The following is a 57100-nucleotide window of genomic DNA, read 5'->3' as shown; positions in this document are numbered from 1 at the left end:
CCGCAGGTTGCGGATGACGGTGGGCCTGTCGATGAGCTGCTGGCCGAGGTTGGCCGCGCTGGCCACGCCCGAGGGCACGGCGTCGGGCACATACATCAGGGCCATGGGGGCCTGGCCGACCTTGATTTTGCCCAGCACCCGGTTGGTGGCCGTGCTCACGGCCACGGCCGAATCGCCGTTTTCGAGGCCCACGTACACCCGGCTGCCATCGCCCGCGGGCCAGATGCCGTGCGGATTAGCCCCTACCGCAATGGTCGCCAGCTGCTTAAAGCCCGGCTCGCGGCTGTACACTTTCACCACGTCTTCGCCGCCCACGGTCACGTAGGCCAGCTTGCCGGTGGGCAGGTCCACGGTGGTCACGTGGTTGGTGATGGGGCCGGTAGTTAGTACCCCGCTGATGGTCAGGGTTTTGGTGTCGAGCACCGAGACCTTGCCTACGTCCTTGTGCGTAAACCAGATTTGCTGGCCGTCCTTGCTGGGGAAGATGTTGGGCGAGAACGGGCTGGCGACGGGTATTTTCTTGATAACCTGGTAGGTAGCCACGTCAATCACCGCCAGCTCGGGCGAGAAACTGGAGCACACGAAGGCCCGCTTGCCATCGGGGCTAAAGGCGATTTGGCCCGGCCCGTTGGGCACCTGGATGCGGCGGGTTTCGCGCAGCGTGGCGGCATCAATGACGGAGAGGTAGTCCTCGCCGCGCACCGTCACCCACACCTCCTTGCCGTCGGGCCGGAAGGTAGGCTCGTGCGGGGCGCGGCCCACGTACACGCTGCCCTTGATGGCGTTAGTGGCCGTTTCGATAAACGTGACGTTGTTGGAGCCCACCGACACCACGGCCAGCAGCCGGTGGTCGGGCGAGGCCCCTAGGCCGTGCACCAGCGCCTGCCCCCGGTAGAGGGCCGACGTTAAATCGGGCTGCGGCTTGCCCAGTATCACCTGGCCCAGCAGCTTATTATCCATCGGGTCGATGACGGAAACCGTGTTGGAAATCTGGTCGGCCGTGTACACCCGGTCGCGGTGGCTCACGGCCTGGGCCCGGGCGGCGGTGCCGGCCAGCAGCAGGGCGGGAAGGAGAAGGTGTTTCATTGATAAGTAAGCATGTATCGTGGACGCTGCCTAGGGCTTGGCCGGGTGCTGCTTCAGCCAGGCCTGCATCTGCTGAATCTCGACCTGCTGCTCGGCGATGATGCTCTGGGCCAGGCGGCGCAGGGCGGGGTCTTTGCCGTAGAGCAGTTGCAGGCGGGCCATGTCCACGGCCCCCTGGTGGTGGGGCACCATCATGGCCGCAAAGCTGGCGTCGATGTCGGTGGGGCTGGCCCCGTCCATGCGGCGCATTCCTTCGTCCATCACCACCATCACCGAGTCCATGCCGTGCTGGAAGGCAGCCACCGGGCTGCCGGGTTTGGCGGCGGGCATCGTCATGCCAGCCATACCGGCGTGGCTCATGCCGGCCATCTGGTGCTGGGCCTGGGCGGCGGAGGTGGCCCCGAGCAGCAGCCCGAAAAGTAAAAGCGTATTTTTCACGTTTGTAGTAGGGCCAGGGCGTTAGCGGCTGACAACCAAACCTACGGGTGGGCAGCGGCGCCCACCAGGGGCTAGTGGCAGGTTGGCCTTATTGGGGGCCGAGGTGGCTCTTTTAACCCCCGGCAGCTAGGCGAAGCGCCTCAAGAACTGCTGAATAGCCGCGTTGTAGCTGCGTGAGGACGTGACATGCAGCCCATTGGCCATCCGAAACAGATACTCGCCGTGCGCCCACGGCTTAAACTCCACGATATGCTCGGTGTGAATGATAACCGAGCGGTGGATGCGCAGAAACCGGGCCGGGTCGAGCCGCTCGGCCAGCTGGCCCAGGGTGGCCCGCAGGGGGTGGGTAGCCCCGGCCAGGTGCAGCAGCACGCCGCTGCCGGTGGCTTCGAGGTAGCACACGTCGGCGGCGGGCACGAAAAACTGCCGCTCCGGTTGCTTCACCAGGAAGCGGTCCTGGTAGGCGGGCGGCGGCGGGGGAGGGGCGGCCGGGGGCCAGGCGCGGAGCAGGGCCGCCAGGTCGGCCCCGGCGGCGTGGCTGTCGCGCTGGGCTAGCTGCTGCTGCACCCGGCGCACGCAGTCGGCAAAACGGTCGGGGTCGAGGGGCTTGAGCAGGTAATCAACCGCGTGCAGGCCGAAGGCCGCCACGGCGTACTGGTCGTAGGCGGTCACGAATACCACTAGGGGCAGGGGCTGGCCAGCGGCCCGCAGCTGTTGCAGCACCTGCACCCCGTCGAGGCCGGGCATCTGCACGTCCAGAAACACCACGTCGTAGCCACCGGCTTGTAGGGCAGCCAGGGCCTCGGGGCCGTTGGCACACTCGCCGGCCACGACCAGGGCGGGAAAGTCGGCCAGTAGCTCGCCCAACAAGTGGCGGGCCAGCGGCTCATCATCGACCAGCAGGGTGCGGATGCTCGGGCTCATGCAGGTACGCTAGGTTGGGCGGCCGGCGCGGCGGCCACGAAGGGCAGCGACAGCCGCAGGCAGTAGCCCTGTCCGGGGGCCGTGTCCACGGTCACGGCGTAGTCGGGGCCGTAGCGGGTGGCCAGGCGGCTTTCGAGGTTGCGCAGGCCCAGGCCGCGGGCGGCGGTGTCGGCGGTGCCCCGACCGTTGTCCCGCACCTGCACCAGCAGGCGGGTGCCGGCCCGCCGGGCACTGATGGCCAGCTCGCCCGCCCCCGCTTGCGGGGCCAGGCCGTGGCGCACGGCGTTTTCCACCACCGGCTGCAAGAGCAGGGCGGGCAGCAGCGCGCCCTCGGTGCCGGGGTCGATGTCGTACGCCACGGCCAAGCGGTCGGGGAAGCGGGTTTGCTCGATTGTGAGGTAGAGGCGCGTGAGGTGCAGCTCCTGGGCCAGGGTCACCTCGTGGGCATCGGCGCCGTCGAGCACCAGTCGCAGAAACTGGCTGAGCTGGGCCAGCATCCGGCGGGCCGCCTTCACGTCGGCGCTCATCAAAGCGGATACGGCGTTGAGCGAGTTGAACAGGAAATGGGGCTGAAGCTGCATTTTCAGCGCCTGCAGCTGGGCCTGCACCAGCTGGGTTTCAAGCTGGGCCGCTCGCAGCTGGCCCTCCCGAAACCGCTCGCGGTACTGCACCGCATAGGCAATGCAGAGCAGCATCCAGTAAATGGGCACCCAGTTATTAGCATTGGCCACCACGCTGGCCAGCGAAAAGCCGCCCGGCAGGGCTCCGGCTGCGTCCATCGCCCCGGCATACACGAGGCGATAGGTCAGGGTGAGCCCGTAGCTGGCCGCCGCGTGCGCCAGCAGCTTGGGCAGCCACCGCCGCCGCTCGGTGAGGTCGAAGCGGGCCGCCAGCGCAAACACCACCGGCGTGAGCAGTCCCCAAATCAGCCCGTGCAGCAAGCGCCCGCCCAGCGCCTCACCCCAGTTGGTAGGCGTGCCGGCCGAGAGGTTTTGTACGAAAATCAGCAGCACCATAAAGCCGCTGAACAGCAGCCAGGCCAGCGCAATCACCGGCCCCGCCACCAGGGGCCGGTCGGATTGGTTTGCTGAAAAAGGCCGCTCTGTGCGCATGGGCCAAAGGTAGGGCCAGGGCTAGGGCAACCGGAGAAAGGCCGACCGGAGAAGGATTTTTTGGTAGCCCAAACGGCCTTTTTCGCGTTTGCTACGCGAACAGCTAACTGGTTAAACAGGCTTGCTCAACGTAGTTGCCGGTGCGCCGCGCCAATTTCAGCCACCCGCCCTTCGGCTACGCCGGCAGCGGCGGCAAACGCCGGCCAGTGGGCTACCTGCGCCAGTATCTCATCCACCAGTTCATCTGCCCGGCGCACGTTCATCTCCTTGGCTACTTGGCGCAAATCCGCCCGCGTGAAGTGGTCGCGCTTGCCGTTGACCGATAGCTGGTGCTGCATCAGCCAGCGGTTGCCGGGCTTGTAAGAATACGCCACATCATACGCCGGAGCCAGCTGCCACTGGCCCGCCGCATCCATCAGGAACGAAATATTCTTGGTGTGGTCGTCCTGGTTGCGGGCCACAATGTTGAAGACCATTCGGCGAAACAGCTGCTCGGCGGCCGGGTAGGGCAGGCGCAGTTGGCGTAGCACCTGAAAGGCCTGCTCGTAAGAGTAGGTGGCGGGTTGGTTGTAGTCGAAGTGGCCAAGGGCGCACAGCGTCTGGGCGTGCAGCTTTTCGCCCGTCGCCGTGCGGTCAAAGCGGCGCGTCATGAAGTGTGCCCGCTCATTCTCCTCGTACAGGCGGCACTCCGTCATGTCGAGGCCGCTGGCGATGGCCATGTGGTAATAGGCGTATTCCACCCGCCCAAAATCTTGAGGGTCAGCTACTACCTGGTCACGCACCCCATCCAGCTTCAGCAGCCAGTAGCCGAAGTCTGCCGGGGCCGTCACCTGGCCCGAGCGCACTTCGCCCGTGGCGTCGTTATAGGCAATCAGCGCCTTGGGGCGGGCGCCGCCGGCCGATGTACCCACGGCCAGCAGGGCGGCCAGCGCCTCGGTCGACTCGTGGCGCAGGTTGACGTGCAGGCCTTCCCGCTGGTCAAGCACTTGCTGCGCCAGTTCAACGAGGGCCGCTATTTCGACCGCTTCCGAGCCGGTAGCCGCCCCGCTTTTCAGCGCCGGCTCAAATTCCAGCGCGCCCATGCCCCGGTTGGCCGTGTAGCACAGACGCTCCACCGGCGAAAAGCCTTCGGGGCTGCGGCCTTGCAGGGCCAGCCAGGCATCAATCAACTGGTTGCCAAAGCGGTCGGGTAGCGAATCGGCCAGCAGGCCCGGCAGGCCGTGGAACGTCTCGGGGTTGAGGCGCGGAAAGGCGTACACTGTATCGGCCCCGCGCGTCAGCGGCATTTGTAAAGGCGCCACCTCTAGCCGCGACCGAATGAAGGCGGGCTCGTAGGCGAACGTGGCGCGGGCTCGTAGGCGAACGTGGCGCGGGCCCGGTCGGCATCCCAGCTGACTACCCCTACCGGCTGCCCCCACAGGCGAATAGTGGCCAGCGTTACCATTCGGAAGGGGCGGGCGTAGCGGAGGACGAATCGGCTGGGCCGGAAGCGTGTCGGCGCTGCTTTTTCGCTAAGCGGGCCAGTACCACTGGGTTAAGCTCGGCCTTGGTCACGAGCCCTTCCAGCACATCCAGGTGCTCCAGCGTGCGCAATAGCTGCACAAACGTTAGCAGCGAAGTAGGCCGGCCGTGCTCAATCAGGCTGAGCGTGGCCCGGTCGATGCCCGCCGCCGTAGCCACGGCCTGCTGGGACTGGTTGCGATTGAGCCGAATCTGCCGCAGGCTGGTGCCGACTTCCCGCAGGATGGCCGTATCAGAAAGACTATACCAATTCATGTTGTGTAAACGCAATAAACCGGCCTAAAATCAGTCAGTATGTTGCGTTTACACAACATAAAAGGGGGAATTTTAAGTAAGCGCCGATTCTTGTTTACTGGCCATTACAGACAATTTCCTGCTTCTGGTTGCCTCTTCCCAGGGCCGTGCGGCCCGCGTTGCCATCGGCACCGCGCTGATTGGGGCCGGGCTGGTGCAGGCCCGCAAAAACTGGGGTCTGGCCGCCTTGGGGCTGTTGCCGCTGGCGATGGGCGGTGCCGCCTATGCCTGCTCGCCCCGCTGCAAGGCCTGCCTTTTGATGGTCCCAAGCTGCGTGAAACGCTGGGGCCGGTCCCGGCTTAACCCACCGGCTGCCCCACCAAAGTTTCCCGCGTCAGGACGTAATGGCGGCATGCCAGTCGCCGCCGCGGTGGGGAGGGGTAGCGGGCACCTCTTGGTGGGCCCCGGCTACGGCGTAAATAGACCGGGCTTCCAGCCGCCGCGCTACGTGCGTGGCCACCGCCGTGGCAATGAGCAGGGGCATAAGCAATTTATCAACGTGCGTACCTAGCTCCAGCATCAGCAGGATGGACGACAAGGGGGCTTGGGTAGCCGAGGCCAGAATAGCCCCCGCACCCACCACGGCATACGCCCCTAGTGATGATGAAGGCACCGCGGCTGGCCAGACCACGGCCCAGCCGCGCCCGGCCAGGCCGCCCAGCAGGGCCCCGAAAGTCAGGGTTGGGGTAAACAGTCCGCCGGGGGCCCCGGCGCGCAGGCAGGCGGCCGTGGCCAGGGGGCGCAGCACCAGTAGGCTACCGAATAGCGCCAGGCTCATCCGGCTGTCAATGGCGTTCTGCACCACGTTGCGGCCGTTGCCCAGCAGCTCGGGAAACGGCACCGAGGCCAGCCCCAGGCCGGCGAACACGACCAGCGGCAGCCACCAGCGGGCGCTGCCAGCCGGCTGGTAGCGGCGGGCCAGCCCCACCAGCCGCACGTAGCCGACCGACACCACCCCGGCCAGCAGCCCGAAGAGCACGCTCCAAACGAGCAGGGCCGGGGTAACGGCCGCCACGGGCACGGTGAACGTGGACACCTGTGGCAGCAGCAGCCACGAGACCCAGGTAGCGATAAACGAGACGATGAGTGCCGGCAGCACGGCGGGCAGAGCCAGGGAGCCCAGCAGCACTTCCAGCGCGAAAAGAGCCCCGCCAAACGGGACGTTGTAGACGGCCGCCATGCCCGCCCCGGCCCCGCAGGCGGCCAGCAGCTGCCGCTCGGGCAGGGTGAGGCGGCCCAGGTTGGCCAAGCCTGCCCCAAAGGCCGCGCCCGCCTCCTTCGGGGCTGACTCGCGCCCGAGCGCCGCCCCCAGGCTCACGAGCACGACGGAGAGCACCCCGTTATAGAGGGAGGCCAGCAGCGGCAGCGCGCCCGCGTGCAGCCAGATGCCCGAGGAAAGTCCCCAGCCCGGCTTGGGCCAGAAGCGGCGGGCCAGCCAGAGGCCGCCGGCCGTCAGCCCGCCCGCGAGGCTGAGCAGCAGTACCCGGTGCCGGGCCGGGCTGTGCTGCACGGCCGTCAGAAAATCGCCGGCCTGGTAGGCCCAGGCCAGGTGCTGCACCAGCCGCAGCAGCTTCATGAGTAGCCCCGCCGCCAGGCCGGCCGCCACGCCGGTCACGCCCGCCGCTACCCAGAACCGGAAACTGAAATGCTTCGGCAGGGCCGGACTGGTAAAGTTTGGCTGCGGCGATGACCAGAGCATACCCACTTAGATTGACGAAAAAAGAATCAGGTTCGTAAAGCTACCCGCGACCCTGGTTCCGCCACCTGGCCACCTTGCCGGCTGCTACGCGGAGCAAGCAGGGGGTAGGGGACCGCGCCCGGCGGGAGCGCAGGCCGCGGGCTACGCCACGCAATCCACCCCGACTTCATAAGGTGTGCCGCACCTTTGCCCCATGACCATCCTGCTCGTAGAAGATGAAACCAGTCTGGCCTCCTTCATTCGCAAAGGCATTGAGAGCGAGGGCTACGACATCAAAGTGGCCTACGATGGCCTGATTGGGCAGCACCTTTTCGACCAGCAGCCTTTCGACGTGGTGGTACTCGACGTGAATCTGCCGGGCATGAACGGCTTTGAGCTGTGCCGCTACATCAAGCAGCACTCGCCGCGCCAAGCCGTGCTGCTGCTCACAGCCCTCGACGGGCTGGCCGATAAGGAAGCGGGCTTCGGGGCCGGGGCCGACGACTACCTCACCAAGCCGTTCGAGTTTCGGGAGCTGCTGCTGCGCATTCGGGCGCTGGCCCGGCGCGGGGCCGCCTACGGCGGGCTGCACGCGGTGCTGCGCGTGGCCGACCTGGAGCTGGACACCGACGCCCGCACCGTGACCCGCGCCGGCCAGCGCATCGAGCTCACGACCCGCGAGTATTCGCTGCTCGAATACCTGATGACCAACAAGGGCCGCACCGTGAGCCGCATCGACATTGCCGAGAAGGTGTGGGACCTGCACTTCGATACCAATACCAACGTGATTGACGTGTACATCAACTTTCTGCGCAAGAAAATCGATAAGGGCTTTGGCCAAAAGCTGCTGCACACGGTAGTCGGGGCGGGGTACTTGCTACAGGGCTAGCGCGATGCAGATAAAACACAAGCTCCTGCTCTGGTTTGCGGCCCTGGTCAGCGGGCTGCTGCTGGCCTTTTCGAGCTACGTGTACGTGAGCACGGCCCGCTTCCGGCACCACTCCTTCACTGCCCGGCTAGCGCGCAAGGCCGCCGTAACCCAGCAGCTGCTGGCTCTTAACGACTCGCTGGCGGGTACCATGCTCAACTCGCTGCCCGAGCAGGCCGAGCAGGTGTACACCCCCGCCAACCAGCCACTCTACGCCAGCGCTGACACTGACTACACCCCCACTGCCGGCCTGCTAAGCCAGGCGCGCCAGCAGGGACAGGTAGCCTTTTCCTATGCCCGCCCCGGCTATGCCCACCCCAAGGAAGGCATAGCCCTGGCCTACCGCCGCCCGCAGGCGCAAGGCCAGTACGTGGCCATCGTCACGGCCTACGACCGGCAGGGCTACGCCCAGCAGCTGACCTTGCGCAACTCCTTTCTGTACGGCAACCTGGCGGCCGTGGTGCTGGTAGCGGCCCTGGGGCTACTGTTCGCTACCCGCGCCCTGGCCCCGCTCAACGTGCTGCTGGGGCAGCTGCGGGCACCGGCGGCGCAGGCCCAGCCATTCCGGCTGCAGCCCCTCAACCCGCGCGACGAGGCGGGTGCCCTGGCGGCCGCCTTCAACGACCTGCTAACCCGCCAGGAAGAGCTGGTTGAAAGCCAGAGCGCGTTTATTTCCCACGCCTCGCACGAAATACGTACCCCGCTCACCACCATTAAGGGCTGGCTGGAAACGTCGCTGGCCTACGACTCGGACGTAGCCAGCCTTCAGCAGGGTATCCGGCAGGCCGTAACGGGGCTGGACCGGCTCACGGCCCTGGCCAACGGCCTGCTGCACCTGGCCCGGCTGGATGGCGCTACCCCCCTCGACGGCCAGCCCGTGGAGCTGGTCGATGTGCTGCTCGACGTGGTGAGCACGGCCCAGCACCAGTACCCCGGCCGGGCTGTGGACCTCGACATCAGCCGGGAGGTGGATGCCCAGGCCCACACGCCGCAGCTGCTCGGCAATGCCCAGCTGCTGCGCACGGCCCTGGGCAACCTCGTGGATAACGCCGCCAAGTATTCCGGCGGCCAGCCCGTGGCCCTGTGCCTGGAAATGGCTGGCCCCGATGCCGTGCGCCTGCTCATTGAAGACCGGGGCCCCGGCATTGCGCCTGATGAGTTGGAGCGCATTTTTCAGCCCCTCGCGCGAGGGCGCGCCGTGGGCGAGGTACCCGGCTTCGGCATCGGCCTCACGCTGGCCCAGCGCATTATCGGGCTCCACCAGGGGCAGCTCCTGCTGCGGCCCCGGCCGGGCGGCGGCACCGTGGCCGAGGTGCAGCTGCCGTTGCAGCGGGCGTCGGGTGGCTAGGGGTGGGCCGGCGGGGCTTTAATAACTTTTAATACGCTTTTAATACCAGTATAATACGGGTAGGGGAGGTTTGAGGCATGAACCTGAATCCCGCCTTTCTTTTCCGGTGCTGGCGACTGGCCGGGCCGGGCCTGCTGCTGGCCGGGCTGCTACTGCTGGCCCCGCCCGCCCGGGCCCAGCAGCCCCGTGAGCTACCGCAGCTACCCCGGCCCCTGACGCTGCCGGTGGCCCTGAAGCTAGCCCAGGACCACTACCCGGCGCTGCGCGCCAAGCAGGCCGCCGTGCGCGCCGCCCAGGCTGACGTGCGCACCAACCGAGCAGCTTTTTTGCCGCAGGTGACGGCCCAGCTGCAGGGCGTGGACGCGACGGTCAACCAAGTGCGCGGGGCCTACATTCCGGGGGTGGCCATGTCGGAGTCGGGGGCCTCGCGGGCCACGGGCGCTGATGGGCGCACCAACGTGTCGAGCCTGGGCGCGTTGGTAATCGACTGGCCGGCCGTCACTTTTGGCCGCTACCGGGCCGTGGAGAACCGCTCCCAGTCGGCCGTGGCGGTGGCCCAGGCCGACTACGACCAGGCCGTATTCGAGTACCAGGCGCAGGTGGCCGATGCCTACCTGCTGGCCCTGGGCGCTGAAAAAGCGGTGGCCCTGCAGCGGGCCAACGCGCAACGGGCCGAGGCCCTGGCCCGCGTGATACGGGCCGGCACGCGCTCGGGCATTCGGGCGGGCATCGACTCGGCCACGGCCAACGCCGAGGTATCGCGGGCCCGCCTGCAGGTGCTCGCCGCCCAGCAGCAGGCCCGCACCCAGCGCACCCGCCTGGCCGGCCTGCTGGGCCAGCCCACCCAGGAGGTGCAGCTCGACTCCATGCAGTTCTACGCCCACCTGCCGCAGGTGCTGGCCGGGCCGTCCGCCGGTGACACGGCCCGCGCCAACAACCCGCTGCTGCGCGCCTACGACCGCCGCATCGCCGCCAGCCAGGCCCAGGAAAAGGTATTCAGCGCCAACAAGCGCCCCAGCCTCGACCTGCTGGCCTCAACCTGGGGCCGCGGCTCGGGGGTGAACGACGCCACCGACGACCACGGCAACTTCGTCATCGACTCGTCGCCGGGGGCGGGCCTGCCCTTCCGGGCCTACAACTACCTGGTGGGGGCTACCCTCACCTGGCACGCTACCGAGCTTATTCATTCGGGCCGGGCCGCCCAGGCTCAGCGCCTGCGCACCGAGCAGGCCCGCGCCGACTACGACCAGCAGGCGCTGCAGCTCGCTACCCAGCTGCAAAATGCCAGCCTGCAAGTGGAGTTGGCCCGCCAAACCGCCCTGCAAGCGCCCGTGCAGCTGGCCGCCGCCCGCCAGGTTTTCGGTCAGGCCCGCGCCCGCTACGATGCCGGCCTCGACAACCTGCTCGTGCTCACGCAGGCCACGGAGGTGCTCAACCGCGCCGAAACCGACCAGGCCCTGGCTACCAACAACCTCTGGCGCGCTGTGCTGCTGCAAGGCGCGGCCAGCGGCAACCTGGGCGGCCTGCTGGGTCAATTATAAGCCGCTGCCTTCTAGCTAACTACTCATGATAAAAACCGCATTAGCCCGCCCGATTGCCGTTATCGTGGCCCTGCTGGGGGTCGTCGTGTTCGCGGCCCTGTCGCTGGGGCGCATCCCGATTGACATTTTTCCCCGCCTCAACCTGCCCACCATCTACATCGCCCAGCCCTACGGCGGGATGACGGCGGCCCAGATGGAAGGCTTTATTGCCACGCGCTACCAGAACCAGATGCTCTACGTGTCGGGCATTAAGGACGTGGAAGTGAAGAACATCCAGGGCCTGTGCCTGGTCAAGTGCACGTTTTACGAAGACGTGAACATGGCCCAGGCGGCCGGCGAGGTGGCCAGCCAGGTGAGCCGGGTGCTGAGTTACATGCCGCCCGGCACGGTGCCGCCTACGGTGGTGCGCTTCGATGCCAGCAGCCTGCCGGTGGGCGAGCTGGTCTTCAGCAGCACCTCGGCCTCGCTGGGGCAGATGCAGGATTTGGCCTCGACCCGCATCCGGCCGCTGTTTTCGCAGATTCCTGGCGCGTCGGCCCCGCCGCCTTTCGGCGGCAACGAGCGCACGGTGGTGGTGCGCGTGGACCCCGAGAAGATGAAGAGCTACCAGCTCACGCCCGACGAAATCGTGTCGGCCATCGTGAAGAACAACCAGGTGTCACCGGCCGGCTCGGTGGGCATGGGCAACTACATGGTGATGACGCCCAGCAACACGGTGCTGGACAAAATCCCTGACTTTCTCAACATCCCGCTGCGGCAGGGGGTAGGGCCCACGGTGTTTATCCGCGACGTGGCCACGGTGGAAGATGCCACCGACATTCCGGTGGGCTACGCGCTGGTGAACGGCAAGCGCTCGGTGTACATTCCGGTTACCAAGTCGGCCGACGCCTCTACTATGAGCGTGGTGAATGCGCTCAAGGCCAAGCTGCCCGAGATGCGCGCCCTGCTGCCCGACAACATCCAGCTTAGCTACGAGTTCGACCAGTCGGTATACGTGAGCCAGGCCGTGCACAGCCTAGCCTTTGAGGGCGGGCTGGGGGCGCTGCTAACAGGTTTGGTCGTGTTCCTGTTCCTGGGCGATTTGCGCTCGTCGGTTATCGTGATTCTCACCATTCCGGTGTCGATTCTGACGGCCATTTTGCTCTTGCAGCTGACTGGGCAGACCATTAATATCATGACCCTGTCGGGGCTGTCGCTGGCCATCGGCATTCTGGTGGACCAGGCCACGGTGGTGATTGAGAATATTCACCAGCACCAGGAGATGGGCAAAACCAAGGCCCGCGCCATCCTGGATGCCAGCCAGGAAGTATCGTTTCCGCTGCTGCTGATTACCCTCAGCATTCTGGCCGTATTTGCGCCGGCCTTTCTGATGTCGGGCGTGCCGCGCGGCATGTTTATTCCGCTCTCGCTCTCGGTGGGCTTTGCCATTATTGCTTCCTATACCCTGTCGCAAACCTTCGTGCCGGTGGTGGCCAACTGGTGGCTGAAGGGCCATGCGCACACTTCCGAGCACGAATTGAGCTTACTGCCCGACTTGAAAGAGCCGCGCGAGGTGAGCCAGGAAGGCTACGAGGTAACGCACCAAAAAGAAGTCAAAGGCTTCGAGCGCGTGAAGCTGGCCTACCTAGGCGTGCTGGACCGGCTGCTGCGCCACCGGGCCCTGGTGGGCACGGTGTACGGCGTGGTGTGCGCGGCCATTATTGGCGGGTGCTTCTACTTTATCGGGCAGGACATGATGCCCAAAATCACGCACTCCAAGCAGTTCCAGGTGCGCATCATCGCCCCCGAGGGCATGCGCATCGAGCGCACGGAGGAGCGCACCAAGGAAGTCATCAGCCTGATTCAGCAGATTGTGGGGCCGAAAAACGTAGCCATTACCTCGGCTTTCGTGGGCATGACGCCTAGCTCGTACGGTACCTCGGCGCTCTACGTCTTCAACGCCGGCCCCCACGAGGCTGACTTGCAGGTGAACCTGGCCGAGGACTACAAAGTCAAAAACCTGGATGACCTCAAGGACAAGATTCGCCAGGCCGTGCACCAGCACCTGCCCGACGTGCAACTCAGCTACGAGCCGATTGAGTTGACCGATAAAATTATGAGCCAGGGGGCTCAGACGCCCATCGAAATATTGGTAGGGGGGAAGAGTTTGCAAGACGGCAAAAGCTACGCCGACAAGCTGGTGGCCCGCCTCCAGCAGATACCCTACCTGCGCGACGTGCGGGTAAACCAGCCCCTGAGCTACCCCACCGTGCAGATAAACGTGGACCGGGAGCGGGCCGCGCAGTTCGGCCTCACGCCCGACCAGATTGCCAAGTCGCTGGTGGCCGCCACGAGCAGCAGCCGCTTCACGGCCAAGAACCTGTGGCTCGACCAGAGCAAGGGCTTTGCCTACCAGGTGCAGGTGCAGCTGGCCTCGCAGGATATGAAAACGCAGGCCGACATGCAAAATCTGCCCCTAGTGCCGGGCCAGACGCGCCCCACGCTCGGCGACGTGGCCACCCTGCACACCGCCAACGTGCCCGGCGAATTTGACCGCATCGGGCCGCGCCGCATCGTCACGGTATCGGCCAACATCGACCACCAAGACCTGGGCACCGCCACCCGCGACGTGCAACGCGCCATCAAGGCCGTGGGCGCGCCGCCCAAGGGCTCGGTCGTGCAGCTGCGCGGCCTGGCCCAGCTGCTGACCGAAACCCTGAGCAGCCTGCAAACTGGCCTGGGGCTGGCCATCGTGGTCATTTTCCTGCTGCTGGCTGCCAACTACCAGTCGCTGAAAGTGGCGGGGGTAGTGCTCGTGACGGTGCCGGCCGTGCTGGCCGGCTCGCTGCTCTTGCTGCTGCTCACGGGCCAGACGCTGAATTTGCAGTCGTACATGGGCATCATCATGTCGGTGGGCGTGTCGGTGGCCAACGCCGTGCTCATCGTCACCAACGCCGAGAGTCTGCGCCTGCGCTACCACGACGCGCTGGCCGCCGCCCGCCTGGCCGGGGCCGCTCGCCTGCGCCCCGTGCTCATGACGAGCATCGCGATGGTGGCCGGCATGCTGCCCATGGCCTCGGGCCTGGGCGAGAGCGGCGAGCAGTCGGCCCCGCTGGGCCGCGCCGTTATCGGCGGCCTGCTGGCTTCCACGGTGGCCGCGCTCTTTATTCTGCCGGTCATTTTTGCCGCCGTGCAGCGCAAGACCACGTTCGTCTCCGTCTCGCTCGACCCCGACGACCCTGCGAGCGCCAACTTCGATGGCCACGAGGCCGCGCCTACCGAGCATAGCCTGGCCGAGCAGCCGGTGCTGGCTTAATTCTTTCGCTTTCAACCCGTTTCTGATATGAATTTCCCCGCTTTTTCCCGGCGCTGGCTGGCCGGCCTTAGCCTCACGGCCGCCGCGGCGCTTAGCGGCTGCAACTCGACCGACGCCACCCAGGAGAGCCAGGCCGCTGAGAAAACAAGTACGCCCGTGTCGGCCGAGGTGCGCTACGACGCCGTGCGCGTCACGGCCACCCAGCCCGCCCAAAGCCTGAGCCTGCCCGGCGAGCTGGACAGCTACTTCCAGACCGATATCTTCCCCCGCGTGAGCAGCTACGTCAAGGCGCTGCGCGCCGACATCGGCGACCACGTGCGCCAGGGCCAGGTGCTGGCCGAGCTCGATGCCCCCGAGCTCACGGCCGCCCTGAGCGAGGCGCGCTCCAAGGAAAGCGTGGCCCAGGCCAGCTTCCAGGCCAGCCGGGGCACCCTGCGCCGCCTGCGCCAAACGGCCCGCACTGCCGGGGCCGTGTCGCCGCTGGCTCTCGACCAGGCCCGCACCCAGGCCACCAGCGACAGCCTGAACGTAGTGGCCGCCCGCTCGCACTACCAGGCTGCCGCCCAAATGGCCGCCTACCTGCGCATCACGGCCCCCATGGCCGGGGTTATTACCGAGCGCACGGCCTCGCCGGGGGCCCTGGTAGGGCCCAGCGGCCAGAGTGCTACCCCCCTGTTTCGGCTCAAGCAGCTCAGCCGCCTGCGCCTGCGCGTGGCCGTACCCGAAGCCTACGTGGGTGATATCCACGCCGGCTCGCCAGTGCAGTTTGGCGTGCGGACCTTTCCGGGGCAGCAGTTCACGGGCAAAATCGACCGCGTAACCGGCAACGTGACGCCCGGCACCCGCGCCGAAACCGTGGAAATTGACATCAGCAACCCCGGCGAAAAGCTCAAGCCCGGCATGTTTGCCTCGGCTACTATTCCTATTAAAGCGCCCAAGAGCAGCCTGTTCGTGCCCAAGTCGGCCGTCGTGAGCACCGCCGAGCGCACCTACGTTATCCGGGTAGTGGGCGGCAAAACCGAGCTGGTCGACGTGCAGAAGGGCGACGAAAACGCCGGGCAGGTGCAGGTGTTCGGCGCGCTAAAAGCCGGCGACGTGGTGCTGAAGGCCGGCAACGAGGAAATCGGCAAAGATGAGCCTGTGCAGGTGGCGCTGGCCAGCCGCTAATTTCCGAGCAAAGGCCAGCAAGCCGGGGCTCTCAGGGCGCGACTGGGTTCCGGCGCAGGGCTGCCAATCGCTGTTTTTTTCACTGCTAAAACCTTATCTGGCAAATTTTTGCATCTGCTGTCGGTCGCACGGACCTTGCCAGCAGAACGCTTTAAATTCACCTGATTTATTGGTCATCTGCTATGCGCTTTCAATCCCTGCTCGCTTTAGCTGTTTCCCTGCCTACGGGTAGGCTGGTGAAGTGCGCCCGCACCGGGCTTGCGGCTGTCATCGGGGTGCTGCTGAGTCAGTATTGCCAGGCCCAGGCCACGCCCGTAGCTGACCATCCTGGTGTCCTTACGCTCACGGGCGGCTACGGGGCCCCCTACGGGTGCGGGCTGGACTACGGCCGGCGGGTGGCTAAAAACCTGGAAGCTACCGTCGGTGCGGGCTATGACCTGAGCGGCTTCAAGGCGGGGGTCGGGGCCCGCTATTACTTGTTCTGGGGCGAGGAAACCCGCTTCGCCACCTTTTTCGGGGCCAATGTGGCTTACTGCGCCGGCCGCGAATCCATCACCCTTACCACCCACGAAGACCAGCTGTATTTCCACGACGAAACGGCGCAGATACGCATCAACCCGTGCGCGGTGGGCCGCCTGCGGGCCGGCCTGTACTGGCAGCCGGGCAAGCGCCTGGGCATCACGACTGCGCTGGGTCACGGGCTGGTTCTGGGTGCCGACCCCGTTCAGTACCTGAGCACGGCCTATCCTTCCGATGGGATGAAGGCCGTGGTGGCGACGCGGCGCCCCAACAGCTTGGAGCTTTCCCTGGCCGTCTCGATGCGCCTGGGCCGGTAGGTGCTCCGCAACGCGGCTGCCGGAGCCGCCTGAAAGTCCGGCTCATTATAGAAAAGCGGGTGGCCCCAGCCAGTAGCCGCGCGGGCCGCTTAGGGGTAGACGCTAGGTCTCCATCTCGCGCCGGCGCCTCCGAAAGGGCTACCAATGACCAGTATCTGGCGCGGCAGCTGCTAGCCGCCTGGCGAGCCGACGAGCCGCTGCTCAGCACCTGCTGAATTTTTGCCGCGCCTACAAGCAAGCTGCCCGCGGCCCGGGCGACACGCGGCCCGGCTGCGATTCAAAACCAGATGCGCCGCAAGTTGGTCTGACTTAAAGGAATCACCTAAAAGCCCGTGCCCTGGGCGTTGGTGGCCAGCACGGGCGGGCCGCTGGCCGTGGTGATGGTGTAATTGCTCATGGCCACGCCGGTGGCGTTTTGCAGCACCAGGCCGGTTTGGGCCGCGATAGTGAGGTGCGAGAGCGTCAGGTTTTGGATGGGGGCGGCGGCCAGGCCCACGAGGCTACCGGCGTTTTTGGCCCCGGTGGCGGTGAGCTGGTCCACGGTCATGCCGCTAACCTGGGGCACATCGGTGGGGTAGCCGTTATTGGGGTTGAGGGCATAGGCCATGTTGATGAGGAGCGGGTTGGGCACGCTCGTCAGCGTGAGGTTGCGGTAGCTCACGTTCTGAATCAGCCCGCCCAGGCCCGGCTCCGACTTGATGCGGATGCCATTGGTAGTGCCCGTGAAGGTGCAGTTGCTCACGGCTACGTTGCGCACCCCCGACGAGGTTTCGCTGCCGATGCTCAGCCCGTGCCCATTCAAAAACGTGCAGCCCGTAATGGTCACGTTCTGGCAGGCCCCGGCCAGCGCCCCGCTCACCCGGCCGCCCTTGATGGCGATGTTGTCGTCGCCGGTATCAATGAGGCAATTCGTGATGGTCACGCCGTCGCAGTTGGCCGGGTCAATGCCGTCGGTGTTGGGCGAGGTGGCGGGGGCCTTGATTTTTACCTTGGTAATCACCACGTTCTGGCACTGGCTGGGCACCAGGTGAAACGAGGGCGAGTTGGTGAGCGTGAGCCCGGTTACGGTCAGGTTCTGGCAGTTGGCGATGCCGATGAGGCGGGGCCGCACCAGCGCGCTATTGGCCTGGAAGGCCGCCCACCACGCCGCCCCGTTGCCGTCGATGGTGCCCGCCCCGGTCAGGCCCACGTCGTGGATAGCCGTGCCGGGGCCGTTGAGCAGGTTCACTACCTTACCGGCCACCGTGAAGTCGGCCATCGTGGGCGAGGCCAGCAGCGTGGCCAGCGTGTCGAGTTGGAGCGTGACGGCGCTCTTCAGGTACACCGGCCCCGTGGTGTAGGTGCCCTTGCGCAGCACCAGTGTGCCGCCCCCGGCCGCCGCGCACGAGTCGATGGCCGCCTGCAGGGGTAGGGCCTGGTTGGTGCCGTTGGCGGCCAGGCGCAAGTAGGCAGTGTGGGCGGGTAGCGTAGGGGTAGGGGCGGGGACATCGGCGCTCCGGGTGCACCCGAACCCCAGCGCGGTAAGGGCCAGCATCAGCCTACTTGTGCAAAGGCGTTTCATAGAAGGACAAACCTAGCGGCTGGCCGTGAATGGCTTATGAATAAGCATTCAGCTGGGTCGGGGAGCGCAAACGTAGGGGCCCTCCCCGGCCCTACGTTCGCACGTCATTCCCCTAATAGATAATCTTCAGGCCCGCGCCCCAGCCGTAGTCGCTGTCGTAGCTACCCGACAGGGCCAGGTACTTGCCCACGATGTAGTAGGGGTTGATAGTGTACTCGCGGTCGGAGTTCACCATCAGGTCGGCGCGCAGGCGCTGAGTAATGGGCAGGCCGTCGCGCTCCAGTTGCAGGCGCAGCTTGCCGCCGCTGTCCAGGCGCAGGTCCGACCACACCAGCAGGGGCAGAAAGTAGCGCACGCCCACGCACACCACTTGGCGGTAGTCTTTGGAATTGAGGCGCTGGCCATTCTCGTCGCGCTTTTGCAGGCCGGGGTTGAGGTAGCGGCTGTTGTCGCGGAAGTCAAGGCCCGCATACACAGCCAGGAACTGCTTAGGCCCTAGGTAACGCTGCAGGTGCGTCTCGGTTTCGTAGTCGCCGTGCCAGTCGAAGCGAGCCTCCTGGCGCAGCAGCCAGTACGAGTTGCGCACGCCGCCCTGCAGGAAGGTGCCCTGGCTCTGCACCGTAGCCTCGGCGTAGGGAAAGAGCTTGCGGTCGGCCCCGATGAAGCGCGCGAGCAGCGCCGGGTTGTCGGTGCGCACCGAGTCGCCCTCGTAGTGAATGATGCGGGCCATGCCCGAATCGAGGTGGTAGAGCAGGTGGCAGTGAAAAAACCAGTCCTGGTACTCGTTGGCGTCGAACTCCAGCGTCACTAAATCCATGGGGGCCACGCTGAGCGTGTTTTTGAGCGGCGAGTAGGCGCCCTGCCCGTTGATGACCCGGAAGTAGTGCCCGTGCAGGTGCATGGGGTGGCTCATCATGGTGGTGTTGTGCAGCACGAAGCGCACCGTTTCGCCACGCTTAATCGCAATCTTGTCGGCATTCGAGAGCACGGTATTATTGATGCTCCACACGTAGCGGAACATGTTACCCGTCAGGTACAAGTGGATGGTGCGCACCGGCCGGTCGGCCGGGATGGTGGTCGGTTGCGGGGCCTTGAGCATGGTGTAGTCGAGCAGCGTTTCCTGTGGGAAAGCCGCTTGCAGCTGCCGGTGGCCCGTCACGAACGTGCCGAGCGGGGCCGCTTTCATGCCGCCCATGCCCGGGTTTTTGCCGCCCATGTCCATGCCGCCTATGTCACCTCCGCCACTGCCTATGGTGGGCTTGGTGGCAGGCATTTTCATTCCGGCCATCGCGGGCTTAGCGGCCGAGTCGGCGGGGGCGGCCTGGCCCATGTTCATGCCGCTCCTATCAGCAGATTTGGGGGTAGAACTGCTTTTGGCCATGCCACTCATAGGCATCGGGTTGGCTGACTGCGGGCCAGCATCCATCTGCATGCCGCCCATGTCCATCCCATCCTGCTTGCCGCCCATTTTCATGCCGGGGCCGGGGGGCGGGGGCGCGGTGCCGGCGGCCACCACGGCGGGGGCCGGGATGCCGGACGGGGCGCGGCCCATCTTCATGCCGGACATCTGGCGCATCATGCCGTTCATCTCCTGCACCAGCTGGTAGTAGTTGATGCGGGGCAAATCGGGGGCCGGGTGCGGCGCGCCGGTGCCCAGCAGCAGGCTGGTGTGGCGCGACATATCCCAGGAGGTGGCGCGCAGCTCGTACTGGCCGGAGCCGGGCGGGGTCACCTCCACGTCATAGGTTTCGGCGGTGCCGATGAGCAGCTTATCTACCTCCACGGGCTGCACGTCGATGCCGTCGGCGGCCACTACGCGCATTTTGCCGCCCCCAAACTGCACCCAGAAATACGAGGCCGCCGAGCCGTTGATGACCCGCAGGCGCACTGCCTGGCCGGGCCGGGCGGCGGGCAGCTGCTGGCTGGGCTGGCCGTTGGTGAGGTCGTGCTGGTAGTACACGTCGGCCAGGTCCATGCCGGGCATCCGCTTCCATTCCTGCCGCAGCTTGGTGCCCAGGTAGCCCTGCGCCAGCGCCCCGGCGTAGCTCTGCACCGAGCGGCGCTCGATGGCGTACCAGTCGGTTTCGCGTTTGAGCGAGCGCAGGATTTCCCAGGGCCGCTCGCGGGTCCAGTCCGAGAGCAGCACCACGTGGTCGGGCGTGGCCAGAGGGGTAGGCGGGTACACCACGATGGCCCCGTACTGGCCCAGCTGCTCGTTGAGCATGGTGTGCGAGTGGTACCAAAGCGTGCCGTGCTGCACCAGCGGGAACTTGTAGGTCAGCGTCTTACCCGGCCCGATGGGCGTGGTCGTGAGGATGGGCACCCCGTCGTACTGGTTGGGCAGCAGCATGCCGTGCCAGTGAAACGAGATGCTCTTGCGGCTGGCGTTGTGCACGTAAATCAGCGCCGTGTCGCCCTCGGTGAAGGTGAGGGTCGGGGCCGGCAGCTGGCTGTTGGTCACCAGGGCCCGACTGCGCACCCCGCCGATGGTGAGGGTAGTATCGGTCACGCGCAGGTGGTAGCGCACCAGGTGGCGGTCGGGGCGGGCCGCCGCGCCGGCCGGGTCGCTGTAGAGCGCCGCGTAGGCCGCCGGCCGCGCCTGCTGGGCGTGGGCAGTTTGGGCGGCCAGCCAGCTACCGAGTAGCAGCCCCGCCAGCCAGCGCCAGTATCGGGCAAGGAGCCGGACGTGGGCAAGCCCCGGGTGTAGTGATGAAGGCATCAGCAAAAGGGCGGGCCGCTATGGTACGCGGGCCCTGCCAGGGGTGTACTCCATTGCGGGCCAGCAGTTTTACTAAAATCACCCCCACAACGTGCATAATTTCCGCGCAGCGGTTCGACCTGCGCTGGAAAAGCCGAAAGCCTATCACCTTATTTAATCTCCTGATGCACAATATTATACGAACTAAACGACAGCGCTACCCCGGCCGCGCGCAGCTCGCCGCCGGGAGTAGTGCCGCGCCCACCTCCGGCAGACAGTACATGCGGCGGGCAATGACCAGCGCCGAAAGCACCGTGAGCCCCCCGATGGCTGCCAGCGCCGCCGATAGCCCAAAGGCATCCGCCAGCACGCCCGTGAGCAGGGCCCCCACGGCGTAGCCCGCGTCGCGCCAGAGCCGGAAAATGCCCACACTGCGCGCCCGTTGCGGGGCCGGCGCGTACTCGGCCACCGCCGCCAGAAAGGTGGGGTAGACCAGCGCCGTGCCCGCCCCCAGCAAGGCCGCCAGCCCCAAAAATGCGGCGCAGGAATCGGCCAAGAGCATGGCCAGCAGCACCGCGCCTTGCAGCAGCATGCCCGCAAACAGCAGGTCCTTCTTGCAAAAGCGGTCGGCCAGCGGGCCGGTCAGCAATTGGCCTACGCCCCACACCGCCGGGTAGAGGGCCGCCACGGCCCCAATCTGGCTGAGCGAAAAGCCCTTGCCCGCCAGCAGCAGCGGCAGCAGGCCCCACACCATGCCGTCGTTCAGGTTGTTGACGAGGCCCGCCTGCGTTACGGAGCCCAGGTTGGGGTGCCGCCAGCTCACGTCCCAGAACGAGAGGGGCAGCCCGACTGGCCCGGCTGGGGCCTGCGCCGCTTCGAGCGCCACGTGGGCGTGGGTATCGCGCACCAGCAAGCTGCCCAGCAGCCCCAGCCCCGCCAGCCCGATGCCCAGGTAGAAGGGGTAGGGCCGCAGCCCGTAGGTGCTGGCCAGCCAGCCCGAAGCCAGCGCCGTCGCCGCCACGGCCAGGTAGCCGGCCGACTCGTTCAAACCCATGGCCAGGCCGCGCCGCCGGGGGCCAGCCAAATCCATCTTCATCACCACCGTGCTCGACCAGGCCAGGCCCTGGTTGAGGCCCAGCAGCACGTTGGCCGCGATGACCCAGCCCCAGCTCGGGGCCCAGAGCAGCAGCAGCGGCACGGGCAGGCCGAACAGCCAGCCGATGACCAGCAGGTTTTTACGTCCCACCCGGCCCGCCCAGGCCCCGGCGTAGTAGTTGGCCACCGCCTTGGTCAGCCCAAACACGACGATGAAGGAGAGAATGGCCGAGCGCGCCACCAGGTGAAACTCCTGCTCGGCCAGCCGGGGCAGGATGGTGCGCTCCAGCCCTACCATGCCCCCCACGAAGGCATTGACCACCACGAGCAGCGCAAACTGCGGCCAGTTGGCGCGCAAACCCAGTTGAACCGGCATCGAAAAAGGGGGTGAAAACGGCCGTTACGGGTGCACCAGCACCCAGCCCTCGGCCTGGCGGATAATCAGCTCGCCGTTGCCGGTGGGCACGACCGACACGTAGGGCAGCAAGTCTGCCTTCGTCAGCTTGTAGGCCGTCAGCGAGTTCTGGCACTGGGCCAGGATGACGCCGGCCCGCTGCAATGCCAGCACGTCGGCCTCATAGGGCTGGCCCTGGCGAAAGGCCACGGTGCCCCCGCTGAACACCACCAGTTCCAGCTCCAGCTTGCCCTTCAGGCGCGGGTCGTTGAGGGCGTTCTGCATGTTATGCAGCGTTTTGCTGATAAGCTTGGGGTCGTCGCTGTCAAGCTGGTACACGGCGCGGTAGTGCGCCCTGGTGGCCGGCGCGCCCTCAAACCGGGCCGCTTTGGCCGCCACCGCCGCATCGGGTGGGGGTAGGGCGGGCGCGGGGCTCGCGGCGGGCGTGGGCATCGTTTGGGCCTGGGCGGTAAGGCCGCCGGCCACTAGCCAGCCGGCGGCTAGCCAGCGAAATAAGTGCTTCATCGGACGAGTGGGAATAAGGTAAAGCACCTCGACCAAATTGGTTTTAGGAGCTACACAAGGTTTGTACGCCAACCGGCGCGCCTAGCCTGGCTAGGGTAGTCTTTCGCGCAGGGCGCTATACGTCCAGGTGCCGGCCAGCGCGGCCAGTATCATCACGGCGGCGGCCGGCACGCCGCTGCCCAGTTGGGCAAATAGGGGGCCGGGGCACGCGCCCGTGAGCGCCCAGCCCAGGCCAAACAGGAAGCCGCCAATCCAGACGCCGGGACTGAACTGCTTGTCGGCCAGCTGGATTTCCTCGCCATTCAGCGTGCGCAGGTGGTAGCGCTTAATGAGCTGGATGGACACCATGCCCACCACGATGGCCGAGCCGATGACGCCGTATAGGTGGAAGGCCTGGAAGCGGAACATCTCCTGAATCCGAAACCAGCTCACCACTTCGCTCTTGGTCAGGATGATGCCAAACAACGTGCCCAGCACCAGGTATTTGAGGTTTTTCATGGCCTAGGAAAACAGCAGCGGATAGATAAACCAGGTCATCACCAGCCCGCCCGCGAAAAAGCCCACGACGGCCACCAGCGACACCCACTGCAAGTTGGAGAGCCCCGAAATGGCGTGCCCCGAGGTGCAGCCCCCCGCGTAGCGCGTACCAAAGCCCACCAGAAAGCCGCCCAGCACCAGGAATACCCAGCCCTTCCAATTCGCCAGGTTGTCCAAGGCAAATAGCTCCCTGGGCAGCAGGCCCGTGAAATCGGTGAGGTGCAGCTGCGTGCGCAAATCGTGCACCGTAGCGGCCGAAATGGCTACCGTGGCGGGGTGGCCCAGCACCCGGTAGCCCAGGAAGCCGCCCAGCGCAATGCCCAGCACGAACCACAGGTTCCAGGCCTGCGCCCGCCAGTTGTAAGTCAGAAATGGAATGCCAGCCGGCACGCAGGCCGCGCAGATGTGGCGTAGCGAACTGCTGATGCCCAGCGCCTTATTGCCCACGAGCAGCAGCGCGGGCACCGTCAGGCCAATCAAAGGGCCGGCCACGTACCAGGGCCAGGACTGGGACAGAAAATCAAGCATAAAAAGCGAATTTGTCGGGAAAGAGGCGGTTTAGGTAGTAGTCAGCGGTTCCGACCAGTCGAGCACGCCGCCGAGCAGGTTCGACACGTGCGCAAAGCCGGCCGCGGTGAGCTGCTTGGCCGCCTGGGCCGAGCGCGCCCCGCTGCGGCAGTACACGTAGGTGGGGTTGGCCGGGTCGAGGGCGGCCACGCGCCGGGCAAAATCGGGCGCCGTCACGTCGAGGTTTACCGCGCCGGGCAGGTGGCCCTGGGCAAATTCGTCGGGCCGGCGCACGTCGAGCAGCACCGCGCCGGGCTTCCGCACGGCGGGGCCAAACTGGGCCGGCGGCAGGTTGTGGTAGGCGGGCGCAGCAGCTTTTAAAAAGTCAAACATTAGCAGTAGCTGGGAAAATGAGGAGGTAGGACGAGCCTATTAGTGGGTCGCCGGGGCGAGTTGAAAGGACTTCACGGCCTCGCCCAAATCCAGCACTTCGGTGCCGGGCAGCGCGGCGGCCACGATGCTGCTGCCGGCCGCCGAGCGGTAGCCGCCGGCGCAGTGCACCACCACCGGCTTACCAGTCGGAATCTCGCCGGCCCGCTCGCGCAGCTCGGGCAGCGGAATATTCAGGGAGCCGGCGAAAATCGGCTCGTCGCGGTGCTCCACCGGGTTGCGGATGTCCACGATGGTGTACTGCGCCGGGTGCCGGCGGAATTGCTCCACATCCAGCACCGGCAGCGTGGCGTCGGGGGCCGGCGTGCCCACCAGGGCCCCCGCAATCAGCGGCTCGTAGCCGATTTTGGCGGCTTTCTGAATCAGGTCTTCCCGCGTCGCCTCGTCGGCCGCGAGCAGGTAAAACGACTCCTGCGGCCCCACCAGGGACCCTAGCCAGGTTTCGAACTTGCCGCCCTGCTGGATATTGATGGCCTCGGCGACGTGGCCCTGCTTGAAGGCAGCTTCGGGCCGCGTGTCCACTACCAGCATCCCGGCTGGCAGCGCGGTGCCAGGTGCCAGGCGCGGCACCTGCTGCACGCTGGGGGCGTAGGCGGGTGCGCCGGTTTTGTTGAGGGCTACGTCGTAGCCGAAGTACTTGGGAATGAAGGGCTGGTCGGCCAGCAACTCCTGCACGAAAGCTGCTTCGCTGAGTGGGCGCAGCATGGGGTTGCCGATTTTCTCGGCCCCGATGGAGCTGCTGTTGGCTCCGCTCAGTGCCTTGCCGCAGAGGCTGCCCGCGCCGTGGGCGGGGTATACCAGCACGTCGTCGGCCAGCGGCAAGAGCTTATTGCGCAGGCTGTGGTAGAGCTGCTTAGCCAGCTCCTCGCGCCGGGCGGTCAGGTTGCCGGCGTTTTCGCGCAGGTCGGGCCGGCCCACGTCGCCGATAAACAGGGTATCGCCGGTAAACACGGCCACGTCGCGGCCCGCGCGGCTGAGCACGATGCTGATGGAGTCGGGAGAGTGGCCCGGCGTATTGAGGGCCCGAAAAGCGAGCTTGCCGCTCGTGAAGGCATCGCCGTCGTCGAAGCCAACGTGCGGGTAGTCGGCTCCCAGCAGCCGGCTCACGCGGATGGTCGCGCCAGTGGCCCGGGCAATTTCCAGGTGGCTGCTCACGAAATCGGCGTGCGGGTGCGTCTCGATGACGGCCACGATTTTCGCGTCGTGGGCCTGGGCGTAGGCGTAGTAGGGCTGCGGATTGCGGGCCGGGTCGATGAGCACGATTTCGCGAGCGCACTCGCTGAGAATGGCGTAGGAGAAGTGGGCCAGGCCCTTATCCTCAAACTGTTCGATTTTCATGGGAAGCAACGGAAAAACGAGAAACTAAAAGCAAAGCCGGGGACGCTAGGCGTGGTGAAACAGCAGCTCCTTGGCCAGGATGAACGTGCCCATAGCCAGCGTAAACCAGCCGAAAGCCGGCTTGAGCTTGGCGCCCGGAATGAAGCGGGCCAGGTAAGTGCCCAGCACGATACCGCCCAGCGCGAAGGCCAGAAACCCCAGCAGAAACGGCCACGCAATGGGCGTACCCACGCTCAAATCGCCGGTGAAGCCGATGAGCGAGTTGAGCGCGATGATGGCCAGCGAGGTGCCCACGGCCAGCTTCATCGGCAGCCGTGCCCCCAGCACCAGCGCCGGGATAATGAGAAAGCCGCCGCCCGCCCCCACGAAGCCCGTGAGCGTGCCCACCACCAGCCCGATGCCCAGCACCAGCGGATAGTTAAGCGGCTGGTTGCTAGCCGCCTCCCCGGCAAAGTCGCTACCTGCCGGCTGGCGGCGAATCATGGAGGTAGCCGCCACCACCATCAGCACGGCAAAGGCTAGCAGCACCAGCAAGTCTTTCGTGACCACCAGACTGCCTAGCCGCAGCAGCTCGTGTGGCAGGCTGGGCATCAGTACCTTGCGCACCCCAAACACGGCGGCCAGCGAAGGCCCCAGAAACACCAGCGCCGTGGGCAGCGACACCAGCCCCTTGCGGAAATACCCCGCCGCCCCCACCACCGACGTGCTGCCCACCACAAACAGCGAGTAGGCCGTGCTCAGCACCGGGCTCACGCCCATCAGATACACCAGCACTGGCACCGTCAGAATGGAGCCCCCGCCGCCCATAATCCCGAGCGACAAGCCAATGAAAATGGCGGCGAAATAACCGAAATAAGGCAGCATAGCAGGCAGATTTAACACATGAAAACATGAACTTGTGTTCATGTTTAGGGGCAAAAAAAGGGCGTGGCAGTTACAGGAATGTGCAGTTAGCCAGACACTGAATAACGTCGATTACCTCGCGCATCTTCAGGGAGTAGTAGATGTTCTTGCCGCTGCGCGAGCTGCTGAGCAGGCCCTTGCTCTTCATGGCGGCCAGGTGGTGCGAGGTCAGCGACTGCTCGGCCCCGCCCAGACGCTCGCAGATGTCGCCCACCGCCAGGCTGTCGTGGGCTGCCAGCAGCTGCACGATGGCAATGCGCGTCGGGTGCGCGGTCGTCTTGAGGATAAAAGCCACCTTCTCCATCTTCTCGATGTCGAGGCCCATATCAACCAGCGGCGCAGTGGGGGTAGCGTTCATAGGATGGGACAAATGTATGAAAGATTTTTCATGTGTACAAGCTGGGAACGCTAAGCTTGTTACCCTTCTTCTGGTACTAGTGCCGTTCCGACTGGCCCAGCCGACATACTTTGCTTTCTTTACGTCCAATGACTACCAGCGCAGCTGCGAGGATACTTCCTTGAAGGCCTGCTGAGCCTCCAGCCGGGCTTTTACCGCCTCGTAAGAATCGGGCTGCAAATCAGCCACAAACTGCTGAGCCCCGCTCAGCATGCGGATGTACAGGCTCGGGTCGCTTTGCTGGCTCAGCCGGCGCAGGGCATCCAGGTAGCCTTCGCGGGCGTGCGTGGTCACGATGATGCGGCACTGGCCGGCGCTGACCAGCTCGGCATTCATCATCAGCCGGGCCAGGCGGCCGTTGCCGTCATCGAAAGGGTGCACCTCGCTGATGAGGAACATTATGAACATGGCCCGCGCCAGCGGCTCGCTTAGGTTGCGGTAGAGCTTGAAGCCCTCATGCAGGGTGCCGCGCACCAGGCCGGGGTCTACAAAGCTGGTCAGGCCGGCCTGATTGGCGTATTCTTTCCACTGGCCGGGGCGCTTGTCGGGACGGGCACGCATCAGCTGGGCGTGCCGCCGCTGCAAAATGGCCAGCAGGTCCTCCGCCGACTGCGGGACCACGCGCATCTCGGCCACGTTGCTGCACAACTGGTAGGTGCTCAGCACGTCGTGTGAATCGGCGTGCCGGCCGCTCACCAGCTGGCCGGTTTCCACGATGCGGTGCGCCTCATCCACCTGAAACTCGGTGCCTTCGATGAAATTGGAAAAGTAGGCCTCGAAGAACGCCACTGTGTAGAATGGGGGTGCCACGGGCGCGGGGTCCGGGCGCCGCGGTAGCACCGCCGCGTGCAGCGCACTGAGCAGCGTGGTAAACAGCGCTACCCGGCCGGCATCGAAGGGCAGCCCCAGCGCGCGGGCGCGGGCCACGGGCGAAGTCAGGATTTTACTGGATTGGGTGCTGAGCAGCGCGCCGGCAATGCGTTGCAGCACGGCTAGTTCTGTGGGCCAGTCCAGGGCCACCGCCACTTCGCGGGCCTGGTCGCGCAGGGCGTTCAGGCCTTCCTCACCCCGGATGCGCAGCACCATTTCCAGGCGCTCCTCCACGTTTTCCAAGGATAGTGCTTTGCTTACCCCGCCTTTGCGGACGCGGGCCGGCTGCAGGTTTTCCAGCAGGCCCCGGGCCTCCGACGCGAAGAGCAGGCTGCCATCTCCGAAAGGCGCATCGCTCGGCAGTGGGTCAGGCCCTTCCAGTAGGTGCACCACCAGCCCCGGCAGCTCCACGTTGCGGGTGTACTTATAGGTCAGAAACAGGTGCCCCTCGGCCGTAGGCTGGCCCTCTAGTTGCGAGCGGTGGCTGATGAGCGCGCCCGGAAACAGGTGCTGTACGACTGGTAGCCAGTTCTTGCGAATCAGCACTTCGGGCGCAGTGACTAAGTCCGACGAGTAAATGCGCGAGGCTACTTCGCGTAGCTCACCCCGCTGGCGGGCAACCCGAATCTGCCGGTTCTGGACCGGGTCAGAAGTGCCGAATACTAGCAAGGGCCAGTGTGCATTTTTTTCCATTAAGACGGAGCTGCTACAGCCGGATGCTCATTTATTTTGAATAAAACGCGAATTTACAACATTTTTTTAGATTAAAGAGCGACAAGCTGGCTTTCTCCCCACTAAGCTGCTTAAGGCGAGGCGGTGGGCTTACTCGCCAAAACCGCTAAATCGCAGGCTATCGATTAGGGCAATGAACCAATTGTTTTACCTGTAAATACTAAGCCAGCTTGCTCAAGCACGTATTCGAGCAAAAATGATTCCGCGTATGTCGTAAACTTACGTCATTATATGTCGTATATTTGCGACATACTTCCGGCTTTGCTTTTGACGCCTATGCCTTCCAACGCGGACACCTTGGTTCATCCCCTGCTGCGCGTGTTGCTCGAACGGGCGCTGCGCACCGAATGCCTCGTTCTGGATGGCCTGCGACTCCAGACCCAGGGCTACAACGGCCAACCCAGCGGCGGCGGCGAGGAACGCTTGCAAGCCGCCGAGCAGCGCGCCTACCAGCGCGCCGAAACCCTGCTCTCCCATTTGCTGGCCGCCACGGCTGCCGCGCCAGCCGCCACCCCCAACGCCCTTCCCGCTTCCTCCTCATGACCTACGCCAAAACCGCCGCCTTCACCGAAGAGCAGCAGCACTTAGCCCGCGTGGCCAAGGCCCTGGCCCACCCGGCGCGGGTGGCCATCATCCAGTTCCTGGCCAGCAAGCAAACCTGCATCTCCGGCGACATCGCCGCCGAGCTGCCCCTGTCCCGCACCACCGTATCTCAGCACCTACAGGAACTGAAGGCGCTGGATTTAATACGCGGCGAAATCGAGGGCCTCACCGTCTGCTACTGCCTCAATACGGAGCTGCTGAACCAAGTGCACCAGCAGTTCACCGCCTTTTTCATCGAGGCCACGAGCGGCGCCGCTTGCGGCCCCGCCGATGCGTGCGTCTGCTAATCCTCAATCAGTTAATTATTAATACCACCATGAAAATCTCCGAAATAAAGCAGGCCCTGGCCGAGTTGGAAGCCGTGAATTTCCGCCTGCCCACGGGCGAGTACCTGCCCGCGCATTTCCACGTCACGGAAGTCGGCTTGGTGAGCAAGCACTTCATCGACTGCGGCGGCGTGGAGCGGCGCGAAACCGTGGCCAACTTCCAGCTGTGGGAAGCCGGCGACTACGACCACCGGCTGGCTCCGCTGAAGTTTCTGCACATTTTGGATTTGTCGCAACGCATCCTGGGCACCGAGGACCTGGACATTGAGGTGGAGTACCAGCAGGCCACCATCGGCAAATTCGGCCTGACCCGCGAGGGCAACGATTTCGTGCTGACCGCCAAGCAAACGGCCTGCTTGGCCCAGGATGCCTGCGGCATTCCAGCGGCCCAGCAGTTTGCCCTGCCCCAACTGCAAATGGCCAGCTGCACGCCGGGCGGCGGGTGCTGCTAAAGCAGCCAACCGGTGTAGCGCTAAGCTTCCCAGTGGGTGCGCTACTCCTCCACTCTGCTCAAATTCTTCCCTTTTGCACCTTTTCATATGAAGCTGCAAGCTATGACTGCCGCGCAATGGCCTGCCGTGCGCGCCATCTACGAGCAGGGCATTGCCACCGGCAATGCCACGTTTGAAACGCAGGCCCCCGGGTGGGAGGCTTGGGACCGGGCGCACTTAACCCACAGCCGCCTGGTCGCCGTCGATGAGGCCGGCACGGTACTGGGCTGGGCCGCCCTCTCGCCCGTGTCGAGCCGCTGCGTGTACGGCGGGGTGGCCGAACTCAGCATCTACATCGCCGCCGCTGCCCGTGGCCAGGGCGTGGGCCAGCAGCTGCTGCGCGCCCTGATTACGGACTCAGAAGCTAACGGCATCTGGACGCTGCAAGCCGGCACCTTCGAGGAAAACCGCGCCAGCATTGGCCTGCACACGCAGGCCGGCTTTCGCATTATCGGGTACCGCGAGCGGATAGGCCAGCACCACGGCGTGTGGCGCAACACGGTGCAGATGGAGCGGCGTAGTCCCTCCGTTGGCGTCGCCTAACTCCCTACCGTATATGACAACCCTCAGCCAACCGCTTTCAGCAGCGCCGGCCCCCGCCGCGCTGGCCGAAAAGAAACTCTCGGGCCTCGACCGGGGCCTCACGCTCTGGATATTCCTGGCCATGGCACTGGGCGTGGGGCTGGGCTACCTCGTGCCCGGTATCAATGGAGCCATCAACTACTTCTCGGTGGGCACGGTGAACGTGCCGCTGGCCATTGGCCTGCTTCTGATGATGTATCCGCCGCTGGCCAAGGTCAAGTACGAGCAGCTACCCACGGTCTTCAAAAACACGCGCATCATTGGCCTCTCGCTGTTCCTGAACTGGATTCTGGGGCCGCTGCTCATGTTTTTCCTGGCCATCTGGCTGCTGCCGGACAAGCCCGCGTATATGATGGGCCTGATTCTCATTGGCATCGCCCGCTGCATTGCCATGGTGCTGGTCTGGAACGACCTGGCCGACGGCAGCCGGGAGTACGCCGCCGGGCTGGTGGCGCTCAACTCCCTCTTCCAGGTGCTGTTTTACTCGGTGCTGGCCTGGCTGTTCATCACCGTGCTGCCGCCCTACTTTGGCCTGAAAGGCCACGCGGTGAACATCGGCATCTGGGACATTGCCCGGAGCGTACTCGTGTATCTGGGCATTCCGTTTGCGGCGGGTTTTTTGTCGCGCACCGTCCTGCGCCGGCTGAAAGGCGACGCTTGGTACGAAAACGTGTACATCCCAGCCATCAGCCCGATTACGCTGGTTGCGCTGCTGCTCACCATCGTGGTCATGTTCAGCCTCAAGGGCGAAACTATCGTGCAGGTGCCGCTCGATGTGCTGCGCATTGCCCTGCCGCTGGCCCTGTACTTCGGCATCATGTTCGTGCTCAGCTTCGCGGCCGGCAAGTACCTAGGGGCCGACTACGCCGAGAATGCCAGCATCGCCTTCACGGCCACGGGCAACAACTTTGAGCTAGCCATCGCCGTGGCCATCGGGGTATTTGGCCTGAACTCGGGCCAGGCCTTCGCGGGCGTCATCGGCCCACTGATTGAGGTGCCGGCCCTGATTGCGCTGGTCAACCTGGCCTTCTGGTTTCGCCGCCACTGGTACGGCGGCAAATCGGTGGCTTCGGCCGCGTAACTCTTCTCCTCTTCCCCCTGCTTTTTTCCCTGCTTATGTCTGACAAGAAAAACGTGCTGGTGCTCTGCACCGGCAACTCCTGCCGCAGCCAGTTACTGCACGGCTACCTCGCCCAAGAGCTAGGCGAGCGCGCCACCGTGTACAGCGCCGGCGTTGAAGTCCACGGCCTCAACCCCCGCGCCGTGCGCGTAATGGCCGAGGACGGCGTAGACATCTCGCACCACACCAGCAACCACGTGGACGAGTACGCCACCGTGCCGTTCGATTACGTGATTACCGTCTGCGACCACGCCAACGAGGTGTGCCCAGTGTTTCCGTCGTCGGCCAAGAAGCTGCACTACAACTTCCCCGACCCGGCCAAAGCCACGGGCAGTGAGGAAGAAATCATGGCCCAGTTTCGCCGCGTGCGCGACCAGGTGAAAGCCTACGCCCACGATTTCGTGCAGGCGCAGTTCCAAGCCGCCTAGTGCCTGTTCCTACCTCATGGCTGATTTCACGACGGAGGTACTGGTAATGGGAGCCGGCCAAAGTGGGCTGGCCGTGGGCTACTACCTGCGGCGGGCGGGCCTCGCCTACGTGCTGCTGGATGACCAGGCACAACCGGGCGGGGGCTGGCTCCACGGCTGGAACTCGCTGCGGCTGTTCTCCCCGGCCGATGCCAGCTCGCTGCCGGGCTGGCTCATGCCGCGCCCGGCAACGGAAGGCTTTCCCACCCGCGACGCCGTGGTTGACTACCTCACGCAGTACGAGCAGCGCTACGCCCTGCCGGTACGGCGGCCCGTGCGCGTGGCTGGCGTGCGCCGGTCGGGCGAGGGCTTCGCTGTGCACACCGACGCCGGCACGTGGCAGGCCAGGGCCGTAGTGTGCGCCACCGGCAGTTGGAGCAACCCCTTCGTGCCGGCGTATCCGGGGCAAGCCGACTTCGGCGGGGTGCAGCTGCACTCGGCCCACTACCGGGATGCCGTGCCCTTTGCCGGACAGCGGGTGCTGGTGGTGGGCGGCGGCAACTCCAGCGCGCAGGTGCTGGCCGAAGTCTCGCGGGTGGCGAAAACGACTTGGGTGACCGAAAAGGAGCCCCGCTTTCTGCCTGATGACGTGGACGGCCGGGTGCTGTTTACGCAGGCCACCCAGCGCTACCACGCGGGCCAGGCAACCGCGCCACCGCCCACGCTCGGCGACGTGGTGATGGTGGACTCGGTGAAGGAAGCCCGGAGCCGGGGCGTGCTCCACAGCGTGCGGCCCTTTGCGCGCTTCACCCGCACGGGCGTAGTCTGGGCCGACGGGCGCGAGGAGGCCGTGGACGCGGTTATCTGGTGCACGGGCTTCCGGCCGGCCCTCTCATTTCTGGCGGACCTGGGGGTAGTGCAGCCCGATGGGCGGGTGGCCACGGCGGGCACCCGCGCTACCGAACTGCCGGGCCTGTGGCTGGTGGGCTACGGCAGCTGGACGGGGTTTGCCTCCGCCACGCTGATTGGCGTAGGCCGCTCGGCCCGGGCCACCGTGGATGAGATTCAAGCGTTTCTAGTGCCGGCCTCAGCCTCTTTGGGAACCGGGAGTCAGGTTTCTTAGCGGCGGCCGTTACCCCAACCTTTAGCCTGTCATCTCGGAATTCTTCTACCAAGCCAGCCGTTGAGGTTAAGAGAGTCTTTTCACCTCTCACCCGCCCAGTATGGCTACCAATAAACCCGCCGGTGACGGCCACCGCAACGGCGCAGTGCGCGGCCGTTCGCAAGTTTTCAACCCCGTCACGGAGCAGTTCGTGAAGCGGAACACTGCTAATGGCCAGTTCATGGACGTGAAGCAGGACGGCACCCCCTTTAAAGGTGTGCGCAAAGAGAAGGGAGGCAAATAGCGCTATTTCTACTCCGTCTTTTCTCCCGCAAAAAAGCGGCTCCGAAATAGGAGGCGCTTTTTTGTTTTAACTGCCGCCCATCGCTTATGCAGGTCTCGCGCCGACACCACTACATCCCCCAGTTCCTCATCAAGAACTTTGCAGATGAAGACGGCTTGCTCTATTTATTTGATAAACAATCGGGTAGAATAGCCAAGCAGCGACAAAGCCCGAAAGCTATATTCTTTGAAATGGACCGTAATACGGTTCTCTTCAACGGCCAGCCCAAAGACCACTTGGAAGCTTTGTATGCGGCCTTAGACGACAAGGCGGCCGCCGACCTGCAAAACGTTCTGCTATCCCGCAAGGCCTCCCCCGAAGAAGTCGTCAGCATTGTGGCGCTGGCCAGTTCCCTTAAATGGCGCGTGCCGGCAAGCGACGCCCAGTTTGGCCGGCTGAAAGAGGAAGTAAGCCTAGCCGACTTGCAGGCAGAAATCCGGCCCATCGACCAGACCCAGTCGGTGGACCAGAACGCCCTGAATCAGTTAGTGGCTTCGAATGCTATCAAAGAAGCCAAGCGGATGCTGCTGCCCTTGCTGCCGTTGTTTGACGAGGCCAAGCTTGCCGACATTCACGCCAGCTGGTTTATTCACTCGCACGCGGATGAGCGGTTTCCGTCCATAATTGGAGACTGCCCCCTGCTGGAAAAGCCTAACGTCGACTACAGCAAGCTGGAAGATTTCATCTTTCCGCTAAGCTCAACCGACACGTTTATTTATAAGCACGGGGCTCAGAAGCAGATTAAAAGCCCTCTTTTTACGATTCAGAAGGACCTGGCTACCCTCCACTACTCCGCGCGTTACGTTGCCTGCCAGAGCAGAACACATCTGGAAAACACCGTAAACATGTACCGCGTGCTGCAAGCCCAACAGCAGGTAGGCCAGCTCACCAAGTTTTTGTTTGACTTAATCACCTAACCTAGCCAGCCCTAAGCTCCCACGGAAATCATGGCCAAAATAACTGCTGACAGCCTTGTTGATGAGGCTTTTGAACTCCTGCAAGCGAATACGCCGGTTGCGACGGTCAAAGCGACGCTAGGCACTGACAGCACCATGTGGAGCAAGGTGAGTTCGCTGGTGTATGAGAAGGCCAAGGCCGAAGCGCGAAAGGAGCGCGACCAGGATGCCCAGAAACCCCATGTGTCTACCACATCTAACGCGGACATAACGGCTCTGCTGGCGCTAAATCAGCAATTAGCGGATTACGCTCTGCTGGCTCCGCCTACCATAACGGTGGCTGAGTTCAGAAGAATCGAACAGCTCGCCGCAGAGCTACCGGCCTCCGAGTCTGCTATGCTGGACTTCTTGGGCACCATCTTCACCTCGCCCAAGATGTGCGCCATCCTAAAGCAAGGGGTTGAAAACTTCCCCGCTTTTCACCATTTTGCCCCGTTGGTAGAAGCGGCTATTGTCGCCTACTACCAGCAGAATTATATCAGCGCTTTTCTTACGTTGGTTCCCCTCGTAGAGGGCCTGATTCTGCGCTGGGATGGGTTTGACGGCACTGGCCCCGAACCCAAGCCCGACTTTGAGACCATCCGCAAGTATGTTGGCAACTCCTACCTCCGCCAGCCAAACCCTGGCAATGTGCTTTTCCACGATGTCTACGTGAAGGCCAGCCAAGCTATTTTGACCAAGCACTTGTATCTGAACTCAGGTACTGGCACTGCCTACGCCCACTTTAGCCGGCACTTGGCTGCGCACTTACTCAGCAATGCGCCTTTCGCTACCCAGCCCAACTGCATCCGGCTATTTATCCTGCTTGATGCCTTACTCATCGTGTATACCTACGAAACGAAGCCTAGCAAAGACCCGCGTTTTCAGGTGGACGAACAGGCCTTGCAACGGGACGTGCAGCGGTACCTGCATCTCTTGATGCAACAGCATCTGTTTCGCAGCGCGACGTAGCAGCCGCTAGCTTGTACCATTTGGCAGGCGCGCATGACCGGGGTTAAAATGGAGTCAGCGTGGTAGTCCCTGCGCTGATTCCATTTTCTTCAATCGCTCTTTGAAACACTATTTTCAAAAGCGAAACTTAGGAACCATAAGCCTTACTTATCGGCCCTAAACTCTCTGTATCTTTACCACATCCCACAACTACCTTTTTGCAATTGCAAAATATGCTGTACCAAGTCGACACTGCTTTGCTGGCCTCGCTGGTTCGCACGAAGCGCGCTACCCAGACCTTGCGCGAGGCAGCCGAGGAAATCACCCAGACCATCGGCCCGGTCAGCGTGGGTACGCTACTTCGGGTCGAGCAACAGCGCGTGCCCGACCTGCCGGTATTCCTGCACTTTTGCAACTGGCTCGACGTGTCGCCGGCCCGGCTACTGTACTGCGCCGCCGCGCCGGTGGCGGCACCTGCCGAAACCACGGCGGCGACGGTAGCACGGCTGCTGCGCTCCAACCGCCGCTTGGAGCCGGCGATGGCCAACGTTCTTGCCAATATGGTTGAAGCAACCTACATCCAACTGGCCACCCATGAGTAAGCAGCAACCAGAACCAAAGGGAGAAAAAGGCTTGGTGGTCGTTGACCCCGGCCGGCCGGCCCTGGCGCTGGCTGCCGACCTGGCCAGCCGCGTGGCTCCCAACGTTGAGCGGTATTTGCTGCGTGGCCTCGAAGGCGCGGATAATACGCGCCTGGCGTATTCGGCCGACTTGCGCTCTTACGAGGCCTATTGTGACTTGCACCAGTTCGCGCCCTGGCCCGCCGCCCTGGAAACGCTGGCCAGCTACGTGGCTCACCTGGCCGATGTGGGCCGCAAGCTGGCCACCATCAATCGGCACCTGGCCGCCATTGAGAAGAACCACCAGCTGCTCGGGCTGCCTTCGGCCATCAATGCGCCTGCGCTCGATGTGCTGCGCAAGGGCGTGGCGCGCGAAATTGGCAAAAAGCAGAAGCAGGCTCCGGCTTTCTCCGTGCCGCACCTCAAGCGTACCATTGACCGGCTGGACCTCTCGCGCCCCGATGGGCTGCGGGCGCGGGCACTGCTGCTGCTCGGGTTCGCGGGCGCTTTCCGGCGCTCAGAACTGGTCGACATTAATCTGGAGCACCTGGAAATGGTACATGATGCGACGGATGAAGTCTTGGTCATCACTCTGCCCAAAAGCAAAGCCAACCAGGCGGGGGAAGTCGAGCAGAAAATCATCTTTTATGGCGAAAACCCGGCTTATTGCCCCATTGGAGCTTACAATGCCTGGATAGCGCAGCTCGGAGGCCGCACCGAGGGTCCGCTGTTTGTATCGCTCAAACGGAGCCGGCCGGGCGAGCCGGGCAAGCCCACGGACAAGCGCCTGGCCGACCGGCGCGTGAACCTGCTGGTGAAAGAGCACCTGGGCGCGAAGTATTCCGCGCACTCCCTGCGGGTATCGTTTATCACTACTTCCAAGCTGGCTGGACAGAGCAATGACTTTATTAAAAACCAGACCAAGCAGAAGACAGACGCTATGATTAGCCGCTACACCCGGCTTGATGACATCATCAAGTATAATGCAGGCCGCTCCCTGGGGCTATAGCCATGCAGATAGTATCCTCGAACTGTTGCCCTCAGTTCAATCGCAGTTGTTTCGCACATTTACAAAATGGAACACCTGCTCCAGCCCCGGCACCCGCTTGATAAGTATCACCAGTCGCAGCTGGAATTCCTGGCCGCGCTGCCGGAGGAACAGCGTGTGGAGCACGCCCGCCTGTTCCGGCTGGGCAATGCCAGTTACCGCTACCAGCAGCAGGCCGTGGGCGAAATCACCGAAGCCGACTACCTAGACTGGCTCGAAGGCTTGCCCGCCAACATGCGCCGCGTGGTCGAGCAGGAAGGCTTCGAGCAAAGCAAAAGCAGCCTGGCGCTACGCCGACACACGCTGGAACGGCGCGACCAGGGCTATTCTGCCTTCATGCACGCCATCCTGTCGCCCGAGGACTGGGCCTATCAACAAAGCATAATCACGGAATCATGAATTGCCCTGCTCCCCTGGCTGTGGCGCTGCAAGCAGTGGCGGCCGGCCTGTCCGACGCCAGCAACCACTATTTTTTGAAAGCGAACTACTACGACCACGTTGAAGACGACGACGATGACCCGGCGCGGTGGTGGCTGGCCGTTATGTGGCTCAACGAGGAGACGACCCGCAACTTGGAGTTAGGGGCCGATGAGTTGCAACTGGATGTGCTCCTCGACGGCCGCCGCCTCACCGACTGGACGCGGGTGAGCATTCCCTACTCCGAAGTCTGGGACGTGCTGCACCAACGCACGAAGGGTAGCCCCAACCCCAATGGCTGGGCTACCCTCTATTATGACCACGCGGCCATGCGCATGCCCCCCGTGGGTTAGGTCAGCGCCAGCGTGGCCAACTGGTGAAACGCGGCCTCGTCCAGCCGGAACCGGTCGCTGATGGAAAGCGAACTGCGGCTGTTGAACAACGCGTGGTTCACGGCATTGTAGGCCAGCCATAGATTGGCCGGGGTTTCCAGCATTCTCATTTCCTCGGCCAGGCGGTCCATCGCATTGCGGGCCAGCATTTTCGGCAAGCCGCTTTCGGTAATGACCGTGGCCAGGTTTTCGGGCGTCGGACGTTTGGCCAACTCTTTATAAACCCCGATAGTAGGAGTAAGCGAGTTCGTCTGGTTCTGGAAAGTGGTGAATATGCTGGCCAGCTGCTTTTTGAACACTTCTATGTTGAGCCCCTTGTGGTGAAACTTCTTATCCACCAGCACTTCTTGCTCGCGCTGCACCTGGCGGCCCGTTAGCACGACCAGCTCGGCATCCTTAATTTTAAGTGCGTCCTTAAACTTCTTTGGTTTGCCGTTCAACAGCCAAGCCAGGTATTGGTCGAAGCTCATATAGTCATCGGCCCAGCCCATCAGGCCATTGGTGCACACCTGCCGGTAGTAGCTCACCCGCATTTTCGAGGTGGTGCCCGTCTCAATGTGTTCCTTCAACGCCGTGCCTTGCAGCGAAAACGGCGTTTTGCCTGAATACGAGTTATTAATAATCATTGACTTATAAAGCCGGTCCACCACTTTGGTGTTCGCCGACGCCGAAGCGATATTGACTTCGTCGGGCAGAATCAAGTTGATGGAAAACTCCCCCTGGGGCGTAAAGCTGGCATCAATGGTATGCCCCGGTAGGTACAGTTCAGCAGCCTCGCGCAGCACCTCGTTTTTAATCAGGCTGTACTCGCTGCTCTGCATGGCGAAGATGTTCTTCGTCCCATCCGGCAACTCCCCTACGATGGCCTGCTTACGGTCCGTGGGCACAATGCGGTAGCCAGTCGGGAGTAGGGTTTCTAACGGTACGGCGGCGACGGGAAAACAAAGGGCATCCCACGTTTGGGACCGTTCCAGATTGATGCTTTGCTGGCTCATGACAGAAAGAGGGCTAGTTAATGCACTAAATTACAATTGCTTTTTTACAATTGCAAAAAAGCAATTGTAAAATAATATATTCTTTTCGCTGGCGCTGCCGCTTATAACATAAGACACCGTGAAGTTGACGCCTGATGTAATATCTTCAACTGCCCAATTGTCTGCTTGGTAGAAATTACCAAGAATGGACACATTTGTCCTTCGTTCTAATTCAGAAATGTCCGAGCCATCATCTAACTCGCCTTTCCCGCCACAAACTGCTAATGCAGAGCTAGCTGCTCAAATTGTAGCAGCTTTACGTGCGGCTGATTTTATTGGTATTTCTGATGAGAAGGCGGTGGCAGCCTTACTTAACTCCCAAACGGTAAAAGCGGGTGATTGGCGTAGCCTGCTCGAAAAGCACCTTACTCCTACTACTACTATAGCCACTGACCATGCCGCACCGAATCAAGGAGCTTAAACTCACCCACTTTCGGGGCGCAACTCAACCTGTCACGATACAGTTTGACCCGAAGAAAGCCGTTGTGGTCATATTTGGTGAAAATGGCACTGGCAAATCCACAGTTGTTGATGCCATTGATGCTGTTGGCAATGCCTCTTTTGGGTCTCTGGACCGAGAAGGTGTTCGGCCAAACCCGCACAAATACGTTTCTTCCATCAACCGCACCGCACGGTCATTGGAAGTGGAACTGACAACTGCTATTGGCCATACATGGAAAGCTACTATCAGTGGCAAGAATGTCGTCGTAGCGGCCGGAACCGATGGTAGCTTTCTACCGGGGATACTTGTATTGCGCCGCCGTGAGTTGTTAAAATTGATTGAAACTCAACCAGCGAAGCGATATGAGGCTATCAAAAGCTTTATCGACGTGGCAGAGGTTGATAAAGCAGAGGCCGCTCTTCGCAGCGATTTAGTGGCTGTAGACAAGCAATTTGGCAATGCGAAGGCAGCTCGCGACCAAGCACAAAAATCTTTGCACGCTTTCTGGGAGCAGGAGAAGCAGGCGCACGAAACAGAAGCTGAGTCGCTAGGTTGGGCCGAGCAACGCATTGCCGAAGATTTGACTGCCCTTGAAAGTCAGGCAGGCCATTTGGAAACGCTCCTTATCGGTATCCAGACGCTATTAACCGCTACTGCCAGCTGGCAACAAGCACATGAAACCCGTGACGATTGGACACTGAAGGTAGAAGCCGCGAAGGCGAAGCTAGCTGACACAAACCGTAGTGAAGATACGCGCCGGACTGACCTTATTGGCCTGCTCACTTCAGCCAAGAAATACTTGGCTCCTCCTGCTGCTCCCACTAGCTGTCCCTTGTGCGCCAATGACGTACAGGCCGAATCCCTGCGGCAACGCATAGAGGACCAACTGCACCAACTTCAAAGTGCCAGTGAATTGCTGCAGCTAGTTAACAGCACGCAAAACAGTTATAAGCGCGCAGCAGATGATTGTGACCGGTGTAATCAGGATGTATTAAGCCAATTTCGGAAGCTAGCCACGCACTTAGCCGCTCACGAGCCGGCAGCTGTGCAAGCGTTAAATATTAATTGGAAAGAGCTTGCTTTCGAACTGCAAACGGCTGCTACAAGTGACGTTATCAGCGAACAAGCGACGGACCTTGCACAGCAACTATGCGCTGAAAGTCCGGTAGTACAGCAAGCACTGGATTCTTTGCGTCAGCGGCTCACCTTGCACGACAACATTAAAGTGCAAGCTGATTTATTAAAAGACAGCACGAAGAAAGCTGCTGATTTGGGCCAAGTGGTGGAAAGGCTTACCAAAACTTGCCAATTGGTAGTAGATACCCGCCGGGAGTTTGTGCAGACTATTCTGGATGGAATAATCGAGGAAGTAAACCGGCTATTTGCTGCTATTCATCCAGGAGAGAAGATTGGGTTACATCGTCTCGAAATGGATGAAGTGAAACGGTCTTCACTTGAGCAGCACGCTCGATTTGAGGATGCCTCCGAGGTCATCCCACAAGCCTATTTCAGCGAATCTCACCTTGATACATTCGGCTTTTGCCTGTGGCTAGCCTTGGCTAAGCGACTAAATCCCAAGCAACTGGTGCTTGTGCTAGATGATGTATTCACGTCTGTCGATACCCAGCATTTTCAACGAATCTCTGAACTACTGGCTGACGAAGCCCAGTATTTTCAACAGCTTATCATTGCGACTCATAACCGGCGTTGGCATGACCTCTATCGGCAGAACAGTGCTGGCGCGCATCTTATCAAGCTTGAAAGCTGGACGTTAAATAAAGGGCTAAAACCCTACGAGGACCAAACATTGATGGCCGCGCTAGCCGAAGCGCTGGAGGCTGAGCCTTTTGATAGACAAGCAGTAGCCTCACAAGCTGGTATTGTGCTTGAGACTGTGTTAGATAGATTAGCGCTTGCCTATGGATGCTTGTTGCCGCATAAGCATGGCAACTCTTACACATTGGGCGAACTGCTGTTTAGCACCGGTAAGCTATTACAAAAAGCGACTATTATCCGCATTGACCGTGATGTGCACGGCCACCCTGTATTGCCTAACAACTGGTCTGAAATTCAATTGAATGACTTATTCCAGACAATCAATGGGTTGACGTTCATTCGCAACGAAGTCGGAGCCCATTTCAGTCCTTCTGGCGCTGATTTGTCTAATTCCGATGTACGCACCTTTGGGGAAGCAGTGCTGGCATTTGCGCAAGCTCTCTCTTGTCCGACTTGCGGGTACCTGCCTCAAAAAGAGCGAGATGACCACCGCAGCTGCCGCTGCCCAAAGTATCAAACGCAATTGCGCCCCCTTAACCGCCCTTAGTGCTGTAGCATTTAGCCACTGCTATGCTTTAGCTATTCTGCTTATAGTTTCTCCGCCAGCTGCGATATCTGCTACGTACCAACTCGTAGTCCCATGCTCCCCAGCAATAGCCATTACTGCAGGTAATCCGCCGGTTTGACTCTCCCGCTGTAAGGTGACAAATAGGTTCTTATCGTCTTCGCTAGGCTGGGTGCTGTAGCCGTCCGGGTGTGAGTGCCACTCCCCTACGTACACTACTTGTCGGCCCGTGCATTCGCTAATGCGAGCAAGCTCTTCTGATACACCTCTTACGCCACGTATATAAGCGATGGGGGACTCCTGGCTATCTGTCGGCGAAGGAATATGGTCCACGATATACACCCGGCGATGCTGTGTATCGAAAACGCCGACTAATACCCCACCCGTTTCATTGGGTAGGCGCGCCTGGCGCTGTTCACTTATTTCCCGCAATACCTGATGCGGTACGGCCACGGTCCAGCTATTCACCGTCATTTCCGCATGAAGAGATACCTCGATTTCATCAGCCACCACGGTTAAGTCAGGCTGTGCCCGCCAGATTTTGATGCGAGCACCCGGTTCAGCCACCGATGCGCGGACAGCCCGGGCTCCGATGGCAGCATGCAAAGCAGCCTGGTCCTGTGGCAACTGCACGGAGACATCACGACAGGCGTGCGAATACCGAATGGGCTGGCCGGCAGTGAGCAGGTGTTGCTGTAATTGGGGTTGACGTAGCAAAGCCCTGTAATATTCCATCTCCAGCTGGTCGAGCCGTAGCGAGCGGTCCTGAGCTTCTGCCAGCAGCACCAAGTCTGTTCCCGATGGATTCAGGAACAGCGACAAGCGGCGGGCTGGGCTTTCAATATCCAACGCTAGGTGTCGCGCCACTGCTATTGATGTCGACATGTCCAGTATCACCTCCGCCGCGTTGTATGCCATCAATACTTGGGGGGAGGCTGGGTGTAACACGTTAGCCGCGATTGCCCGCAAGTCCGTTTTCTCGTAGGTATTCTTCAGCATCGATACCATCGCGTGCGCCTTACCCAAGCCTACCAAACTGCTCGGCAAGTAGTGTCGTGCCGCATTGTGGGGCAGGTACTGGTCCTCATCCAGCCACACCCAATTGCCTTGCCCGGCACGCACGAGGTTATTGACTACCTGTGAACCCAAGCTGCCCGCGCCCACTGCTACAAAGCGTGTAGTGGAGGCCAGCAAGCCATTGTAGGCAGCTGCTAGGTCGCGAGTGAGCGCCCGAACTGGACTCAGCAACTCTAGTTTACTACGCTGACCGCTACACCCAAAGTCGACGGGATAAAGGTTAGCTAAGAGGTTTTCGTGCATGGCCCAAATTCCGAGGTCTGTGCCAAGCTCAACCAGGGTGCCGACTGATGCGAAAGCCCATACTTCTACTGTCTCGATAGCTTCCGTCGCCGTGCGCAGCTTCGGGAGCCGAACAATAATCAGCAATCGAAGGCTTCGATTAAAGCCTGGAGCCTCCTTTAAGTCGCTCAGGTGCCCACGTAGCGCGTTCGTAAGACCTACATCGCTATCAGATAAGTAGGCTTGAAGTTCGGCTATCGTGCGCGGCTGTTCCCGAATCAGACCGTGCACCTGCGGCGAAGCCGTGTACACAAAGCTGGTGAACTGTGCTTGCTGGCCCTCGGGTGCTGAGGCTACAGGCGAAGCAACCAGGGTTGTTTTGCCAAGCACTGTGCTGACGAAACGCACGTGCAGGGGCTCCAGCGTGATGGCTGCATCAGGAGCAAAAACGATGCTTGGCAATACCAGTTGCTCCGGGGGAGCATAAAAGGCCTGTTCCAGTGCTTGGTCAGCGGCATGCAGTTCTCCGCGCGCTGTTTGAGTCAACCAGCGCTGTAGTTGCCGGAGCAGTGCAGCCGCCGTCCAGGTTGGCTTCAAATCTGCATAGGCAATCTGGTACAGACACAAGCTACGCGGCGTCCCTTCGCGACCAAAGTGCAGGTGTGGCACCAGCGGAAAATCTTCGCGTAGCGCCCATATAATCTGATGCTCTGTATCGGCGGGATTGAACCCGATTGCGATGCGTTCGACATTTTGCACCTCATGCACCGGGTACTGCGGTACTTCCGGCTCGACATCCACGACCACGAACTCATACTCTTCAACGCGAAGGCAATCTACCACCCGGATATAGGGCAAGCCCTGACTTTGCAGGGCTTGCACCAATTCAACGGCTTTTGGTATTGCCAGAGAGCCAGACTCAACTGGCTCTCCTGACAGTGGATAGTATCCCATTTCAAGCAATTCCATCGTACCTACAATTAGTTGCCGCGGCCGGCCCGAGGTGGCGGGATGCTACCGCCTGCTACGCTGGCAGCCGCAGCCATCTTGCCGATGCTCGCCCCAAGCTGGTCAATCTTGATGACGATGGGCTCAGAGTACAGGATGCTCGTGTGCTCCATCGTGACCAGAAATTCCCCTCGAAGCCGTTCAGCCTGGGCCTTGTAATAGGCTGCGGCTTGGCGGTGCGGGGGCTGCTTGTCATCGTCGTTGCTGGGAATGGGCTTGCTGGTCGAAATGAGGCGGCCCCGACTCTGCCCGTAGGTTTCGAACAGCTTTTTCACTACAGCATCGGGCACCGTTACTTCAGTACCCTTCTCGCTGCTGAGCGACAGGTAGCTGCAGTGGTGGGCAATTTTGAAGATGTCCCATTCCAGCCGTTCCGTGCGCCCGTAATACTCGGTTACCTCCACGATGGACTTGATTACCGGCCAGTCGATGTCCGAAAAGAAGTGCATCCGAGTTTTCCGAGTTCCTTCCATAAAGGTCGCCTGAAAGGTCAGCGCGTCGCTATTGCGGTCCATCGCGGCTAGGCCACCACCGGCCGTGCGGCTGGCAAAGGGCGAGTGCACGAAGAATTCCACGCCATCTGTGGCCAAATCGAACCCGGGAATCAGCGTACCAGCATCCGTGATGAGGTGCTGCCGGTCGGCTACGGTAAGGCCTTGCGTGGCCAGCCAGTCGGTGAGTTGGCCGGGACCGGAGAATACGCGAATACCCTCGCCATTTTTCAGCCGGTAACGGGCCTCCTGGCGCAGAATCCGGGTTTCATCCTCACAGCCATCCTCAACGAGGACAGCCGCCGGCACCCACAGTTCCTTGATTTTTACTCGGTCGCCGCCCTGGTATTTAGCAGCGTGCAACAACTCAAAGAACTCGGAAGCCCCGCAGGTATGGTCATTGTCGAGGTGGGTGAAAGCAACGACATCGTAGTCATTACGCTTCGCGTTTTTTAAATCGGCGCGCAACTGCACTGGCAGGTCGATGCGCTTGTCCTTGGGGTCAGTAGCGCAGCGCATGTTGGCGTAGTCAATCAGCAGCTTTTTGCCGTTCGCGAGGTCAATCCGCGACGTGTCGGCATTACCTAAATTAAAAAGGGTGATTTGGTGCATGCTATTAAGCAGTTAAGTTAATTGAAACCGTTCACCAGCGACTTCACTGACATCTGGCTTCAGCCAAGCAATGGTTGTGAAAGAAGGAAGCCCCGCTCCTTAGTCGATGTCCGGCTACGACCAGAAGTGTGGTTCCCTCCCATTGCCACAGCAAAGCAAAAGGCTTACTGTGCAGTCTTTTTGCACAGTCAAAATTAGCTTGATGTTTTTTTGTAAAAACCTTGATTATTTTATTTAAATAGCTGATTTACAGCAAATAAATTTTACCCATAAAAACTTTTAAGTAGGCACTATGCCCACCCAGACAGACTACTGTGCAAGCTAATTGCACGGTAAAGCGAGCGCCTCATGCGTTAGCTGATTTGAAAAGCCCGTTCTTCGTAGCGTGGAGTTTCTCGCTGGCCGATGGAGCTTGTGTATGGCCTACATCCTAGGATTTCAATGCCAGTTAGCAAAAACGCATATAAGCGCTACCTCATTATTGACAAATGTCTGCAACGGCGTAACCTCGTCTGGACTATCAAGGACCTGCTAAAGGCAGTAGAGGACGAGTACCGCGCCACAACCAACAAGGGTAAAGGCGTGTGCGAGCGCACGCTTAAGGGAGATTTGCACGACATGAAGTTGCCGATGCACTATGATGCCCCCATTGAGTACACCCGCAATAAAGGCTACCATTACACAGACTCAGAATACTCAATTCGCAAAACGCCGCTTACTAGTGCGGACCTAGTGATTCTTCATCAAAGCCTACACAATTTGAAAGCCTTGCGTGGCTTGGGCTTGGCAGACGACCTGGATGAGCTAGTTCAGCGCCTAGAACAGCATTTGCCCAGTGATGGAACCGTAACAAACCCGATTCTGCAACTGGAAGCAGTCCCGGATTATACGGGTACCGAACATTTGAAGCCTTTGTACAAGGCTATTCGCGAACAGACGCCGCAGGTGATACATTATCAATCTTACCGAGCAGCGCAGGCCAGCCCAGTGGAAGTCCACCCCTATCTGCTCAAGACTTACAACGGGCGCTGGTATTTGATAGCCCGCAATGAAGCCAAAGGCGCGCATCTTCAAAACTATGCTCTTGACCGCATTAAAGGACTAGATAACAGCCCACTGGAGTTTCGTCCGACAGATGTCGACTTTAGCACCTATTTTGACTCTATCATCGGGGTAACGATGCCGGAGAAAAATCCGCACGTCGAGACCATTCGTTTGCACATTGCGGCTGGGCGGGCGCTCTACGTGCTCACCAAAAAGTTGCACCCAAGCCAGGTAACCATAAGTGACACGGCCGATGGCTTGGTTATCGAGCTACGCTTAATCATCAATCAGGAATTCAAAACGCGCCTGTTTAGCTTCGGACCTGATTTACAAGTGCTAGCGCCCAAGTCCTTGCGCGACTCTATGCACGAGAAACTTAAAAAGGCTGTCTCCCGCTACAATTGATAAGGTGATATGGAATCTGGGACATGGCTACGCTATTGGCGCAACTCGTTAGCTGATGCTGACCGGCAACGCATTGACATAACGAAACAGGCTTCGCTGACGGCACCCCTGCTGGATGCAGAAGCGTTGCAGGCATTCTATACGGCCCACTACGCGGCTGCTCCGGAGGCAGCCGCTGTCTCCGAATTGGAGACGCTGGCCGTTATGTTGGCTCCCTTTAGCCTGCGGCCCGTGGTCGGCGATAGTCGTCGAACAGCGCAGCCGGGGCAGGCACGGGCGATTCATCCGTTTTGGATTCCGGCGCGGCTCACCAAAACGGGGCAGCTTCAACCACCTACCAGCAACGAGCACCTGATTCCTTGGCTTATCCGCGACGTGCTGGAGCCTACCACGCGCAATGCGCCCGTGCTGGGCAGCCTCACCACGGTTGATTCGGAGCTAGCGCTCTGGACGTGGAAAACGGATACCTGGGAACAGTACTATACCAACGCGCAGGCCTTTTATGCCAAGGCGACAGCCTCGGCCGGCTGGCCAGCTAACCGGGCAGAAATTGGCGATTGGGTGGTGGACAGCAATGCTACTCTTACCCTGATGCCCCCGCAGGGCATGGCCGCAAATATCATCGGCCTGTATCGCTACCTGGAAAAGCAGTCGCGCCTACCCGCGCTACTGACAACCTTGCTCCAGGGCCAGGCGGCCGGGCTGCCCCTCAACCCCGAAGCGCTTGGCCTATTGTATATCAAGGGCCACTACGGACAGATGGGAAATAGCTATCCGTTGTCAACGTCGCAAAGAAGCACTCTTCAGGCGCTGCTTAAAACCGCATCTGGCGACGTATTTCCGGTGAACGGCCCACCTGGCACCGGCAAAACCACGCTACTGCAGAGCATTGTGGCGAACCTGATAGTGGAAAAAGCGGTGCTGGGACAAGAAGCTCCACGCATCCTGGCCAGCTCCACAAACAATCAAGCTATTACCAACATTCTCGATAGCTTCGGTCGCGAAGCGCGTGTCAGTCGCTGGGTGCCGGAGGCACCCTCACTGGGAGTGTTTCTTACCAATAGCAACGTGGCTGAAAACGAGCAGCGGGGCTACCAGGTACAAACCACCCGCGAGGGCTTTTGCAAGGCAAAAGAAGCTGCGGATGGTCGCTACCTGCGGGCCGCCGAAACCGAGCTACTACGCCAAGGAGCGGCCTTTTTTGGTATCGAGTACCCAACTCCAGCTGCTCTGCGCATTAAGCTGCACCATGCTCTACTTCAACAGGTGACGTGTATTGATGCGTGGCTGGACCTGCTGCCACGCCTGTACGACGAGCGAGGCGAGCCGTGGAATGCGAAGCAACTGCGACAAGCGTTGCAGACTGGCCGGGCCACCATTGCCGCCCTTGAAGCCTATCAGCTTGAGTTACTGCGGCTGCAGGCATCCGAATCAAGTTTCGAAAATTTCCTGGCCGCTTTTCTGGCATCGGTTCGGAAAAAGAAGCAAGCCCGCTACCAATTCCTGGTGCGGACTCAGTGCCCCTATTCCAACGAAGTAACAGACTTCGACCCCGAGCAACTGAAGCTAGAGGTAGCTCAGCGTTTGGAAAAAGCCCAGCAGGCCCTGTTGCACCCACAGGCTGCCCTGAGTGCCTTGAGCACGTTTGACACCTTGGCCGCGCAGCTGCGCCGTGACTACGCAGCTCAGAAAGAGGCAGCTTCTTACTTGCAAGCCCTCTCCGCTGCTGATGCCAGTAGCATCCACAATGTTCTGGATGTGACACACCGGCACAGTGCCTTCGTGTTGGCGCTGCACTACTGGGAGGCCCGCTACGTGGTGGCCTTACAAGAAAAGCTGCGGCCGGCCCAGTCTTCGCGCCGAGGCTACGAAACCAAGCCCGAGCAGTTTGCGCGGTGGGCCATGCTCACGCCGTGCTTTATTTCCACCTTCCACACGGTGGCCAATTTCTTAGTTAAGAAGTCCAAGGATGGTGAGTCGAGCTATACTCTGGAGTTGTTCGATTTGCTCCTCGTCGATGAGTCCGGCCAAGTTTCGCCCGAGGTAGGAGCTGCAGCCTTTGCCCTGGCAAAAAAAGCTGTGGTGGTAGGGGACACCAATCAGATTGAGCCCGTCTGGAATTTGCTACCGGCACTGGATGCCCAAAACCAGCGCCGTGTCGGTATTGCACCTGCCGAGTGCCCGCTGGCCTACCAGGTTTCAGCGGGCAGCCTGATGCGGCTGGCTCAACTGGCGACGACTTTCCAACTTACCAACTATCCGCAGGAGCGCGGCCTACTGCTGCGGCAGCACCGGCGCAGTAAGCCCGAAATTATTCGCTATTGCGACGAGTATGTGTACGGTGGTCAACTGGAGCGCTTGGCTAACCCGTCGAGCCTGGCAGCTTTGGGACTGCCACCACTTGGATACATCCACATTGCTGGCGAATGCACTACCGCCGGCGGTAGCCGGCAAAACCAACAAGAAGCCGAAGCCATTGCCAGCTGGCTCCATTTAATGCGGGATGATATCGTGGCTGCTGCCAGGAGCACGGCCAACCCCACGCCACGCCTGCAAGACCTGGTCGGCATTGTTACCCCTTTTAGCGGGCAGAAACTGGCCATTCAGCGCGCCTTGCGTGCGCAAGGACTGGGCAACGAGAATCTCACTGTGGGCACGGTACACGCACTGCAGGGGGCTGAACGCACTATCGTTCTGTTCTCGCCCGTGTATGATGCCAGCCACCGGGGCGGGTACTTCTTCGACCAGGGCTATAATCTGCTGAATGTGGCCGTATCGCGGGCGAAGGAGGCCTTTCTTGTGATTGGCAACCGCTGCCTGTTCAACCCAGCGCGTAACACGCCATCCGGAAATCTGGCGAAGCTTCTGTTTGAGGAGCCAGCCGAAGGGCGACCGCGGCCTGAATTGAATAACAGCTTCTTCTATGGCGATGAAAGCCGGCGGCACCTACCCGTGCCTCGCGAGCACCTGACTGCCGTGGCCACCGGCAAAGTAGACCGCCTCAGCGAGCTGGAGCAGCACCGCCGGGCGTTGGCTTGGGCCATCAACACGGCACAAGAGCATTTGGTAATCGTCTCACCGTTTATTTCAGCGAATGCTATTCAGGCTGATGGCTTGGCCGACCTTATCGTGGCCGCCAAGGCCAGGCAGCCGACCCTGCGCATTACCGTGTATACCGATGCGCATCTGGATGCTCCACGGGGGCAGCTGCACCCGCATGCCCAGGCGGGCCGGGCAGCGCTACGCCGCGCAGGAGCTGAGGTAAAAATTGCCGAACAGATTCATAACAAGACTATTTGCCTCGATAACCACGCGCTACTCGAAGGGTCATTTAACTGGCTGGGGGCCGCCCGGAGCGGGCACTACGTACGCCACGAGGTATCGTGGTTTTTTCGAGGCACGGGGTGGGCGGACCGCATCGAGCAGCTAGTACAGGAAATGGAGGAGCGGGTGGTGAATGAATTGGTTATAAGCAGATAACACAAAAACCCGTTTGCTAATCAGCTACAACCACGTAGAGGTAGTGCTTGCCCTTAACGGTAGCTAGCCGCCCTGTACTATTCTCGTGCTTGTTATCGAGCTGCTTGCTGTACTTGTTGATGAAATACGACTCGTAATGCTTGATGAAAGCATCACTGGTGGTTTCATACACCACGTACATCGTATGGTAGTCACGGTAATCGGTAGCTTGAAAACGCTTGGCCGGCTGTACCGTTTTGCCAATTTTGGCATAGCGGTGCTGGTCCATGATTTTATCAATCGAGTTTTTGATTCTCAGCGTCGTACCGCCGCACTTCTTCCCCGTTTGCATATAGGTCGAGTCAAGCTGTCGGGCTTGGTCTTCGGCCTGGTCTAATATCAGTTTTGCTACGCCCGTGGCAAGGCCCGCGATAAGTAGAGGATGCATAAAGCGTATGGCAATAAAACGCTGAGCTGCTTACGGACTATCCCTTAGGCAATACGGGTTTGGGCGGTGGGGTGGGCCGGCCAATAGTATTGGCAGGCAATGTATTACCGGCACCTGGTACACCTACTGGCAGGTGCAGATTGAGGTTTTTAATGGTTTTAGCCATTGGAATTGAAGAATAAAGGGTGAGGTGCTATTTAGGGTTGATTTTGGGCAAGGCGGGAGGCGGTGGGGGCGTAGGGCGGCCTGAGGCACTGGGGCCAAGTACTTGGCCGTTGGTTTGGCCGGTACCCGCTGGCAGAATAATCTGCATGGGGCCGCTAGTAGTGTGTGTTTTAGGCATGAGCCGGAAAGTTTAAGAATACAAAAACCAGAAAGACGAAGATACCCAATCCCACTAGAATTAAGCACGTCCAGTTGGCCCAGTTCACTTTTTTGTCCAACTTTTTCCAATTGGGCGCATCCATAAGCAGGGCATCAGCGGCCATTCGCGTGAGGGCGTGGGAAACCAAGTTGACAAGGAGCGCCAGCGCGAAGCAAATCCAGCAGCCCAATAGCCAGCCTACGTCCGTCGTTTTGGCGGCTTTGGTGATGTCTTTTATGAATCCAACGGTGAGGACCAAGCCCCCACCTGCCAAGTATACAATGAGTTTATCATACTCAATCTCCGCGTTTTTGCGGTTATCCAGGGCGCGCTCCCGGCTTTTGTCGTGGCTGTCTAGGTTGGCAGCATAGGTTTCTAATTCCTGGTTCCAGTCCGTAAGCTTCTGCTGATATGCGGCTAATTCCTCTTCCGTTAGCGGCGTGGTTGGAGTGGTGAAGGTAGGCTCTGGAATGTCGCTCATCTTAACCTGGGCTAATGAGTGGTGTTGGCCGCAGTCTTGGGCGGGGCCGCGTTAATTTTCTCTGCAGCTTTCTGGTCAGGCGCTGCTGGCTTCGGTTGCAGCTGTGCGGCTGGTAACCAGCCCTGCACCAGTTCGCCGGCCTCATTGAAGCCGGACACCTGTACCCAGGTGCGCACTTGGGCACCCACTAGTAGCTCCGTGGCTCCTGGCAACTTGCCCGCACTGGAGGCTTTGCCGGCTGGCCGGGTGCGCAGTAGTACCGCTCGTGGCGTCAACTGCACTTGGCCATTTTGCCGGGCAAGCTGGAAGTTCAGTAGGGCTGTTTGGGTGCGGTTTTCACGCATTTCCTGCTGGATGGCTACCTCGCCCACACTTAGGGCTGCTGGCGCAGGAAACGCCTCGTGCAGCTTGTCGCGCACCGTGATGATGAACGTCAGGTAAATGATGAGGTCTTGCAGCAGTACCCGGGTCTTAGAGTTGAGTGCCCTGGCCAGCAGTGCTGCGCACGCCGCTAGCACAGGTTGGATGTGCAATGTGGCACTAACCGGGTCAGCCAATATTTCGTCGCCTAAGGCAAACACCTGGGAACTCAGCACTGTACTAGCCTCCAGCTCTTCCGTAGCCGCTTCGGTGGCTTCCGAAACTAAGTCGGCAAACAGATGGCCGAAGCGCGCTTCCATCGCTGCTAGTTGTTTAACCCAGCCTGGCTGCTCCAGTACCGTGGCTAAGCCAGTCCATTTCTTGAAAAAACCACCCTGAACCAGTTCCATGTTTTCCATTAAGCTGATTACTTCCGGTGAGAGCTTTGGCACAAAAGAAGCTAGGCCTAGGTGAGCAGAACCGGCCGCATTCAGCACAATAAGCGCTGGGAATGTCAGGGTTTTGAAGGCCTCTTCCATCCGCATCGATAAAGCCATGGCATTCGTCATGCCGATGCGGTCCAGCCACTGCTGAGACCCCACCATGCCATCGAATAGCCGTTGGGATTTCATAGCAGCTTCCAGTCCTTTCTGCACTTCTCCCAGCGGATTGACTATTGCTTGTATGCGGTCGTTGAGTGCAAATAGATGGTCAAACTTGGGGAATAGATGGTCGAATTTGGTTGGGTCTATCATGTCGGATGGGCTGGTACTGTTCCTTATGCGGCATACTTATCCTCTTCCTCCACAAACCGCACCAGCGACATCAGGGCCAGTGTATCGAGCAGCGGCTGCACTTTCTTGACGCTGCTACCCCGGAAGCGGGCGGCTACCTGAGCGGCGGCCAGCGGCGCGGTGGCCTGCTGCACCACGGCGCGCACGGCCTGCATTTGCTGAGCCAGCGCCGAGGGCCAGGGCTGCGGGCCAGTTTCTGCACTAGCGGTAGTGGCGGCGGCCTCCTGCGGTAGTGCCAGGGCCGACTGCTGCTGGCCGGGGGCCTGGTAGGCGGGGCGCAGGTAGCGGATGGTGCCGGCGGCTTCTTCCTGCTGGCGCTGGTGGTTAAGCTGTACCAGGCGGGTCAGGATGTCGGCCTCGGACAGGTCAGTGGGCCAGCAGTAGGCCTCGGCCACAGCGGCATCGAGTTGCTGGTGTAGGCTGAGCACGACGGCCGCGAGGCCTTGCTCGTGGGTGGCCTGCTCCTTGGCGGTGAGGGGCTGGCCAGCACGCAGCTTCTCTACCACGTTGTAGAGGTCGGTGAGCGCGAGGCTGGGGTGCTGCACCTGCTGGCGCTTGCGGTGCGCGTCGAGGGCTTCGGCTAGCTCGCGGATGCGGGCTTGTTGAATTTCGGTGGCGGCAGGAAATGGGAAGGGTTGAAAACAGCGTGAGCTATTGTAGCGTGAATCATTTCCTACTCCCATCTTACCACCTGCTGAGAATGCCCACAAAGTGTGAATTTTGCTAGATAAAATTCCCAAATGGAATGCGTCATCTAAGGCCAATGCCACAATCATATGGTCAGCGGCTGTAGTGGCATCTAAAAATTGGAAAATCCGATGCTTTGCCGTTTCCGGTGTTCCGATGTATCTGGTAAGACCTACCAATGCTTTGCGTAATTCCTGGCGAGAGCGACCATGCAGCCACCATTTTTCTCGCAGTGCCTTATCGCGGTTGATGTCGCGTTCAGGCTTCACTCGGGTATAAATCTGCTGGTAAAGTGCCGGGAACTTGTCTATCACTTCCGCTTCGCTTAATCCAAACAAATCAATAACCATTACGCCCCGAGGCGTGGCAGCCAGGTCTTTGCCGTTGCGGTAGGGCCGGATGTGTTGTTCGATACCCGCGACGGTGCCCAAGCCCAGAGCCTGCGCTTCGGTTGGCGTCACGATGAAGCCCGAACCTGCCAGCATCAGGCCGAAGCTACTGAGGCCCTCATTGGCTTGCAGAGGCTGTGCCTGCGTCACGTCGGCCCCGGTGGTCAGGTCAGCATTGATGCGCCCCCGGCGTTCCGTTAGCTCAACCGTAACAGCTTCCTCGTCTTCGGCGTCGTTGCTTTCCTTGATAACCAAGGCCAAAGTGCCCTCTTCTCCCCTCGCCTTTTCGACCGCAGTAAATGCTACCCGTACGGCGGCACCATTGGCGTTATCGGTCCAGGGATGGTCGGGAATGGCAAACGTAATTTCGGCCGGAGTTTCCGATGCCTCCAGATGGGCCTGAATTACCCGCCGATTGAAAGTCTGGGTAATGGAATTCGTGGTGATAAAGCCGAAGCGCTGGGTGATGCCTGTGCGGACGGCCTGAGCCGCCTTATCCCACCAATACAAGACCAAATCGGCGCTGTCGGGGATATGGGGGTGGGCCTTGCGCAATGCATTAACATAAGCGTCGCCCAGTGCTTCACGGATGCGTCCCTTCCCAATGAAGGGTGGGTTGCCTACGATGAAATCTGCCTCGGGCCAGACCGCCGGGCGGGCGTTCTGAAACTCAGGCCCGTTATAGCTCAGTGCCGCATCCTGCTGCTGAATATTCTGGTAATCGTCGAGTAGCGGCTCACGCAGTTGGGTAAGGCCGTGGGTACGCAGGTGCCATTGCAAATAGCCGATGCGCAGCACCACGTCGGCAATGGCCGCGGCGCGGGGGTTCAGCTCCAGGCCCAGCAGCTGGCGCGGGCCAACGGTAGTACCATCGCCCAGTTCCAGGCGCCCCGACTGGCCCAGCTGGCCCAGAGCCGTAAGCACTTCTCCTTCTAGGCGCTTGAGGTGTTCGAGCGTAACGTATAGAAAATTGCCGGAGCCGCAGGCCGGGTCCAGAATGCGCACCGAGGTCAGCCGGTGCAGGAAGCGCACCAGCTCGATGCGTGCTTCGTCCACGGCTTTTTTGCCTTTTCCTTCTTCCATGCGCTGAGCGCTGGCAGCCTGGGCGGCGGCCCATTCCCGGCGCAAAGGCTCGATGACGGTAGGCAGCACCAGGCGCTCCACGTAGCGGCGCGGGGTGTAGTGCGCGCCCAAGCTGTGGCGCTCGTCGGGGTCGAGGGCGCGTTCAAGCAGTGTTCCAAAAATGGCGGGCTCCACCAGTGTCCAGTCGGCATCGGCCGCTTGCTGCAGCAGCGCTACTTGGTCGGCGTTCAGCAGCAGGGCCGTCGCGTCGTGAAACAGCTTGCCATTGAAGTGGCGCACCTTGGTGCGTAGCGCGGGTGAAAAGCCGCCCTTATCCATGGTCATCCAGAGGCTTTGCAAGGCTTCGGGCAAGTAGGCGCGAGCTTCCACTGTGTCGGCGTATTCGGCCAGCAGCTTGGAAAACGACTTTTTCGGAATCAGCTCCACGTCCTCGGCAAACATGGTGAAGAGGCAGCGCATCAGGAACTGCGCCACCACGTCGGGGGCGTGGCCAGCCTTTTCCAGCTGGTTACTCAGGCCCGCCAAGTGGCCGGCCAGGCGGCGCGTCACCTGGGCCGCCAGGCGCGCCGGGTCGAGCTGTTGCGGGTCAGTGAAGAGCAGCTTCAGCTGTGCCCGCGTGGCGGGGTCGGCCAGCGCTGGCAGCAGCACCCGAAACTTGCTGGAATCTGGGAAAGGCACGTAGCTGTCGCCCACCCCGGCGAAGTTGCTGTACAAGTCAATGGAAAAACCTACATCGACTACTACCACGAACGGCGGCCGCGGCTCGCTGGCCGGCAGCGCCCGCACATAGCGCAGGGCCTGCTCGCGGGCTGCTTCTACCATCTGGCCCCATTTGGCGGTGCCGCGCACGGCGTGACCCTTGCGGCGCTTGCCCGTGGCCTGGCCTAGTTCGGCTTTGGCGGCTTTAGCCTGCTGGTCGGGGGTATCGGTGCCCTGCTTAGTTTCGAGCACGAAGCAACCGCGCTTGTATAAGTCGATGCGGCCAGTGCTGCGCTTCCCGGCCCCATCGTCGAAGCTCACGCCGCGCTCAAATACATAGGCATCCTGCGTGGGGTCGTCGGTGGTGGGGTCGGGTCGGGGCACACCCAATAGGTCGCAGAGGTCTTGCAGAAAAAGACCGTAGTTGGCGTGTTCAGCCCCACCGGAAGCTTGCCAGCGAGCGAGGAAATCTGGATAGGTCACAGGGATTCAGAGAAAGGCAGGCAATCTAGCCACTAAAACTAGCACCGGCTTCAAACTTAACTAATTTTGCTAGCCAATGTAGCTCCGCTTTTTAGCCTGCTTCCCTTGCTTTCATGTCCTGTCGCTATCAATAAATTTTCGTGAAAATTCTACTCCCCCATAAGATTAGTGGCGCCTTATTCGACATCATTCACGAGGCCCAAAAAGAACTCGTGCTGGTGTCGCCCTATGTCAATTTGACGCAATGGAAACAGCTAGCTACAGCTCTCACAGCCGCACGTGACCGAGGTGTGAGCATCACGTTTTATATCCGTTATGACGCTGGCAACCCGGCCAGCAAGGAACAGGTCGAGGCGCTAGGCATCACTCCCCAGCTTGTGCCTTGGCTGCACGCCAAGTTCTATTTCAACGAAACTAATGGCCTTATCACGTCGCTCAATTTGCTGGGCTCTTCCAACAGCAACTCCATTGAGATAGGCTCGCAGCTTGAAACCGCCGAGGAGTTGGAGGTACTGCGTCACTTTGTTCAGCAATACCTGGCTCCACAAGAGTTAGGAAAGCAAGGAAGCGAAGAAGATAAGCGCTTCAACGCCGAGGAATTCGGCCACACCCTGTCAGACTATCTAGAAGAATCTGTGGATGATTCCTGCATCGTAACGGGTAATTCCGGCAAGAGCTTATCCATTCAAGCATTGAGCAATTCCTTTACCGCTGATATTGATGCCCCGAACCAACGGCTCTTATTGGAAGGCGTCGTATCGGGCCGCGAAGCTGACCGGTACAGTGTCAAGTGGGCGAAGCATTTCACCTCACCAGCCTTGCGCTATGAATTACAGCGCGGCAACAAAGGGTATTACGATGTGATTCGGGCGACTCTTACCCAACCGCTCTCCACCTCGAAGTTCAATAAGTTGACTCCGACTGAGAAAAAGCACCTGTGCATTGTTATCGCTGATTTTCTAACAGCGGTTCGGGCATTTAAAGACGACTATTAATAGCATAGCATTCCTGTGAAAATGGTACTGGCCAGACTTTCTGAAAGCCCAGATTATTATCCATCAATACCTTCCTCATTAACCGTGCGCGTATGTCATTCACTCGCCGTTTTGGCTTAGCCTTATCCGGTGGTGGCTATCGGGCAGCCGCTTTTCATTTAGGCACGCTCAAGAAGCTGCACGAAATGGACCGACTGGCCACCATTGATGTCATCTCCACTATCTCGGGTGGCTCTATTACTGGGGCGGCATATTGCCTGCATCAGGGGACTTTCGAAGAGTTTCACGCCAAGATGATGGAGGCCTTTCTTCGCTGTAATGTGATTGGCTATGCGCTACGGTCATGGTCGTTTGTGCGATTTTTACTGGTGGCACTGGTATTTGTTGTGCCAGGCACCATTTTGCTTTTTAGTCGTTGGGCTCCTTGGTCATTGCTGCCGCTACTCGGCTTACTCTTCGTTGTTCTCCGGTATCAGTTTCGCATCCTCCCGGTTAGCCGGGAAATAGAGCGGGCATATGATGCTTTTTTCTACCAAGGGCAGACGCTTCAACAGCTACGTCCGACCCCCATCCTAGCTATTGGAACCTCGAATTTGCAGACCGGACGGCCATTCACTTTCTCACGGGAGTGGATGACTGACTCGACTTATTCCTACTACCAACCCCCGGT

Annotated in this window: 52 protein-coding genes (1 of these 52 cut by a window edge); 26 read left to right on the top strand and 26 right to left on the bottom strand. The window is 61.2% G+C overall.

Annotated elements, in window-relative coordinates; all coding sequences use genetic code 11:
* From Q5H89_RS20335 to Q5H89_RS20305, 7 genes are all read right to left on the bottom strand, one after another.
* Positions 1 to 1086, bottom strand: the 5' portion of a protein-coding gene (locus tag Q5H89_RS20335; RefSeq protein WP_305021187.1) for a YncE family protein. Its footprint begins 321 nt before the window's first position; 1086 of the gene's 1407 nt are visible here — the first part of the coding sequence; the start codon lies at positions 1084 to 1086; its stop codon lies off the left edge, out of view.
* Positions 1087 to 1116: 30 nt separating this feature from the next.
* Positions 1117 to 1524, bottom strand: coding sequence for a CopM family metallochaperone (gene copM, locus Q5H89_RS20330; protein WP_305021186.1), 408 nt, complete (start codon positions 1522 to 1524; stop codon positions 1117 to 1119).
* 126 nt (positions 1525 to 1650) lie between these two features.
* Positions 1651 to 2448 carry a LytR/AlgR family response regulator transcription factor gene (locus tag Q5H89_RS20325; RefSeq protein ID WP_305021185.1) on the bottom strand — a complete coding sequence of 266 codons (798 nt, stop codon included), beginning with the start codon at positions 2446 to 2448 and terminating at the stop codon, positions 1651 to 1653.
* Complete coding sequence (locus tag Q5H89_RS20320) at positions 2445 to 3560, bottom strand: sensor histidine kinase (protein WP_144853177.1); 1116 nt, start codon at positions 3558 to 3560, stop codon at positions 2445 to 2447. Before Q5H89_RS20320 ends, Q5H89_RS20325 begins: the two co-directional genes overlap by 4 nt.
* A 125-nt stretch (positions 3561 to 3685) precedes the next feature.
* Positions 3686 to 4861 (bottom strand): type II toxin-antitoxin system HipA family toxin, encoded by a 1176-nt coding sequence (locus Q5H89_RS20315; protein ID WP_233636201.1) that lies wholly within the window; start codon positions 4859 to 4861, stop codon positions 3686 to 3688.
* A gap of 136 nt (positions 4862 to 4997) precedes the next feature.
* Positions 4998 to 5336, bottom strand: a complete 339-nt coding sequence (locus Q5H89_RS20310; RefSeq protein WP_144853175.1) for a helix-turn-helix transcriptional regulator — start codon at positions 5334 to 5336, stop codon at positions 4998 to 5000.
* Between the two features lie 373 nt (positions 5337 to 5709).
* Entirely contained in the window at positions 5710 to 7074 is a 1365-nt protein-coding gene (locus Q5H89_RS20305; protein ID WP_305021184.1) for a chloride channel protein, read from the bottom strand.
* 193 nt (positions 7075 to 7267) lie between these two features.
* Here Q5H89_RS20305 and Q5H89_RS20300 point away from each other — a divergent pair, with 193 nt between their 5' ends.
* The 6 genes from Q5H89_RS20300 (at position 7268) to Q5H89_RS20275 (ending at position 16168) form a co-directional block, all read left to right on the top strand.
* Positions 7268 to 7942 (top strand): response regulator transcription factor, encoded by a 675-nt coding sequence (locus Q5H89_RS20300; RefSeq protein ID WP_305021183.1) that lies wholly within the window; start codon positions 7268 to 7270, stop codon positions 7940 to 7942.
* A 4-nt stretch (positions 7943 to 7946) separates the two neighbouring features.
* Positions 7947 to 9329, top strand: a complete 1383-nt coding sequence (locus Q5H89_RS20295; RefSeq protein ID WP_305021182.1) for a sensor histidine kinase — start codon at positions 7947 to 7949, stop codon at positions 9327 to 9329.
* Positions 9330 to 9406: 77 nt separating this feature from the next.
* Positions 9407 to 10870 (top strand): TolC family protein, encoded by a 1464-nt coding sequence (locus Q5H89_RS20290; RefSeq protein WP_305021181.1) that lies wholly within the window; start codon positions 9407 to 9409, stop codon positions 10868 to 10870.
* Positions 10871 to 10895: 25 nt separating this feature from the next.
* On the top strand, positions 10896 to 14165 hold the full coding sequence (locus tag Q5H89_RS20285) for an efflux RND transporter permease subunit (RefSeq protein ID WP_305021180.1): 3270 nt from the start codon (positions 10896 to 10898) through the stop codon (positions 14163 to 14165).
* 27 nt (positions 14166 to 14192) lie between these two features.
* Entirely contained in the window at positions 14193 to 15332 is a 1140-nt protein-coding gene (locus Q5H89_RS20280) for an efflux RND transporter periplasmic adaptor subunit (RefSeq protein WP_305021179.1), read from the top strand.
* A gap of 182 nt (positions 15333 to 15514) precedes the next feature.
* Complete coding sequence (locus tag Q5H89_RS20275) at positions 15515 to 16168, top strand: hypothetical protein (RefSeq protein WP_305021178.1); 654 nt, start codon at positions 15515 to 15517, stop codon at positions 16166 to 16168.
* 322 nt (positions 16169 to 16490) lie between these two features.
* Here Q5H89_RS20275 and Q5H89_RS20270 read toward each other — a convergent pair whose 3' ends face one another.
* The 11 genes from Q5H89_RS20270 to Q5H89_RS20220 all read right to left on the bottom strand — a co-directional run bounded on the left by Q5H89_RS20270 (position 16491) and on the right by Q5H89_RS20220 (position 28136).
* Positions 16491 to 17729 (bottom strand): glycoside hydrolase family 28 protein, encoded by a 1239-nt coding sequence (locus tag Q5H89_RS20270; RefSeq protein ID WP_305021177.1) that lies wholly within the window; start codon positions 17727 to 17729, stop codon positions 16491 to 16493.
* A 112-nt stretch (positions 17730 to 17841) separates the two neighbouring features.
* On the bottom strand, positions 17842 to 20448 hold the full coding sequence (locus tag Q5H89_RS20265; protein WP_305021176.1) for a multicopper oxidase family protein: 2607 nt from the start codon (positions 20446 to 20448) through the stop codon (positions 17842 to 17844).
* Between the two features lie 196 nt (positions 20449 to 20644).
* Positions 20645 to 21898, bottom strand: coding sequence for an MFS transporter (locus Q5H89_RS20260; protein WP_305021175.1), 1254 nt, complete (start codon positions 21896 to 21898; stop codon positions 20645 to 20647).
* Positions 21899 to 21922: 24 nt separating this feature from the next.
* The gene (locus Q5H89_RS20255; protein WP_305021174.1) at positions 21923 to 22441 is read right to left on the bottom strand and encodes a DsrE family protein; all 519 of its coding nucleotides are present in this window, start codon (positions 22439 to 22441) and stop codon (positions 21923 to 21925) included.
* Between the two features lie 90 nt (positions 22442 to 22531).
* Positions 22532 to 22939 carry a DUF6691 family protein gene (locus Q5H89_RS20250; protein ID WP_305021173.1) on the bottom strand — a complete coding sequence of 136 codons (408 nt, stop codon included), beginning with the start codon at positions 22937 to 22939 and terminating at the stop codon, positions 22532 to 22534.
* A 3-nt stretch (positions 22940 to 22942) separates the two neighbouring features.
* Entirely contained in the window at positions 22943 to 23506 is a 564-nt protein-coding gene (locus Q5H89_RS20245) for a YeeE/YedE family protein (RefSeq protein ID WP_305021172.1), read from the bottom strand.
* 30 nt (positions 23507 to 23536) lie between these two features.
* Complete coding sequence (locus Q5H89_RS20240) at positions 23537 to 23878, bottom strand: rhodanese-like domain-containing protein (RefSeq protein WP_305021171.1); 342 nt, start codon at positions 23876 to 23878, stop codon at positions 23537 to 23539.
* A 39-nt stretch (positions 23879 to 23917) separates the two neighbouring features.
* Complete coding sequence (locus Q5H89_RS20235; protein WP_305021170.1) at positions 23918 to 25273, bottom strand: MBL fold metallo-hydrolase; 1356 nt, start codon at positions 25271 to 25273, stop codon at positions 23918 to 23920.
* A 45-nt stretch (positions 25274 to 25318) separates the two neighbouring features.
* Positions 25319 to 26137, bottom strand: a complete 819-nt coding sequence (locus tag Q5H89_RS20230; RefSeq protein WP_305021169.1) for a sulfite exporter TauE/SafE family protein — start codon at positions 26135 to 26137, stop codon at positions 25319 to 25321.
* A 70-nt stretch (positions 26138 to 26207) separates the two neighbouring features.
* Complete coding sequence (locus Q5H89_RS20225) at positions 26208 to 26534, bottom strand: ArsR/SmtB family transcription factor (RefSeq protein ID WP_305021168.1); 327 nt, start codon at positions 26532 to 26534, stop codon at positions 26208 to 26210.
* Between the two features lie 132 nt (positions 26535 to 26666).
* Positions 26667 to 28136: a Fic family protein gene (locus tag Q5H89_RS20220; RefSeq protein WP_305021167.1), complete on the bottom strand. Its 1470-nt coding sequence runs from the start codon at positions 28134 to 28136 to the stop codon at positions 26667 to 26669.
* A gap of 315 nt (positions 28137 to 28451) precedes the next feature.
* Between Q5H89_RS20220 and Q5H89_RS20215 the strand changes: the two genes are divergently transcribed.
* The 14 genes from Q5H89_RS20215 to Q5H89_RS20150 all read left to right on the top strand — a co-directional run bounded on the left by Q5H89_RS20215 (position 28452) and on the right by Q5H89_RS20150 (position 37473).
* Positions 28452 to 28718: a hypothetical protein gene (locus Q5H89_RS20215; RefSeq protein WP_305021166.1), complete on the top strand. Its 267-nt coding sequence runs from the start codon at positions 28452 to 28454 to the stop codon at positions 28716 to 28718.
* Positions 28715 to 29065, top strand: coding sequence for an ArsR/SmtB family transcription factor (locus tag Q5H89_RS20210; RefSeq protein WP_305021165.1), 351 nt, complete (start codon positions 28715 to 28717; stop codon positions 29063 to 29065). Before Q5H89_RS20215 ends, Q5H89_RS20210 begins: the two co-directional genes overlap by 4 nt.
* 29 nt (positions 29066 to 29094) lie before the next feature.
* Complete coding sequence (locus tag Q5H89_RS20205; protein WP_305021164.1) at positions 29095 to 29556, top strand: DUF6428 family protein; 462 nt, start codon at positions 29095 to 29097, stop codon at positions 29554 to 29556.
* An 87-nt stretch (positions 29557 to 29643) separates the two neighbouring features.
* On the top strand, positions 29644 to 30138 hold the full coding sequence (locus Q5H89_RS20200; RefSeq protein ID WP_305021163.1) for a GNAT family N-acetyltransferase: 495 nt from the start codon (positions 29644 to 29646) through the stop codon (positions 30136 to 30138).
* A 13-nt stretch (positions 30139 to 30151) separates the two neighbouring features.
* Complete coding sequence (gene arsB, locus Q5H89_RS20195) at positions 30152 to 31258, top strand: ACR3 family arsenite efflux transporter (RefSeq protein ID WP_305021162.1); 1107 nt, start codon at positions 30152 to 30154, stop codon at positions 31256 to 31258.
* Positions 31259 to 31293: 35 nt separating this feature from the next.
* Positions 31294 to 31725 (top strand): arsenate reductase ArsC, encoded by a 432-nt coding sequence (locus Q5H89_RS20190; RefSeq protein ID WP_305021161.1) that lies wholly within the window; start codon positions 31294 to 31296, stop codon positions 31723 to 31725.
* Between the two features lie 16 nt (positions 31726 to 31741).
* A complete protein-coding gene (locus Q5H89_RS20185) occupies positions 31742 to 32827 on the top strand; it encodes an ArsO family NAD(P)H-dependent flavin-containing monooxygenase (protein WP_305021160.1) in 1086 nt (361 codons plus the stop codon).
* Positions 32828 to 32927: 100 nt separating this feature from the next.
* Positions 32928 to 33110 carry a hypothetical protein gene (locus Q5H89_RS20180; RefSeq protein WP_305021159.1) on the top strand — a complete coding sequence of 61 codons (183 nt, stop codon included), beginning with the start codon at positions 32928 to 32930 and terminating at the stop codon, positions 33108 to 33110.
* An 86-nt stretch (positions 33111 to 33196) separates the two neighbouring features.
* Positions 33197 to 34066 (top strand): DUF4238 domain-containing protein, encoded by an 870-nt coding sequence (locus Q5H89_RS20175; protein ID WP_305021158.1) that lies wholly within the window; start codon positions 33197 to 33199, stop codon positions 34064 to 34066.
* 30 nt (positions 34067 to 34096) lie between these two features.
* The gene (locus Q5H89_RS20170; protein ID WP_305021157.1) at positions 34097 to 35056 is read left to right on the top strand and encodes a hypothetical protein; all 960 of its coding nucleotides are present in this window, start codon (positions 34097 to 34099) and stop codon (positions 35054 to 35056) included.
* Between the two features lie 212 nt (positions 35057 to 35268).
* A complete protein-coding gene (locus Q5H89_RS20165; RefSeq protein ID WP_305021156.1) occupies positions 35269 to 35637 on the top strand; it encodes a hypothetical protein in 369 nt (122 codons plus the stop codon).
* Positions 35630 to 36664, top strand: a complete 1035-nt coding sequence (locus Q5H89_RS20160; RefSeq protein WP_305021155.1) for a site-specific integrase — start codon at positions 35630 to 35632, stop codon at positions 36662 to 36664. Before Q5H89_RS20165 ends, Q5H89_RS20160 begins: the two co-directional genes overlap by 8 nt.
* Before the next feature lie 66 nt (positions 36665 to 36730).
* On the top strand, positions 36731 to 37102 hold the full coding sequence (locus tag Q5H89_RS20155; protein WP_305021154.1) for a hypothetical protein: 372 nt from the start codon (positions 36731 to 36733) through the stop codon (positions 37100 to 37102).
* Positions 37099 to 37473: a hypothetical protein gene (locus tag Q5H89_RS20150; RefSeq protein WP_305021153.1), complete on the top strand. Its 375-nt coding sequence runs from the start codon at positions 37099 to 37101 to the stop codon at positions 37471 to 37473. The genes Q5H89_RS20155 and Q5H89_RS20150 overlap by 4 nt, the downstream gene beginning before the upstream one ends.
* Here the strand turns inward: Q5H89_RS20150 and Q5H89_RS20145 are convergent.
* Positions 37470 to 38507, bottom strand: a complete 1038-nt coding sequence (locus Q5H89_RS20145) for a hypothetical protein (RefSeq protein WP_305021152.1) — start codon at positions 38505 to 38507, stop codon at positions 37470 to 37472. The genes Q5H89_RS20150 and Q5H89_RS20145 overlap by 4 nt on opposite strands.
* A gap of 184 nt (positions 38508 to 38691) precedes the next feature.
* Between Q5H89_RS20145 and Q5H89_RS20140 the strand changes: the two genes are divergently transcribed.
* Complete coding sequence (locus Q5H89_RS20140) at positions 38692 to 38967, top strand: hypothetical protein (RefSeq protein ID WP_305021151.1); 276 nt, start codon at positions 38692 to 38694, stop codon at positions 38965 to 38967.
* Positions 38942 to 41311, top strand: coding sequence for an AAA family ATPase (locus tag Q5H89_RS20135; RefSeq protein ID WP_305021150.1), 2370 nt, complete (start codon positions 38942 to 38944; stop codon positions 41309 to 41311). The genes Q5H89_RS20140 and Q5H89_RS20135 overlap by 26 nt, the downstream gene beginning before the upstream one ends.
* 21 nt (positions 41312 to 41332) lie before the next feature.
* On the opposite strand, the gene Q5H89_RS20130 is transcribed toward Q5H89_RS20135, so the two are convergent.
* Both Q5H89_RS20130 and Q5H89_RS20125 read right to left on the bottom strand, forming a co-directional pair.
* Positions 41333 to 43597 (bottom strand): Mov34/MPN/PAD-1 family protein, encoded by a 2265-nt coding sequence (locus Q5H89_RS20130; protein ID WP_305021149.1) that lies wholly within the window; start codon positions 43595 to 43597, stop codon positions 41333 to 41335.
* A gap of 11 nt (positions 43598 to 43608) precedes the next feature.
* Positions 43609 to 44739, bottom strand: coding sequence for a hypothetical protein (locus Q5H89_RS20125; protein ID WP_305021148.1), 1131 nt, complete (start codon positions 44737 to 44739; stop codon positions 43609 to 43611).
* 441 nt (positions 44740 to 45180) lie between these two features.
* Between Q5H89_RS20125 and Q5H89_RS20120 the strand changes: the two genes are divergently transcribed.
* Both Q5H89_RS20120 and Q5H89_RS20115 read left to right on the top strand, forming a co-directional pair.
* Positions 45181 to 46188: a helix-turn-helix transcriptional regulator gene (locus tag Q5H89_RS20120; protein ID WP_305021147.1), complete on the top strand. Its 1008-nt coding sequence runs from the start codon at positions 45181 to 45183 to the stop codon at positions 46186 to 46188.
* Between the two features lie 9 nt (positions 46189 to 46197).
* The gene (locus Q5H89_RS20115) at positions 46198 to 49668 is read left to right on the top strand and encodes an AAA domain-containing protein (protein ID WP_305021146.1); all 3471 of its coding nucleotides are present in this window, start codon (positions 46198 to 46200) and stop codon (positions 49666 to 49668) included.
* 16 nt (positions 49669 to 49684) lie between these two features.
* Here Q5H89_RS20115 and Q5H89_RS20110 read toward each other — a convergent pair whose 3' ends face one another.
* From Q5H89_RS20110 to Q5H89_RS20090, 5 genes are all read right to left on the bottom strand, one after another.
* Positions 49685 to 50095 carry a hypothetical protein gene (locus tag Q5H89_RS20110; RefSeq protein WP_169533885.1) on the bottom strand — a complete coding sequence of 137 codons (411 nt, stop codon included), beginning with the start codon at positions 50093 to 50095 and terminating at the stop codon, positions 49685 to 49687.
* A gap of 37 nt (positions 50096 to 50132) precedes the next feature.
* Entirely contained in the window at positions 50133 to 50261 is a 129-nt protein-coding gene (locus Q5H89_RS20105; RefSeq protein ID WP_305021145.1) for a hypothetical protein, read from the bottom strand.
* A 169-nt stretch (positions 50262 to 50430) separates the two neighbouring features.
* A complete protein-coding gene (locus Q5H89_RS20100) occupies positions 50431 to 50940 on the bottom strand; it encodes a hypothetical protein (RefSeq protein WP_305021144.1) in 510 nt (169 codons plus the stop codon).
* Positions 50941 to 50951: 11 nt separating this feature from the next.
* Positions 50952 to 52055, bottom strand: coding sequence for a hypothetical protein (locus Q5H89_RS20095; protein ID WP_305021143.1), 1104 nt, complete (start codon positions 52053 to 52055; stop codon positions 50952 to 50954).
* 23 nt (positions 52056 to 52078) lie between these two features.
* Positions 52079 to 55435: a class I SAM-dependent DNA methyltransferase gene (locus Q5H89_RS20090; protein ID WP_305021142.1), complete on the bottom strand. Its 3357-nt coding sequence runs from the start codon at positions 55433 to 55435 to the stop codon at positions 52079 to 52081.
* 140 nt (positions 55436 to 55575) lie between these two features.
* Between Q5H89_RS20090 and Q5H89_RS20085 the strand changes: the two genes are divergently transcribed.
* Together Q5H89_RS20085 and Q5H89_RS20080 are read left to right on the top strand one after the other, a co-directional pair.
* Positions 55576 to 56430: a hypothetical protein gene (locus Q5H89_RS20085; protein WP_305021141.1), complete on the top strand. Its 855-nt coding sequence runs from the start codon at positions 55576 to 55578 to the stop codon at positions 56428 to 56430.
* A 92-nt stretch (positions 56431 to 56522) separates the two neighbouring features.
* Positions 56523 to 57100: patatin-like phospholipase family protein (locus tag Q5H89_RS20080; protein ID WP_305021140.1), on the top strand; the 578-nt coding region annotated here is incomplete at its 3' end.

The sequence above is a fragment of the Hymenobacter cheonanensis genome (assembly GCF_030581075.1).
In the GTDB taxonomy this organism is placed as follows: Bacteria; Bacteroidota; Bacteroidia; order Cytophagales; family Hymenobacteraceae; genus Hymenobacter.
The sequence above is the reverse complement of the archived record's forward strand: the minus strand, read 5'-3'. Positions and strand labels throughout refer to the sequence as shown.

Coding starts and splice junctions, on each gene's coding strand:
- Q5H89_RS20325 (WP_305021185.1), bottom strand. CDS start 2,448: ATGAGCCCGAGCATCCGCACCCTGCTGGTCGATGATGAGCCGCTGGCC.
- Q5H89_RS20320 (WP_144853177.1), bottom strand. CDS start 3,560: ATGCGCACAGAGCGGCCTTTTTCAGCAAACCAATCCGACCGGCCCCTG.
- Q5H89_RS20310 (WP_144853175.1), bottom strand. CDS start 5,336: ATGAATTGGTATAGTCTTTCTGATACGGCCATCCTGCGGGAAGTCGGC.
- Q5H89_RS20305 (WP_305021184.1), bottom strand. CDS start 7,074: ATGCTCTGGTCATCGCCGCAGCCAAACTTTACCAGTCCGGCCCTGCCG.
- Q5H89_RS20300 (WP_305021183.1), top strand. CDS start 7,268: ATGACCATCCTGCTCGTAGAAGATGAAACCAGTCTGGCCTCCTTCATT.
- Q5H89_RS20295 (WP_305021182.1), top strand. CDS start 7,947: ATGCAGATAAAACACAAGCTCCTGCTCTGGTTTGCGGCCCTGGTCAGC.
- Q5H89_RS20290 (WP_305021181.1), top strand. CDS start 9,407: ATGAACCTGAATCCCGCCTTTCTTTTCCGGTGCTGGCGACTGGCCGGG.
- Q5H89_RS20285 (WP_305021180.1), top strand. CDS start 10,896: ATGATAAAAACCGCATTAGCCCGCCCGATTGCCGTTATCGTGGCCCTG.
- Q5H89_RS20280 (WP_305021179.1), top strand. CDS start 14,193: ATGAATTTCCCCGCTTTTTCCCGGCGCTGGCTGGCCGGCCTTAGCCTC.
- Q5H89_RS20275 (WP_305021178.1), top strand. CDS start 15,515: ATGCGCTTTCAATCCCTGCTCGCTTTAGCTGTTTCCCTGCCTACGGGT.
- Q5H89_RS20270 (WP_305021177.1), bottom strand. CDS start 17,729: ATGAAACGCCTTTGCACAAGTAGGCTGATGCTGGCCCTTACCGCGCTG.
- Q5H89_RS20265 (WP_305021176.1), bottom strand. CDS start 20,448: ATGCCTTCATCACTACACCCGGGGCTTGCCCACGTCCGGCTCCTTGCC.
- Q5H89_RS20260 (WP_305021175.1), bottom strand. CDS start 21,898: ATGCCGGTTCAACTGGGTTTGCGCGCCAACTGGCCGCAGTTTGCGCTG.
- Q5H89_RS20255 (WP_305021174.1), bottom strand. CDS start 22,441: ATGAAGCACTTATTTCGCTGGCTAGCCGCCGGCTGGCTAGTGGCCGGC.
- Q5H89_RS20250 (WP_305021173.1), bottom strand. CDS start 22,939: ATGAAAAACCTCAAATACCTGGTGCTGGGCACGTTGTTTGGCATCATC.
- Q5H89_RS20245 (WP_305021172.1), bottom strand. CDS start 23,506: ATGCTTGATTTTCTGTCCCAGTCCTGGCCCTGGTACGTGGCCGGCCCT.
- Q5H89_RS20240 (WP_305021171.1), bottom strand. CDS start 23,878: ATGTTTGACTTTTTAAAAGCTGCTGCGCCCGCCTACCACAACCTGCCG.
- Q5H89_RS20235 (WP_305021170.1), bottom strand. CDS start 25,273: ATGAAAATCGAACAGTTTGAGGATAAGGGCCTGGCCCACTTCTCCTAC.
- Q5H89_RS20230 (WP_305021169.1), bottom strand. CDS start 26,137: ATGCTGCCTTATTTCGGTTATTTCGCCGCCATTTTCATTGGCTTGTCG.
- Q5H89_RS20225 (WP_305021168.1), bottom strand. CDS start 26,534: ATGAACGCTACCCCCACTGCGCCGCTGGTTGATATGGGCCTCGACATC.
- Q5H89_RS20220 (WP_305021167.1), bottom strand. CDS start 28,136: ATGGAAAAAAATGCACACTGGCCCTTGCTAGTATTCGGCACTTCTGAC.
- Q5H89_RS20215 (WP_305021166.1), top strand. CDS start 28,452: ATGCCTTCCAACGCGGACACCTTGGTTCATCCCCTGCTGCGCGTGTTG.
- Q5H89_RS20210 (WP_305021165.1), top strand. CDS start 28,715: ATGACCTACGCCAAAACCGCCGCCTTCACCGAAGAGCAGCAGCACTTA.
- Q5H89_RS20205 (WP_305021164.1), top strand. CDS start 29,095: ATGAAAATCTCCGAAATAAAGCAGGCCCTGGCCGAGTTGGAAGCCGTG.
- Q5H89_RS20200 (WP_305021163.1), top strand. CDS start 29,644: ATGAAGCTGCAAGCTATGACTGCCGCGCAATGGCCTGCCGTGCGCGCC.
- arsB (WP_305021162.1), top strand. CDS start 30,152: ATGACAACCCTCAGCCAACCGCTTTCAGCAGCGCCGGCCCCCGCCGCG.
- Q5H89_RS20190 (WP_305021161.1), top strand. CDS start 31,294: ATGTCTGACAAGAAAAACGTGCTGGTGCTCTGCACCGGCAACTCCTGC.
- Q5H89_RS20185 (WP_305021160.1), top strand. CDS start 31,742: ATGGCTGATTTCACGACGGAGGTACTGGTAATGGGAGCCGGCCAAAGT.
- Q5H89_RS20180 (WP_305021159.1), top strand. CDS start 32,928: ATGGCTACCAATAAACCCGCCGGTGACGGCCACCGCAACGGCGCAGTG.
- Q5H89_RS20175 (WP_305021158.1), top strand. CDS start 33,197: ATGCAGGTCTCGCGCCGACACCACTACATCCCCCAGTTCCTCATCAAG.
- Q5H89_RS20170 (WP_305021157.1), top strand. CDS start 34,097: ATGGCCAAAATAACTGCTGACAGCCTTGTTGATGAGGCTTTTGAACTC.
- Q5H89_RS20165 (WP_305021156.1), top strand. CDS start 35,269: ATGCTGTACCAAGTCGACACTGCTTTGCTGGCCTCGCTGGTTCGCACG.
- Q5H89_RS20160 (WP_305021155.1), top strand. CDS start 35,630: ATGAGTAAGCAGCAACCAGAACCAAAGGGAGAAAAAGGCTTGGTGGTC.
- Q5H89_RS20155 (WP_305021154.1), top strand. CDS start 36,731: ATGGAACACCTGCTCCAGCCCCGGCACCCGCTTGATAAGTATCACCAG.
- Q5H89_RS20150 (WP_305021153.1), top strand. CDS start 37,099: ATGAATTGCCCTGCTCCCCTGGCTGTGGCGCTGCAAGCAGTGGCGGCC.
- Q5H89_RS20145 (WP_305021152.1), bottom strand. CDS start 38,507: ATGAGCCAGCAAAGCATCAATCTGGAACGGTCCCAAACGTGGGATGCC.
- Q5H89_RS20140 (WP_305021151.1), top strand. CDS start 38,692: ATGGACACATTTGTCCTTCGTTCTAATTCAGAAATGTCCGAGCCATCA.
- Q5H89_RS20135 (WP_305021150.1), top strand. CDS start 38,942: ATGCCGCACCGAATCAAGGAGCTTAAACTCACCCACTTTCGGGGCGCA.
- Q5H89_RS20130 (WP_305021149.1), bottom strand. CDS start 43,597: ATGGAATTGCTTGAAATGGGATACTATCCACTGTCAGGAGAGCCAGTT.
- Q5H89_RS20125 (WP_305021148.1), bottom strand. CDS start 44,739: ATGCACCAAATCACCCTTTTTAATTTAGGTAATGCCGACACGTCGCGG.
- Q5H89_RS20120 (WP_305021147.1), top strand. CDS start 45,181: ATGCCAGTTAGCAAAAACGCATATAAGCGCTACCTCATTATTGACAAA.
- Q5H89_RS20115 (WP_305021146.1), top strand. CDS start 46,198: ATGGAATCTGGGACATGGCTACGCTATTGGCGCAACTCGTTAGCTGAT.
- Q5H89_RS20110 (WP_169533885.1), bottom strand. CDS start 50,095: ATGCATCCTCTACTTATCGCGGGCCTTGCCACGGGCGTAGCAAAACTG.
- Q5H89_RS20105 (WP_305021145.1), bottom strand. CDS start 50,261: ATGGCTAAAACCATTAAAAACCTCAATCTGCACCTGCCAGTAGGTGTA.
- Q5H89_RS20100 (WP_305021144.1), bottom strand. CDS start 50,940: ATGAGCGACATTCCAGAGCCTACCTTCACCACTCCAACCACGCCGCTA.
- Q5H89_RS20095 (WP_305021143.1), bottom strand. CDS start 52,055: ATGATAGACCCAACCAAATTCGACCATCTATTCCCCAAGTTTGACCAT.